Annotated in this window: 54 protein-coding genes and 1 pseudogene (1 of these 55 running past the window's edge); 24 read left to right on the top strand and 31 right to left on the bottom strand. The window is 65.8% G+C overall.

Annotated elements, in window-relative coordinates; genetic code table 11:
• The 11 genes and pseudogenes from DFR29_RS12600 to DFR29_RS12550 all read left to right on the top strand — a co-directional run.
• Nucleotides 1-629, top strand: partial view of a serine hydrolase domain-containing protein gene (locus tag DFR29_RS12600; protein ID WP_166654054.1) — the 3' portion only. It extends 484 nt beyond the left edge of the window; the window shows 629 of its 1,113 coding nt (coding positions 485-1,113); its start codon lies beyond the left edge, outside the window; its stop codon occupies nt 627-629.
• Between the two features lie 197 nt (nt 630-826).
• Complete coding sequence (locus DFR29_RS12595) at nt 827-1,735, top strand: N-acyl homoserine lactonase family protein (RefSeq protein WP_133818968.1); 909 nt, start codon at nt 827-829, stop codon at nt 1,733-1,735.
• A gap of 241 nt (nt 1,736-1,976) precedes the next feature.
• A complete protein-coding gene (locus tag DFR29_RS12590; RefSeq protein ID WP_243746038.1) occupies nt 1,977-2,516 on the top strand; it encodes a GNAT family N-acetyltransferase in 540 nt (179 codons plus the stop codon).
• 494 nt (nt 2,517-3,010) lie between these two features.
• Nucleotides 3,011-3,595: an ECF-type sigma factor gene (locus DFR29_RS12585; RefSeq protein WP_133818967.1), complete on the top strand. Its 585-nt coding sequence runs from the start codon at nt 3,011-3,013 to the stop codon at nt 3,593-3,595.
• 65 nt (nt 3,596-3,660) lie between these two features.
• The gene (locus DFR29_RS12580; RefSeq protein WP_133818966.1) at nt 3,661-6,204 is read left to right on the top strand and encodes a serine/threonine-protein kinase; all 2,544 of its coding nucleotides are present in this window, start codon (nt 3,661-3,663) and stop codon (nt 6,202-6,204) included.
• A gap of 138 nt (nt 6,205-6,342) precedes the next feature.
• Nucleotides 6,343-6,828: pseudogene (locus tag DFR29_RS12575) on the top strand (protein kinase domain-containing protein); the annotation flags it as partial.
• 45 nt (nt 6,829-6,873) lie between these two features.
• Nucleotides 6,874-8,130 (top strand): pepsin-like aspartic protease, encoded by a 1,257-nt coding sequence (locus DFR29_RS12570; RefSeq protein ID WP_133818964.1) that lies wholly within the window; start codon nt 6,874-6,876, stop codon nt 8,128-8,130.
• Nucleotides 8,131-8,217: 87 nt separating this feature from the next.
• Nucleotides 8,218-8,805, top strand: coding sequence for an ECF-type sigma factor (locus DFR29_RS12565; protein ID WP_133818963.1), 588 nt, complete (start codon nt 8,218-8,220; stop codon nt 8,803-8,805).
• A gap of 458 nt (nt 8,806-9,263) precedes the next feature.
• Nucleotides 9,264-12,788 carry a S8 family serine peptidase gene (locus tag DFR29_RS12560; protein WP_166654052.1) on the top strand — a complete coding sequence of 1,175 codons (3,525 nt, stop codon included), beginning with the start codon at nt 9,264-9,266 and terminating at the stop codon, nt 12,786-12,788.
• Between the two features lie 161 nt (nt 12,789-12,949).
• The gene (locus tag DFR29_RS12555; RefSeq protein WP_133818961.1) at nt 12,950-14,197 is read left to right on the top strand and encodes a hypothetical protein; all 1,248 of its coding nucleotides are present in this window, start codon (nt 12,950-12,952) and stop codon (nt 14,195-14,197) included.
• A gap of 123 nt (nt 14,198-14,320) precedes the next feature.
• On the top strand, nt 14,321-15,205 hold the full coding sequence (locus tag DFR29_RS12550; protein ID WP_133818960.1) for a hypothetical protein: 885 nt from the start codon (nt 14,321-14,323) through the stop codon (nt 15,203-15,205).
• A 45-nt stretch (nt 15,206-15,250) separates the two neighbouring features.
• Here the strand turns inward: DFR29_RS12550 and DFR29_RS12545 are convergent, their stop codons facing one another.
• Nucleotides 15,251-15,811 (bottom strand): hypothetical protein, encoded by a 561-nt coding sequence (locus DFR29_RS12545; RefSeq protein WP_133818959.1) that lies wholly within the window; start codon nt 15,809-15,811, stop codon nt 15,251-15,253.
• 114 nt (nt 15,812-15,925) lie between these two features.
• Nucleotides 15,926-16,600, bottom strand: coding sequence for a TetR/AcrR family transcriptional regulator (locus tag DFR29_RS12540; RefSeq protein WP_133818958.1), 675 nt, complete (start codon nt 16,598-16,600; stop codon nt 15,926-15,928).
• 65 nt (nt 16,601-16,665) lie between these two features.
• Between DFR29_RS12540 and DFR29_RS12535 the strand changes: the two genes are divergently transcribed.
• From DFR29_RS12535 to DFR29_RS12515, 5 genes are all read left to right on the top strand, one after another.
• Nucleotides 16,666-17,097 (top strand): VOC family protein, encoded by a 432-nt coding sequence (locus tag DFR29_RS12535; protein ID WP_133818957.1) that lies wholly within the window; start codon nt 16,666-16,668, stop codon nt 17,095-17,097.
• 95 nt (nt 17,098-17,192) lie between these two features.
• Nucleotides 17,193-17,963, top strand: a complete 771-nt coding sequence (locus DFR29_RS12530) for a dimethylarginine dimethylaminohydrolase family protein (RefSeq protein ID WP_133818956.1) — start codon at nt 17,193-17,195, stop codon at nt 17,961-17,963.
• Between the two features lie 14 nt (nt 17,964-17,977).
• Nucleotides 17,978-18,484 carry a GNAT family N-acetyltransferase gene (locus DFR29_RS12525; protein ID WP_133818955.1) on the top strand — a complete coding sequence of 169 codons (507 nt, stop codon included), beginning with the start codon at nt 17,978-17,980 and terminating at the stop codon, nt 18,482-18,484.
• Between the two features lie 248 nt (nt 18,485-18,732).
• The gene (locus DFR29_RS12520) at nt 18,733-18,963 is read left to right on the top strand and encodes a hypothetical protein (RefSeq protein ID WP_133818954.1); all 231 of its coding nucleotides are present in this window, start codon (nt 18,733-18,735) and stop codon (nt 18,961-18,963) included.
• Between the two features lie 122 nt (nt 18,964-19,085).
• Nucleotides 19,086-19,463: a DUF423 domain-containing protein gene (locus tag DFR29_RS12515; protein ID WP_133818953.1), complete on the top strand. Its 378-nt coding sequence runs from the start codon at nt 19,086-19,088 to the stop codon at nt 19,461-19,463.
• A gap of 208 nt (nt 19,464-19,671) precedes the next feature.
• Here DFR29_RS12515 and DFR29_RS12510 read toward each other — a convergent pair whose 3' ends face one another.
• The 8 genes from DFR29_RS12510 to DFR29_RS12475 all read right to left on the bottom strand — a co-directional run bounded on the left by DFR29_RS12510 (nt 19,672) and on the right by DFR29_RS12475 (nt 28,916).
• Nucleotides 19,672-19,914, bottom strand: coding sequence for a hypothetical protein (locus tag DFR29_RS12510; protein WP_133818952.1), 243 nt, complete (start codon nt 19,912-19,914; stop codon nt 19,672-19,674).
• 454 nt (nt 19,915-20,368) lie between these two features.
• The gene (locus DFR29_RS12505; protein WP_133818951.1) at nt 20,369-21,571 is read right to left on the bottom strand and encodes a DUF4340 domain-containing protein; all 1,203 of its coding nucleotides are present in this window, start codon (nt 21,569-21,571) and stop codon (nt 20,369-20,371) included.
• Nucleotides 21,572-21,582: 11 nt separating this feature from the next.
• Entirely contained in the window at nt 21,583-23,457 is a 1,875-nt protein-coding gene (locus DFR29_RS12500) for a GldG family protein (protein ID WP_133818950.1), read from the bottom strand.
• Nucleotides 23,458-23,470: 13 nt separating this feature from the next.
• The gene (locus tag DFR29_RS12495) at nt 23,471-24,205 is read right to left on the bottom strand and encodes an ABC transporter permease subunit (protein WP_133818949.1); all 735 of its coding nucleotides are present in this window, start codon (nt 24,203-24,205) and stop codon (nt 23,471-23,473) included.
• A complete protein-coding gene (locus DFR29_RS12490) occupies nt 24,202-25,140 on the bottom strand; it encodes an ABC transporter ATP-binding protein (RefSeq protein WP_133818948.1) in 939 nt (312 codons plus the stop codon). The genes DFR29_RS12495 and DFR29_RS12490 overlap by 4 nt, the downstream gene beginning before the upstream one ends.
• Before the next feature lie 398 nt (nt 25,141-25,538).
• Nucleotides 25,539-26,771 carry an SRPBCC family protein gene (locus DFR29_RS12485; protein WP_133818947.1) on the bottom strand — a complete coding sequence of 411 codons (1,233 nt, stop codon included), beginning with the start codon at nt 26,769-26,771 and terminating at the stop codon, nt 25,539-25,541.
• A 340-nt stretch (nt 26,772-27,111) separates the two neighbouring features.
• On the bottom strand, nt 27,112-27,753 hold the full coding sequence (locus tag DFR29_RS12480; RefSeq protein ID WP_133818946.1) for a response regulator: 642 nt from the start codon (nt 27,751-27,753) through the stop codon (nt 27,112-27,114).
• The gene (locus DFR29_RS12475; protein ID WP_133818945.1) at nt 27,750-28,916 is read right to left on the bottom strand and encodes a sensor histidine kinase; all 1,167 of its coding nucleotides are present in this window, start codon (nt 28,914-28,916) and stop codon (nt 27,750-27,752) included. The genes DFR29_RS12480 and DFR29_RS12475 overlap by 4 nt, the downstream gene beginning before the upstream one ends.
• Nucleotides 28,917-29,227: 311 nt before the next feature.
• Between DFR29_RS12475 and DFR29_RS12470 the strand changes: the two genes are divergently transcribed.
• Genes DFR29_RS12470 through DFR29_RS12450 form a run of 5 tightly spaced genes read left to right on the top strand, consistent with a single transcriptional unit; the run spans nt 29,228 to nt 32,316 of the window.
• Complete coding sequence (locus DFR29_RS12470) at nt 29,228-29,842, top strand: GNAT family N-acetyltransferase (protein ID WP_133818944.1); 615 nt, start codon at nt 29,228-29,230, stop codon at nt 29,840-29,842.
• A gap of 4 nt (nt 29,843-29,846) precedes the next feature.
• A complete protein-coding gene (minC, locus tag DFR29_RS12465) occupies nt 29,847-30,617 on the top strand; it encodes a septum site-determining protein MinC (RefSeq protein WP_133818943.1) in 771 nt (256 codons plus the stop codon).
• A gap of 38 nt (nt 30,618-30,655) precedes the next feature.
• Complete coding sequence (gene minD / locus DFR29_RS12460; protein ID WP_133818942.1) at nt 30,656-31,468, top strand: septum site-determining protein MinD; 813 nt, start codon at nt 30,656-30,658, stop codon at nt 31,466-31,468.
• A 2-nt stretch (nt 31,469-31,470) separates the two neighbouring features.
• Entirely contained in the window at nt 31,471-31,758 is a 288-nt protein-coding gene (gene minE, locus DFR29_RS12455; protein ID WP_133818941.1) for a cell division topological specificity factor MinE, read from the top strand.
• Between the two features lie 51 nt (nt 31,759-31,809).
• On the top strand, nt 31,810-32,316 hold the full coding sequence (locus tag DFR29_RS12450; RefSeq protein WP_133818940.1) for a hypothetical protein: 507 nt from the start codon (nt 31,810-31,812) through the stop codon (nt 32,314-32,316).
• Between the two features lie 65 nt (nt 32,317-32,381).
• On the opposite strand, the gene DFR29_RS12445 is transcribed toward DFR29_RS12450, so the two are convergent.
• Both DFR29_RS12445 and DFR29_RS12440 read right to left on the bottom strand, forming a co-directional pair.
• The gene (locus tag DFR29_RS12445) at nt 32,382-33,698 is read right to left on the bottom strand and encodes a S1 family serine peptidase (protein ID WP_133818939.1); all 1,317 of its coding nucleotides are present in this window, start codon (nt 33,696-33,698) and stop codon (nt 32,382-32,384) included.
• A 408-nt stretch (nt 33,699-34,106) separates the two neighbouring features.
• A complete protein-coding gene (locus DFR29_RS12440; protein WP_133818938.1) occupies nt 34,107-34,562 on the bottom strand; it encodes a DUF4399 domain-containing protein in 456 nt (151 codons plus the stop codon).
• 138 nt (nt 34,563-34,700) lie between these two features.
• On the opposite strand from DFR29_RS12440, the gene DFR29_RS12435 reads away from it, so the two are divergent.
• Nucleotides 34,701-36,482 carry an ABCB family ABC transporter ATP-binding protein/permease gene (locus tag DFR29_RS12435; RefSeq protein WP_133818937.1) on the top strand — a complete coding sequence of 594 codons (1,782 nt, stop codon included), beginning with the start codon at nt 34,701-34,703 and terminating at the stop codon, nt 36,480-36,482.
• 148 nt (nt 36,483-36,630) lie between these two features.
• Here the strand turns inward: DFR29_RS12435 and DFR29_RS12430 are convergent, their stop codons facing one another.
• Together DFR29_RS12430 and DFR29_RS12425 are read right to left on the bottom strand one after the other, a co-directional pair.
• Nucleotides 36,631-37,719: a hypothetical protein gene (locus tag DFR29_RS12430; RefSeq protein WP_133818936.1), complete on the bottom strand. Its 1,089-nt coding sequence runs from the start codon at nt 37,717-37,719 to the stop codon at nt 36,631-36,633.
• 287 nt (nt 37,720-38,006) lie between these two features.
• A complete protein-coding gene (locus DFR29_RS12425) occupies nt 38,007-38,912 on the bottom strand; it encodes an adenylate/guanylate cyclase domain-containing protein (protein ID WP_133818935.1) in 906 nt (301 codons plus the stop codon).
• A 216-nt stretch (nt 38,913-39,128) separates the two neighbouring features.
• Between DFR29_RS12425 and DFR29_RS12420 the strand changes: the two genes are divergently transcribed.
• Nucleotides 39,129-40,190, top strand: coding sequence for an MBL fold metallo-hydrolase (locus DFR29_RS12420; RefSeq protein WP_133818934.1), 1,062 nt, complete (start codon nt 39,129-39,131; stop codon nt 40,188-40,190).
• A gap of 22 nt (nt 40,191-40,212) precedes the next feature.
• Here the strand turns inward: DFR29_RS12420 and DFR29_RS12415 are convergent, their stop codons facing one another.
• From DFR29_RS12415 to DFR29_RS12400, 4 genes are all read right to left on the bottom strand, one after another.
• Complete coding sequence (locus DFR29_RS12415; RefSeq protein ID WP_133818933.1) at nt 40,213-42,477, bottom strand: thiamine pyrophosphate-dependent enzyme; 2,265 nt, start codon at nt 42,475-42,477, stop codon at nt 40,213-40,215.
• 126 nt (nt 42,478-42,603) lie between these two features.
• Entirely contained in the window at nt 42,604-43,206 is a 603-nt protein-coding gene (locus tag DFR29_RS12410; RefSeq protein WP_133818932.1) for a glutathione S-transferase family protein, read from the bottom strand.
• A 36-nt stretch (nt 43,207-43,242) separates the two neighbouring features.
• On the bottom strand, nt 43,243-43,797 hold the full coding sequence (locus tag DFR29_RS12405) for a GNAT family N-acetyltransferase (protein WP_243746035.1): 555 nt from the start codon (nt 43,795-43,797) through the stop codon (nt 43,243-43,245).
• A 119-nt stretch (nt 43,798-43,916) separates the two neighbouring features.
• The gene (locus DFR29_RS12400; protein WP_133818930.1) at nt 43,917-45,089 is read right to left on the bottom strand and encodes an acyl-CoA dehydrogenase family protein; all 1,173 of its coding nucleotides are present in this window, start codon (nt 45,087-45,089) and stop codon (nt 43,917-43,919) included.
• A 244-nt stretch (nt 45,090-45,333) separates the two neighbouring features.
• Between DFR29_RS12400 and DFR29_RS12395 the strand changes: the two genes are divergently transcribed.
• Complete coding sequence (locus tag DFR29_RS12395) at nt 45,334-46,164, top strand: polysaccharide deacetylase family protein (RefSeq protein ID WP_166654051.1); 831 nt, start codon at nt 45,334-45,336, stop codon at nt 46,162-46,164.
• Nucleotides 46,165-46,357: 193 nt separating this feature from the next.
• Here DFR29_RS12395 and DFR29_RS12390 read toward each other — a convergent pair whose 3' ends face one another.
• The 13 genes from DFR29_RS12390 to DFR29_RS29660 all read right to left on the bottom strand — a co-directional run.
• Nucleotides 46,358-46,894, bottom strand: coding sequence for a hypothetical protein (locus DFR29_RS12390; protein WP_133818928.1), 537 nt, complete (start codon nt 46,892-46,894; stop codon nt 46,358-46,360).
• A 27-nt stretch (nt 46,895-46,921) separates the two neighbouring features.
• On the bottom strand, nt 46,922-47,416 hold the full coding sequence (locus DFR29_RS12385; RefSeq protein WP_133818927.1) for a hypothetical protein: 495 nt from the start codon (nt 47,414-47,416) through the stop codon (nt 46,922-46,924).
• 64 nt (nt 47,417-47,480) lie between these two features.
• A complete protein-coding gene (locus DFR29_RS12380; RefSeq protein WP_133818926.1) occupies nt 47,481-48,407 on the bottom strand; it encodes a hypothetical protein in 927 nt (308 codons plus the stop codon).
• Nucleotides 48,404-49,318 (bottom strand): hypothetical protein, encoded by a 915-nt coding sequence (locus DFR29_RS12375; protein WP_133818925.1) that lies wholly within the window; start codon nt 49,316-49,318, stop codon nt 48,404-48,406. Before DFR29_RS12375 ends, DFR29_RS12380 begins: the two co-directional genes overlap by 4 nt.
• A 47-nt stretch (nt 49,319-49,365) precedes the next feature.
• Complete coding sequence (locus DFR29_RS12370) at nt 49,366-50,298, bottom strand: 5'-nucleotidase (RefSeq protein WP_133818924.1); 933 nt, start codon at nt 50,296-50,298, stop codon at nt 49,366-49,368.
• A gap of 255 nt (nt 50,299-50,553) precedes the next feature.
• Nucleotides 50,554-50,871 (bottom strand): hypothetical protein, encoded by a 318-nt coding sequence (locus tag DFR29_RS12365; RefSeq protein ID WP_133818923.1) that lies wholly within the window; start codon nt 50,869-50,871, stop codon nt 50,554-50,556.
• Nucleotides 50,872-51,208: 337 nt separating this feature from the next.
• Nucleotides 51,209-52,714: a S8 family serine peptidase gene (locus tag DFR29_RS12360; RefSeq protein WP_133818922.1), complete on the bottom strand. Its 1,506-nt coding sequence runs from the start codon at nt 52,712-52,714 to the stop codon at nt 51,209-51,211.
• A 342-nt stretch (nt 52,715-53,056) separates the two neighbouring features.
• Nucleotides 53,057-54,574, bottom strand: a complete 1,518-nt coding sequence (locus DFR29_RS12355) for a S8 family serine peptidase (protein WP_166654050.1) — start codon at nt 54,572-54,574, stop codon at nt 53,057-53,059.
• Between the two features lie 208 nt (nt 54,575-54,782).
• Nucleotides 54,783-55,073, bottom strand: coding sequence for a hypothetical protein (locus tag DFR29_RS12350; protein ID WP_133818920.1), 291 nt, complete (start codon nt 55,071-55,073; stop codon nt 54,783-54,785).
• Between the two features lie 102 nt (nt 55,074-55,175).
• A complete protein-coding gene (locus DFR29_RS29160) occupies nt 55,176-55,334 on the bottom strand; it encodes a hypothetical protein (RefSeq protein ID WP_166654049.1) in 159 nt (52 codons plus the stop codon).
• A gap of 168 nt (nt 55,335-55,502) precedes the next feature.
• The gene (locus DFR29_RS12345) at nt 55,503-55,781 is read right to left on the bottom strand and encodes a hypothetical protein (RefSeq protein WP_133818919.1); all 279 of its coding nucleotides are present in this window, start codon (nt 55,779-55,781) and stop codon (nt 55,503-55,505) included.
• A 203-nt stretch (nt 55,782-55,984) separates the two neighbouring features.
• Nucleotides 55,985-56,419 (bottom strand): hypothetical protein, encoded by a 435-nt coding sequence (locus DFR29_RS12340; RefSeq protein ID WP_133818918.1) that lies wholly within the window; start codon nt 56,417-56,419, stop codon nt 55,985-55,987.
• Between the two features lie 91 nt (nt 56,420-56,510).
• Nucleotides 56,511-56,720: hypothetical protein (locus DFR29_RS29660; RefSeq protein WP_208113588.1), on the bottom strand; the 210-nt coding region annotated here is incomplete at its 5' end.

Raw genomic sequence — 56,720 nt, 5'->3', positions numbered from 1 at the left:
GCAAACCGGGCAGCAACTTCCTCTACAACCCCATCGTATTCGGCCGGCTTGCCAACTGGGTGGAACAGAAAACGGGCAAGCCGTTCGACCAGTGGGTGCGGCGCTACGTGATCGACAAGGCGAAGCTCGGCAACATCGCCGCCGGCTGGCGCGACGCCAAGGGCGCGATGGCGCTGGTCAACCTCGCGCCGCCGTTCCGCCATGCCAAGGACGGGCCGGATAGCCTCGAACCTGCGCCGCTGCCCAATCCCGAGATGAATGCCTCCAGCGGCATCGTCGCCAGCGCAACCAGCCTGGCGGAATACTCGCTGGCCCTTGACCAGGGACGCATTCTGCCGCCGTCGCTGCTGCAGCAGATGTGGACGCCGCCGACCGATGCCGACGGCAAACCGGCCAGCTATGCCTATGGCTGGTGGACCCAGCACTGGCGCGGACAGCGCCTGGTCTGGCATGCGGGCCGCTGGCCCGACGCCTACGCCGGCCTGCTGCTCAAGCTGCCGGACAAGGGGCTGACCCTGGTAGCGCTGGGCAATACCGACGGCCTCAGCTGGCCTGGCCGGCTGCAGGTGGCAGAAGTGGAGAAGAATCCGCTTGCGCTGAAATTCCTTGAGCTGTTTGCGGCGGACTGAAGGATGAGTGGCCGGGATTGGGCGGGGTTTTCGATGGGGTTTCGATTCGGGGTTTCGAGGGGGGACATCCAATGGGTTCGTCGCTTCACCGCGCTTCGGCTCGGCGCAGTGCAGGCTCCGCCGGCCTTATCCAAACTTGACCACGCGCGATGCAATCGCCACCGTCGAAGCCTTCGCCCTTGAAAAGCGCGCGTTGCATGAAACCCACTCCTCTGCTGCTGTCCGCCAGCCTCGCGGCAGCGCACTGCTTCACGCAGGCCAGCCAGGCCGCCTCTGTTCCGGACAACGGCAACCGCGCCGCCAGCCAGTCCACAACCGTTGCTGCGACCACGGGCGCAGCCATAGCAAAGCTCTATGCCCTCGACTGCGGCCGCGTGGAAATGGCCGACACCGGCTTTCTCGCCGACGACGGATCGCTCAAGGGTGTGCCGGGCAAATCCGTAGTGCCCTGCTTCGTCATCCGGCATCCGCGCGGCGATCTGATCTGGGATACGGGCTTGCCGGACGAGACGGCGAAGAAAACGCCGGAACCCGATGCCGCATTCCGGTTTTCGCTGAAACAGACGCTGGGCGAAACGCTGAAAACGATTGGCTTGACGCCGTCGTCATTCAAGTACGTGTCGTTCTCGCACCTTCACTTCGACCACGCAGGCAACGGCAATCTGTTCGCCGGCGCCACCTGGATCGTCGACCGGCAGGAATTGCAGAACGCGTTCTCGGTGACGGCCAAGGAACGCGGCGAAAGCCCACACTACGACAAACTGAAAGCAGCCAGGAAGATCGTGATCGGCGATAACAGCCCGTACGATGTCTTCGGCGACGGCAGCGTGGTCATCCATCGCGCGCCGGGGCATACGGCCGGCCACTCGATGCTGCTGGTGCGCACGGCGCGCAGCGGCGCGGTGTTGTTGACAGGCGATTTGTGGATCTTGAAAGAATCGCAGGAACGCCGCCTTGTGCCTATCTATAACAGCAGCCGCGAACAGACCCTGCAGTCGATGGCCTATGCGGAAGCGTTGGCGCAGAAGACCGGCGCGACAATTGTCCGGCAGCACGTACCCGAAGATTTCGACACGCTGCCGGTCTTTCCGGCAGCGTTGGAATGACCCCAGAACGCAGGGTGGGGCAAGCCGCCAGGCGCGCGCCAACATCGCGGCGGCAGGCCATCGCCCCCCTGCCGAAGGAATAACTGCCACTCCGGGATGCAATCGGAAACATGCTTCGGCAGCGTCTTTTCGGCATAGTGAGGCCTCGGCGCCGGAATGCGCCTGGCATCGCACAGAGCCCGATTTTTCCTCTCCGTCGACTCGTTTTTGCGCAACGGAGAGGAAAAATCAGGCAACGTTGATGGACAACACCGCTTCGACGCCCGCAGCGGCAGGTACGGCCATGAACAACACCTCGACACTGCTTGTACGCGCCTATCGCGATAGCGACTGGGCCCGCCTCTGCACCATCCACGATGCGGCGCGGCTGGACGAACTGCGCCAAAGCGCCGGCACCGCCGCGTTTCTGCCATTGGCGCAGGCCGCAGCCAGCGAAGGGCTGTTCGATGCGCAGGTCTGCGTAGCAGAACGCGATGGCCAGGTTGCCGGCTTCGTCGCGTTCAAGGACGACGAGTTGACCTGGCTGTATGTCGATCCCGCGTTGTACCGGCGCGGCGTGGGCCGGGCACTGCTGCGGCACGCGGTCGCCAGTGCGCGCGCACCGTTGACGCTGGAAGTGCTCGAAGGCAACGACGCGGCGCTGCACTTTTATCTGGCCGAAGGCTTTCGCCTGGAGCGGCGGGTGGAAGGCCACCTGGCGGGGAACGAGGCGTTTGCGGCGGTGGGGCTGGTGCTGTGCCATAGGCCGGGCGAAACGGCGGCAGATTTCACCGCGGCGTAGACCATCCGCGCCGGCCCCGGCGTCGGCCGATGTGATCATCGGCGGCACGCTTTTTCGGTAGCACCGTCATGCCTAAGAACAAAACTTTGCCATCGCGATGGCATACACCGCCGCACTTCTTCCGTCCCAGCAGACGTGTCGTGCGGGAAGAGGTGCGGCTAGCTAAACAGGCGATGTTTTTCAGCAACGACTAAGGACTGCCCAGACACTGCAGCGGCAGGAAACAAGCAAGCATGGCAGAACTATACCGTTCCGTACGTCCGGTTCGATTCCCCTGCCCTTAACATCTTTCAAACACTTGCCTCTCACTCCCCCGGCATCCTCAGCGTCAGCCGCGCTGCGCACACATCCTCCCCATGTGCCAACTTACCCCACTGAAATACGCTTAAGTCTGTAAATCTTGCCCTGTTGCCTCCCGGCTGCGAGGAATGCTGTTGTCGCGACACCGGGAAAGTTCTTTGTAACCCCTCCTCTCCCTCGCTACTGTCCGCCCCATGCCTGCCATTCCAGCCCCCGATATCACCGCCTTGCTGGTCAAGTGGCGCGAAGGTGATCGCGCCGCGGAAAGTCAATTGATGAATGCCGTCTACCCGGTGCTGCGCGATCTGGCGCAGGCGCGGCTGCGGCGCTGCATCGGCGATTTCACCTTCAGTGCGACGGAGCTGGCGAACGAGGCGTATGCGCGCCTGGCCCGCGCCGACTACCTGGATTTCCACGACCGTACGCATTTCTATGCCGTCGCGGCGCGGGCGATCCGCAATTTCGTGGTCGATCATCTGCGCGCCCGCAGCAGCGAGAAGCGCGGCGGTGGCCTGCCCTTCGTCGGCCTGGAACAGGTCGATGCGGAAGGCGGCGAAGACCTGATCGACCTGCGCACCGACTGGCTGGCTGTGCACGATGCCCTGACCCGGCTGGAAGCGATCGACGGCGAATGTGCGCAGCTGGTGGAGCTGAAGTTCTTCTCCGGACTGACCACCGAGGAGATCGCCGAAGCCAGCGGCGTGTCGCGCGCGACGGTGGTGCGCAACTGGCGCTTCGCCAAGGCCTGGCTGATGGATCAGCTGCAGCCTTCGCGCTGATTGCGCGCCGCTGCCCCGGCAACAGTGTGTCGCTTGCCTTGCACCGACGGCCTTGAAGTCCTTCCATGCCCAGCCGCGCTTTTCATCGCATCAAGCAGTGGTTCGACCTTCTGGTCGAGTTGCCCGACGCCGAGCGCGAGGCTTTCCTGGCCAGCGAGCCGGGGCTGGACGATAGCGCGCGCCGGCAATTGCGCGATCTGCTGCACGCCGACGGCGCCGCCGGCCCGCTGACCGCGCGCAGTGCGGTACGCGATACGGCACGCGAGCCGATGCGCGGCCAGGCCTTGCTGGGCCGGCGCATCGGCGCGTTCGAGATTCGCCGCGCCCTGGGCCAGGGCGGCATGGGCAGTGTCTGGCTGGCCGAGCGCGTCGACGGCGAGGTGGAACAGCAGGTCGCCATCAAGGTGATACGGCCGGAAGTGCTGGATGCGAACACGCTGGCGCGCTTCCGCCTGGAGCGCCAGCTGCTGGCCCTGCTGCAGCATCCGGATATTCCGACCATGCTCGACCTGGGCGAGCTGGACGACGGCAGTCCCTACGCCATCATGGAATACGTTGCGGGCGATCCGATCGATCGCTATGCGGTGGCGCACAAGCTGGGGCTGGAGCCGCGCCTGCGCCTGCTGCTGCAGGTCTGCGAGGTGGTGGCTTACGCGCATCGCAACATGATCGTGCATCGCGATCTGAAGCCGGGCAACGTGCTGGTGGATACCGAGGGCCATCCCAAGCTGCTGGATTTCGGCATTGCCAAGCCGCTGCTGGGCCAGGTCGGCGCCATCGATGTGGAACAGACCGTCGCGGCGCAGCGTTTCGTCTCGCTCAGCCATGCGGCGCCGGAGCAGTTGCGCGGCGGTGCGATCGGTGCAGCCTGCGATGTCTACGGCCTGGGCGTGCTGCTGTACGAGCTGCTCGCCGGTGCGCCGCCGTTCGTGCTGGGGCAGCGCACGCCAGCGCAGCTGGAATACGAGATCTGCGATGTCGATCCGCCGCCGCCGAGCCGGCGCGCCGACAACGACGCGCGCGGTGCCCGTTTCGCCGTGCCGCGCGACCTGGACCTGATCGCGCTGCGCTGCCTGCGCAAGCGGCCGGAAGACCGCTACGCCTCGGTCGATCAGCTGGCCGGCGATCTGCGCCGTTTTCTCGATGGCCAGCCGGTGCTGGCGCGGCGTGGCAATCTGTTCTACCGCGTCGGCCGTTTCGTCGCGCGCCATCGGGTGGCGGTGACCTTGTCGGCACTGCTGCTCGGCAGCGGCCTGCTCGGCAGCGTGCTGCTGTGGCGCCAGCACCTGGCCACGGTGGAGCAGCAATTGCGCGCCGACGAAATGAGCAATCTGATCATGGATGCGCTGCGTTCGGCCGACCCTGGCGGCAATTCCACCAAAGACCTTACTGCTCGCGATGTGTTCGAACGCGTTGCTGCGCAGGCCCAGGCCAGCCCGCAGCTCAGCTCGCGCTCGCGTGCCCGCGTGCTGGTGGCGATTGCGCGCATCGACCTGGAACTGGGCCAGTACCGTCAGGCCGAGACGCTGCTGGACCAAGTCGACACAACGACGCTGGATTCACTACAACGCAGCGAATGGGATTTGTTGCAGGCGCGCACGCAGCTCTACCTCGCCCACTACGACCGCGCACGCGAACTGCTGGCCCGGCCGCTGGCCGCCACGGCCGACGCCGACCTGGCCGCACGCTGGCGCCTGGCCCAGGCGTTTTCCCATTACGAGGCCGGCGACACGCGCAAGACGCTGGAGATCCTCGACACCATGGACCTCGCCGGCGCGCTGCCGGACACGCGCGAGGAGCGCAGCGAGCTGCGTTCCTGGACCCTGGTGCAACTCGGCCGCTCCGACGATGCGATCAAGGAGCAGGTGGAACTGCTCGCGATACAGCGCGTCCGCCTGGGCGAGCGCTCGCCGGCGGTCTACGACTCGCTGTCCAATCTGGCCTTCCTGCAGTTGCGCAGCGGTGCGATCGACCAGGCTGAGGCAACCATGAACGAGCTGTTCGTACTGGCCGACGCGATGTACAGCAAGACCTCGCTTCGCTATGCGCCGGCGCTGTCGCTGGCGCGCGGGCTGGCACGCGAACGCGGCAACCTGGCCAAGGCGATTGCGCTGGAAAAACAGGTGATCGCGATCAACCTCGACCAGATCGGCGAAAGCAGCCCGCACCTGGCGCGCAACTATTTCAACCTGGCCGATCTGTACGACCGCGACCATCAGGCCGACCAGGCGGAAGCGTATTTCCGCCATGCGCTGGACCAGGCCGAACGGGTCTGGCTGCCGTCGGACACCAATGTCGCGCTGTTTCGCATCAGCGCCGCCTGCTTCCTGGCCGAACGCGGCAAGCATGCCGAGGCCCAGGCGATCGTGCGGCGCGCCCTGGCCGACATCGAGGCCTATCCGGCGATCAAGCAATTCGACATCTTTTCGCTGGGCCTGGCGGTGGACGCGCTGAGCAGCTATGCCCTGGGCCGCAGCGAAATGCAGCGCCAGGCGCTGGCCGCGGCGCTGAAGGAAATCCGCGACGGTGCCGCCGACGCGGATACCGCGGCCTGGGCACAGCGCCTGATCGTCGTCGCCGCCGCACTGGGCGTGGAGCCCGCCGCATGAGCCGCCACGCGCTGCCGGCATACCGCCGGCAGCGCGTGGCTGTCGATATCAAAAGCCAATTAGCAACATGTCCATAACTCATTTTCGCCGCATACGCCGCCTGTTCGACGAACGGGTGGATCTGCCGCCGGGCGAACGCAGCGCGTAGCGATAAAAGTGCTGCAGTCCGCGCTACGCAATGCGGCCGTGCACGCGCACCCGCCGCGGGAACGGCCGTTGCCGGCGCGGCTGCAGCACCCGGCCGTCGCCGCGCTGCTGGATCTGGGCGAACCGGACGATGGCAGCGGCTATCTGGTGACCGAATACATCGACGGCCTGCCCATCGACCCGCACGTGCGCGAGCAGCGGCGGGCGCTGACGCCGCGCGAGCGACTGCGGCTGCCCCTGTGCGATGCGGTGGCACACGCCCATCGCCAGCGCATCGTGCATGGCGACATCAGGCCCGGCACTGTGCTGGTCGATCGCAACGGCCGGCCGAAACTGCTCGACGTCGCCATCGCCGAGTTGCGGCGGGATGCCGCCGGCGCAGCCGGCCTGCAGCAGACCGCAGTGGCGCCGCGGCCTGGCGCGCTGTCGCCAGCCGGCACGGGAGCCCTGTCCGGCGGTGTAGGCAGGCTGCGCTGACAGAGGCCGCGACCGCGACTGCCGGCTCTGGTATACGATGCCGCAATGACCGCATCCCGCCCTTCCCTGCAGCTCGCCACCACGCTGGCCTATGCCAAGGGCGGCTACAGCACCGCGCTGAGCCTGGGCAGCGGCGAATGTCCGCTCAACGTACTGCTGGATACCGGCAGCAGTACGCTGGCGGTCACGCCGGGGCGTTACGCGCCGCAGCAGGACAGCCGGCTCAAGGCCACCGCCCTGGCGCAGCAGGTAACCTACGGCAAGGGCGCCTGGGCAGGCCCGGTACTGCAGACGCAGGTCGGCTTCGGCCAGGGCGAGCACGCACGGCGCATCGACGACGCGGCATTTGCTTTCGTCGAAACCGATTCGCGCAGTTTCTTCCGCGACGCCGATGGCATTCTCGGCCTGGCGTACCGGCATCTGAACCCGGCGCACGACATGAGTACGCCCTTGCGCCGGCAAGGCCGCGAGCCGGCGCTGACCTGGCCCTGGCCGTATACGCTGGGCGATGCCGCAGCGCAGAGCGCCTTCAAGCAGGAACTGCTGCAGCAGCCCCGTGTCACCTTGCCGCCGCTGTTCCAGGCGCTGGCGCAGGAAGGCCTGGTCGCCGACGTCTTTGCGCTGCAGATCCAGCGCGCCGTCGTCCATGTGCTGGACGATGCCGCGACTGCCGGCAGCCTGGCGCGCGATCCGCTCAACCAGGGCGTGCTGGTGGTGGGCGGCGGCGAAGAATGCCAGTCGCTGTACCACGGCGCGCTGCAGGACATTCGCATCGTCCACGACCTGTACTACAACGCCAACCTCATCTCGGTACAGGTCGGCGACCAGGCGCCGATTGCCGCAGCGGCCCTGGCGCCGGCGGACGTCGCCGGCTATGCCAGCAACGCCATCATCGATACGGGCAGCAGTTTCATCGTGCTGGAAAACGCGCTGTACCAGGCCGTGGTTGCCGGCATCGCCGCGCACGATGCGCGCCTGCCCGGCCTGATCGACGCCTTCCGCCAGCGCTTCCAGAACGAACACGGCCTGGCCAATGCGGCCATCGATGTAGCCGACTGGCCGGCCCTGCATTTCCGCCTGGAATCCTGCAGCGGTGGCGAGGTCTGCCTGCGCTGCGAACCCAGCCATTATTGGCAGCGCAATGCGTTTCGCGCCGGCGAAAGCCTGTTCCTGCTGTTGCCGCAGCTGCCGCAGTGGCCGAACCAGAGCATTCTTGGCCTGCCCCTGCTCAGCGGCCGCTACTGCATCTTCGACCGGCGCGACCACGCTACCGGCCGCGTACGTGTCGCTGCCGCACGCTGAGCCGAACTGCAGCTTGGCCCGGTACTATCGGCCCGGGCATCGGCATTGGCCAGGTGGCCCACTACGGATGACACGCCACGCCCGCGCATGAACGACAACACCACCGCCACCGACATCACCGCACTGCTGGCGCAATGGCGCGACGGCGACGCCACGGCGCGGGAAAACCTGGCCGAAGCCGTCTATCCGGTGCTGCACGATATTGCCCATGCGCGCCTGCGTGCCAGCCGCAACCACCTCACCCTCAGCGCAACTGAGCTGGCCAACGAAACCTACGCGCGGCTGAGCCAGCACAACGCCATCGAATACCGCGACCGCGGCCATTTCTTCGCCGCGGCGGCGCGGGCGACGCGCCATTTTGTCATCGACTATGTGCGCTCGCGCGACAGCGACAAACGCGGCGGCGGCCTGCGCTTCGTCGGCCTGGACCAGGCCGGCGAAGAAGCCGGCGACGACCGCATCGACCTGCAGGTCGACTGGCTGGCGGTACACGCCGCGCTGGATGCGCTGGAGCGTATCGATGCCGCCTGCGCCCAGGTGGTCGAGCTGAAGTTCTTTTCCGGCATGACGACCGACGAAATCGCCGCCGCCAGCGGCATTTCCCGCGCCAGCGTGGTACGTCACTGGCGCTTTGCCAAGGTCTGGCTGGCCGATCGCCTGCGCCCGCTGGCCTGAAACGCCCGCGCCGCGCGCCGGCGCGTTGAAATCGGCGTCAGAAATTCAAAATCACGCCGAGGTGCATGCGCCTGCTACAGCGCCGCAGAGCCCTGTTCGCTGCGCGGGCGAACGACGCGGATCGCCGCCTGCCGCCCGGCTTGAACCGCATCGGCGAAGACACCCGCAGCCAAGCCGGAGCACCTGCCCGCCGTTACCGGCCCGGCCCAGCCGCTGCGAAGATGACCTGATCAATCGTTGAAATCCTTACAGGAATTGGTACGCAGCGCGCAATTGTACCGGTCACAGTGTCGCCCCCGACTTTCCATTCCATTGCGAATGGACACAGTTGCTGCGGATGATCAAAGCGCGGCTCCATGCCGCAAGTCTGTTGCAGCCCCGGCATGGTTCCGTCACTGACAGCGTTGTTCCCTAATGGACAATGCAAATTTATACTAGACACGCTGGGGATGTTTGCAATGAACCGTCACCGACTTGCCGCGGCAATTTCACTCGCCGTAGCCATGCAGTTCGCTTCCGCCACCACTCTTGAAACCGTGCGTCCGCAGCGCACGACGCCCGAAGCCCTTACCGATGCCGTCGTCGCCGACGCCGGCCTGCTGCTGTTGCGGTCCGGCGCCATCGATCCGCAACGCCAGCGCATCGACTTTTCCGCCACCGGCGCCGCCGCCGACGTGGCCTCCAGCCGCTATGCCATCGCCCAGTTCGATCCGGCCGACCGCACCGCGCGCGCGCGCCTGGAGAAACAGGGTTATCGCGTCGTCGCCTACATTCCCAACCGCGCCTACGTGGTGGAACTGAAAGCACAAGGCACGCTGGAACGCCTGCAGAGCAGTGCGCAGGTGCGCTGGGCCGGCATTTTCCAGCCCGGCATGAAGCTCGATCCGAACCTGTTCCTGGAAAACCGCGCCGAGCTGGCCAAGAGCCCCTACGGCGGCTATGAAGTCCAGGTATTCGGCTTCGCCGGCACGTCGGCCCGGCAGATCGCCGAAACCCTGCGCAAGAGCGCCGATGCGAGCCCGGTCGTGGTCAGCGAACATGACTCCCTGCCCACCGTTCGCGTGCGCGTGGCAGAGCAGAACCTGTCGCGCCTGGTAGTCGCGGCGACGGCGATGGAAGGCGTCTCCTTCGTCGGCCAGTACGTGCAGCCTTACCTCGACAATTCCGCCTCCATCGGTGCCGTCCAGGGCAATAACACCAACAACGCCGGTGCCGGCAGCGGCGCGCCGACCGCGCCGTCGCCGATGTTCGACCACAACCTGTTCGGCTCGGGCCAGATCGTGGCCTTGTCCGATTCCGGCGTCGATGCGAACGAAGCCTGGTTCACCACGCTGGACAAGGGCGCCGGCCCGGTCACCGCCATCCCGACGCCAGCCTCGCCGCTGCCGCCGGCCGTGCTGCCGCCGAACCCGACCAACAAGATCATCAACTATTGGATCCAGCCGGGCGCCACCGCCAACGACAACAACAACACCTGTCCCGGATCGCCCTCTTCGACGAGCTGGCACGGCACGCATGTCGCCGGCACCATCGCCGGCGATGCGGCCGGCACCTTCGGGGCGAGCAACTACCTCGCCTCGACGCCCACCGCGCTGAACCACGAACTGGCCGACGGCATGGCGCCGAACGCGCAGCTGCTGGTACAGGACATCGGCAACGACACCAGCGGCTGCCTGGCCGGCGGTGCAGTCAACGACATGTTCTCCCAGACCACCGGCGGCGGCGCCTTCATCCACAGCTCCAGCTGGGGCGCGCCGACGGCTGCCGCCTATTCGGCCAACGACGTTTCCGCCGACCAGGGCCTGCGTGACAACGAAGGCCTGCTGTTCGTCGTCTCCGCCGGCAACAGCGGCCCCGCGGTCGGCAGTACCGGCACGCCGGGCAATGCCAAGAACGCGCTGACGGTCGGCATGCTCGGCCATGCGGGCAGCCTGGCCATCAATTTCCAGAGCAGCCGCGGACCCACCGACGACGGCCGCATCAAGCCGGACATCACGGCGCCGGGCACGTCCATCGTTTCTGCCGCGGGCGATTCCAGCACCACGGCCAATCCCGAAGCGCCGGCGACCAAGGCGCTGACTGGCACCTCGATGGCCGCGCCGACGGTGTCGGGCTCCGCCGCACTGATGCGCCAGTTCTTCACCGAAGGCTTCTACCCGCGCGGCGCCAAGACCGCCGCCGACCAGTTCATCCCGGGCGGCATGGTGATGAAGGCGACCCTGCTCAACGGCACCAACCCGATCGCCGCCGGCTTCGGCGGCAACGACACCGGCTGGGGCCGCGCCTGGCTGGACGGTAATCTGTACTTCTCCACTACGCTGGCCGGCGGCGACGACAGCCGCCGCCTGCGCCTGTTCGAGCGCACCCAGCTGGCCGGCATGCGCACCGGCGAAGTACAGGAATACACCATTGCCAATGTCGCCGCCGGCCAGGAACTGCGCGCCACGCTGACCTGGTACGACGTGCCCGGCACGCCGGGCGCGGCGATTGCGCTGGTCAACAACCTCGACCTGGAAGTGGTCGGCCCCGGCGGCACCTACCTCGGCAACGTGCTGGCCGCTGGCGCGTCCATCACCGGTGGCGTAGCCGATGTGCGCAACACCGTCGAGCAGGTACGCCTGAGCGCGCCCACGGCCGGCAGCTATACCTTCCGCGTCAAGGCCACCAACGTGCCCGGCGACGGCAGTGCCAACAGCACGCGCCAGGGCTATGCGCTGGCGGTCAGCGGCAACTTCGGCCTGCCCGCCGCCGCCGCGCATCCGGCGCCGACGGCCACCACCGCGACCACGGTCGGCAATACCAGCAGCGTCGCCTTCACCGGTGCGGCGGGTGCGCAGAGCTACCAGCTCTACCGCGCCACCGGCACCTGTGCCACCGCCGCTGCGGGTAATTTCCACCTGGTCGGCACCGGTGCGGCCAGCCCGCTGATCGACACCACCGCCCAGGGCGGCTACAGCTACGCCTACACGATCCGCGGCGTGGCCGGCGATGTCGAAGGCGACGTGTCCAACTGCATCGACCTCACCTCGACCGCCGCCTGCACCTTGCAGCCGCAGTTCGACACCGACAGCTTCGCCATCGGCTCGACCGAAGGCAGCAACTGCCACATCGCCCTGGGCTGGCAGGCCGGCAGCAGCAACTGCCCGGCTTCGTCGATGGAATACAAAGTGGAACGCGATACCAGCCTGGCCTTCGCCGCGCCGGTCACGCTGGCCGCGGCCAATCCGGGCATTACCTTCGACGACACCACGCCGAATCCGGGCACGGCGTATTTCTATCGCGTCGAAGGCCGCGACGCAGCCGGCAACAGCGGCGGCTTCAGCGCCGTACTAGGCACTACGCCGGTCGGCCCCAACGGTGTCTCCAGCGACGACTATGCCGACAACGGCGACAGCAGCATCTACCTGCTGAGCGAATCGCCCTGGCACCTGAGCACGCTCAACCCGTCGCCGGGCGGCGGCCGCAACTACTTCATGGGTAACGAGTCCGGCACCTACGGCGGCGACCTGTGCAGTTCGGTCACCACGCCGAGCATCGCCGTGCAGGCCGGTGCGAGCACGCTGAACTTCAACGCGCGCTACGACATCGAGCACCGCTGGGACGGCGCCGTGATGGAAATCTCCACCGACAACGGCACGACCTGGGCCGACCTGCCGCCCGACGGCGGCTATCCCAGCTCGTTCGCCGATACCCAGGGCAACGGCTGCGGTTTCCCGAACACGCGCGGCGCGTTCAACGGGGTGACCACAGCCACCAGCAATGCCGATCCGGGCAATGGCACGGCGGTGGCGGTGTGGAAGCCGTTCACGCGTAACCTGAGCGCCTATGTCGGCCAGTCGATCAAGCTGCGCTGGCGCTTCTCGTCGGATTCGGCGGCGGAGTTCCAGGGCTTCTTCCTCGACGACGTCAATCTGGGCGGCACGGTCGTCGACCGTCTGTTCAAGAACGGCTTCGAAAGCGGACAGGTCAGCAGCTGCAACTGAAGTCCTTGAGGTAAGCGTACCGGCGGCGCTGCTACGGCAGCGCCGCTTTCGTTGGCAGGCCGCGACGCGCGGCGCCGCTGCCAAACAGTGACCGCTGCCACGACATACGGCAGCGCAGCGGCTAGTCTGCGGGGTCGAACGTTCGCCCGAGGACTTGCCGTATGCACACCCCGACCTTGCTTCTTGCGCTGGTACTCGCCGGCAGCGCTCTGCCCGCCCTAGCCGAACTGCCCAGCTACGCCCCGCCGCAACTGCAGGCGCGCAGCAATCTGCTGGTCAACGACAACGGCTACAACCTGCCGCCGGGCTCGTCCTTCAACAGCATCACGGCCGACATCGACGACGCCGGCCGCGTCGCCTTCGCGGTACAGGTCGTCCCCGACGGCGCCAGCAGCACACCCGGCATCTGGTTCGGCGGCAACGGCAGCGGCAGCATCGTGTTCCGCGGCCCGGTCGATGCGCTGGTGAGTTCCGCCGTGCGCATGAACGACGCCGGCCAAGTGGTGTTCACCCTGGTCGAGACCGGCAGCGCCGACGGCATCTACCGCTACGACGATGCGCTGCAGAGCGCCGAGCGCATCGGCACCGCACCGGTGTTTCCGAGCAGCTACAGCTCGGCGGCGATCAACAACAGCGGCGACATCGGCTTCCAGGGCAGTTTTGGCAGCGGCCGCGGCCATGCCTCGCGGGCCGCCGCGGGCGGCGCTGCGCTGCACGTGGTCGACCGCAGCGTCGATCCGGGCAGCAGCTATACCTACCTGTACACGCCCAACTTCGACGATGCGCGCACGATCGTGGCCAAGGTCGCCACCTCGGCCGACTTCACCACGGCGACCGAAATCCGCCGCTTCGCCAGCGACGGCAATTCGACCCGGCTGGCGGCCAATCGCGGCACCGACGCCGCCTCGCCGATCCGCCAGTTCGACAACTCGGTCGGCGTGAGCGACAGCGGCCGCGTGGCCTTCGTCGCCACGCGCTTCGCCGACAACCGGCGCGTGGTGTACCGCGTCGACGGCGCCGCATTGAGCGAGATCGCCGTGGTCGACCCGGCCGGCCTGGTGCGCGAGATCGACGCGTTCCCGCCCGCGATCACCGATGCCGGCCTGGTCGCCTTTCGCGGCAAGGACGAGGACGGCCAGGCCATCTTCGTCAGCGACGGCACGCAGCTGCAGCGGGCCGTCGGCAAGGGCGATGTGTTGCAGACTGACCTGGGCAAGGCGCAGATCGGCCAGAACAACAGCACCGACGCCGTATTTGCCGGCGCGCCCAGCCTCAACGACACCGGCGATCTTGCTTTTGTCGCCGCGCTGCACCCGGCCGGCGACAACCAGGTCGAATGGGGCAGCGGCGTATTCGTGGCGCGGGCGTCCGAGACGATCTTCGCCGACGGCTTCGAACAGGCGCTTTGAGCAAAACGACGGCGCGGTATCGATAACGAATTGGTAACGCGCCGTGTCGCCTAACTTTTTTCGAACAAGCCCGGCGCACCGCGTGGTTAGCGTGCCACCTCATTGAACGGCAATGGAGTGGCTATGCGTACTACAGAAACCGGCACGGGAATGCGGCCTGCGGCGGCGTTGACGCGGCGCCTGGCGAGCGCCCTGTGCCTGGCCAGCCTGATCGGCTCGGCCCCATCGTTCGCCGGCAATTGCGAATCCAATTTCAGCAAACAGGGCAATGCCTTCACCGGCAGCAGCTATCGCTCGTCAGTGGCGCTGGCCGACCTCAGCGTCGCCAGCGCCATCAACCAGATGCAGGCTACTGCGCTGGAAAAGAAAATGAACGTGCTCGCCGCCGATGCGGAAGGCGGCAGCCTGCTGATCGAAGAGCCGGAAACCTTCCAGCACAAACCCATTCCCATGATCGTCAGCGCGGCGCAGGAAAACAGCGTCACCACCGTGAGCCTGGAAGTGAAACTCGGCCGTGGCGCCTTGACCAAGGCCGACAGCATGCGCGAGGAAATCTGCAAGATGCTGGCGACGCTCAAGCCTGGCGCCGCCGGCGAGCGCGCCGCCAGGGACGCGGCCGCACGCACCGCCACCGCCGCGCCGGAAAAACTCGACGCGCTGGCGTTCTCGCTCAAGCTGGCCAACCAGGCCAACGAAAACCAGTCGACCATCAACCCGCGCTACAAAGGCAAGAAATACACCCTGACCGGGCGCGCGGCCTTCATCATGGAAGACGGCGACGACTACAACGTCGGCTTCGACATTCCCGAGCCCGGCGACATGCTGATCAAGCCCGGCCCGATGGGCGCGCAGTTCAAGGTCAGCATCAGCTGCATCATGGCGAAAAACCAGACCGCCTACGCGCTGACCCTGCGCGAGCGCGACAAGATTGTGCTGACCGGCACGTTCTCGCGTTACGACCAGTTCAAGCACGTGGTCTGGCTGGACGGTTGCGTCAAGGCGCTCTAAGCCGCTGGGCGCCGGCGACGCTGTGCCGGCAGCGTCGCCGGCAGATCAATCCGTCGTTACCGCAGGCTTGCCTTCGTGCTGCTCGGAGCGGAAGGCGTAGTCCTGGTGGAACGGCAGCGGCGTCGCCTTGCTTTTATAGCGCGTCGACACATCGCCGACGACCAGTTCGGTAGGCGGGCCAGGACGCAGTTCCACCAGTGGAGAAAACTGCCATTGCTGCACGGCAGCCTGCACGCTGGCAAAGAATGCGTCCGGCGCCGGGGCCTCTGCCGCGGCCAGGCGCTGCACGTCGGCAACCCGGCCTTGCGTATCGACGATCAGCCGCACCGCGACCCGCTGCGGCGGCAGGCGCTGCGCGAGCAAAGCAGGCGGACAGTCCGGCATGGCATTGTCGGGCCAGGCCTGCGGCGACTGGTATTGCACGTCGCCGTCGGCGACATGGCGATCGGCGGCCTGGGCGTCGATCAGGCTTGCCTGCACCTTGCCGTGGTTGGCCGGCGCCGCTGGCGTAGCAGCGGCAGGACGCGGCAGCGTCTGCGCGCAGGCCGCGAGGAACAACAGCGAAATCGGCAACAGGCTGCGCATCGACAGAATCTTCCTGGCCACGAAACCCTCCTGACAGCAATGGATGCAACACCTTCTGCCATCAGGCAGATAGCGCAACCGGCGACGCACGATAAGAACACGCCGCCGCCCTGCTGGCTTCCGCCGGCAGACGGCTCAGTGTTTGCGCCGCGCCGGTTTCGCCGCCGGCGCAGCGATTCCGGCCACGCTGCGCACCAGCCACAGCATCGCCGCCCGCGTGGCCTGCGCGTCGGCGCCGGCGTCGATTTCCAGCGCGGCACGATCGAACGCCGCTGCCAGCAGCGGCGCCAGCGCCGCGATCGATACGCTGCCCGCGCCGACCGCACAGGCGCGAAGCCCCTGGCGCAGGCTCGCCGCCGCATGCGCCTCGTCCAGCGCCAGCACTTCCTTCAGGCCGAGCACGGCCGGCCCTTCCAGCAACAGCAGGCGCGTGCGTCCGGCCACGCGCATCGCATCCAGATAGGCTTCGCTGCCGGCCAGCAGCGCTGACGGCGCATCGAGTCCGGGCGGACTGGCGGCTTCGATCTGCGCATGCGCCGCCTGCGCCTCGCGCAGCAGCACCTGGCGGAACAGATCGCGCTTGTCCACAAAGTGGTGATACAGCGCGCCGCGGGTGATGCCGGCGGCCACGCACACCTCGGGCGTGGAGGTATCGCCATAACCCTTGCGCACGAACAGCTCGCGTGCCGCATCGAGCAGGGCCAGTCGAGTGGCGTCGGTGCGGTCGCGGTTGCTGCGCGGTGCTGGCTTGACGGGCTCGGGTTTGGCAGGGCGGGCGCGCAACGGTGGCTTGGCTTTGCTTCTTGGCATACATACAGCCTGTATGTTAATTTCAATCCACATACAGTCTGTATGCAGAACCACGGAGACACAAGATGAAAGTCAGCAGCTACTACCCCGTGATCATGACCGGCGACGTGGCCGGCACAGCGGCTTTCTACCAGCGGCATTTCGGCTTCGTCGCCCTGTTCAGCAGCGACTGGTACGTACACCTGCAGCTGCACGGCGATGCCGCGGTGAACCTGGCAGTACTCGACGGCCAGCACGACACCATTCCCGCCACAGGCCGCGGCCGGGCCGCCGGCCTGCTGCTGAACTTCGAGGTGGACGATGTGGATGGCGTACACGAACGCCTCGTCGCTGCCGGGCTGCCGATACTGCGCAGCCTGCGCGACGAAGACTTCGGCCAGCGTCATTTCATCACCGCCGATCCCAACGGCGTGCTGATCGACATCATCACGCCCATTCCGCCGACCGCGCAGTTTGCGGCGCAGTACGACGCCAACGCCCTGCCGACTGGCGCCTGAGGCTTACTGCACAAGCCGCCGCCGCTGCAGCCAGACCGCTTCACAGGAGGCCACGAAGCCGCTAACGTGCCCAACCCAGTGCCGCGAGTCCGCCCGTGTTCACGCAAGCGATCGTTCGCCCGCCCAGCAAGAATTTCGCCGACGGCCTTACCCGTGAAGACCTGGGGCCGCCCGACTTCAACCTCGCCCTGGCACAGCACGCGCAGTATTGCGCCGCACTGCAGCGCTGCGGCCTGCAACTGACTGCGCTGCCCGCTGACCCGCGCCACCCCGACGCCACCTTCGTCGAAGACACGGCGGTACTGCTGCCGCGCTGCCGCGTGCTGACCTTGCCCGGTGCGGCCAGCCGCGTCGGCGAGATCGAAGCCATACGAATCTGCCTGGAAAACCAGGGCTTGCCGCTGCAGGCGATCGCTGCGCCGGGCAGCGTCGACGGCGGCGACATCTGCGAGGCCGGCGAACATGTGTTCATCGGTGTCTCGGCACGGACCAACGAAGCCGGTGCGCAGCAGCTGGCCGCCCTGCTGCACGAGGCGGGCTACAGCAGCAGCCTGGTCGATATTCACGGCGTCGACGGCATCCTGCATCTGAAAAGCGGCATGAGCTGGCTCGGCGACGGCCGCCTGCTGCTGATCGAGGCGCTGGCCGCGCATCCGGCTTTTGCCGCCTACGAGCGCGTGCTGGTGGAGTCCGACGAAATGTATGCAGCCAATGCGGTACGCGTGAACGACCATGTGCTGATCGCCGCCGGCTATCGCCGCACGGCTGCACGCCTGCGCGAACTGGGCTATGCCCTGATCGAGCTGGACATGAGCGAATTCCGCAAGATGGACGGCGGCCTGAGCTGCCTTTCGCTGCGCTACTGACCGGACGTGCCGCAATGAGCGTGATCGAAACCCCGCGCCTGCGCCTGGAACACTTTGTATCTGATGACGCAGAATTTATTCTGCAACTGGTGAACGAGCCTTCCTGGCTGGAGTTCATCGGCGACAAAGGCGTGCGCACCCTCGACGATGCGCGCAACTACCTGATCAACGGTCCGCTCGCCATGTACCAGCGCTGCGGCCACGGCCTCTATCGCGTAGACCTGAAATCCACCGGCCAGGCCATCGGCATGTGCGGCCTTATCAAGCGCGACACGCTGGAACACGTCGACATCGGCTATGCCCTGCTGCCCGCTTACTGGGGCCAGGGCTATGCGGCCGAAGCGGCACAGGCGACGCTGGACTATGCGCGGGACGGGCTGGGGCTGCGACGGGTGCTGGCGATCGCCGCGCCGCACAATGTGCGGTCGATCGGTTTGCTGGAAAAGATGGGATTGCGCTTCGAGCGCTCGATGGAGTCGGCCGACGGCGTCAGATCCAGCGTCTTTGCCATCGACTACTGAATAGCGCGCCACTGTGGCCGCCTGTGCATTTCTCAGTCCGCCTGCGAATTCGCGTTTTAAAAAAATGGCAAAGGCACTTAACGCCTAGTTGAAGACTGGGCCGACGCCGATCCGGTCCAATAGACGCGTCGCCTGCACGACACCCCATTCGCACTTCACCGACAGCAAGGACCGGCCGTGGCATTGCGCGCGTAGTGCTCGCTCGCGCACGCGCGGCTGCCTGTAAAGGGAGTTCCCAGGAGGCAACCATGAAATATTGCGGCGGCAGGCCTGTTTTGCTAGGAGACACCGTTGATCTTGGTGGAGGAGACACAGGTAGTGTCGTTGCGGTAATCGATCAAGGTAAGTTCTCGAGTCGTTATCCGATGAATGAATGGAGTTATCTCTCCATCGGCGCGCTAGTGGAGTCGTCGAAGTACGGGCTCATTCACTACTCTGGTTCAGAGCACGACTTCGAGCTAATGGAACGCACCAAATAGCTTGATGCTAGGCTAGAAGCCTCGCCGTGTGCGGGGCTTCTTCTACATGCGATGCTTATCAAGATCGATCGTAACGAGGAACCCTCAGGCAAATTCACGGTTTCCGCAGACAGGACGGTCCGATGGCATTTGCACGAAAATTGTTGTTGCTTGCCGCCCTGGGAGGTGCATTGGGCGTGATGTTCGGCGCCTTCGGCGCCCACGCCCTGCGCAACAGGCTCGACCCATCACAGCTGGCCATCTGGCAAACCGGCGTCAACTACCTGTTCTGGCATGTGCTCGCCGCGCTGTTCGCGGCGCGCTGGGCCGACAGCGGCGGCGGCAGGCCGGCGCTAGTGGCCGTGGCGCTTTTTCTGGCCGGAACGCTGGTGTTCTCGGGCACGCTGTTCGCACTGGCCCTGGGTGGCCCGCGCTGGTTCGGTGCGATTACGCCGCTGGGCGGCCTGGCGCTGATCGCCGGATGGCTGGCGCTGGCAGTGGCGGCCTGGCGACAGAAATAGGTACTAATATTCCCCTGTTGCATTAAGCAACAAGGCTAATCGCAAGTACTGGCCCGCTGCGAAAATCGCAGAAACCGCAGGACCAGTTGCAGCCGGTCCCGCGGCAGACTCTGACGGGAGGTTTGCGCCATCCTTGGCGCCTTGCCTTGCTCCAGGGGCTTCAGACTGGCCACCCCGCGGATTCTCAGGTCTCCCCGGGGCGGAACGGTCAGAAGTGGGTAACGTGCCGGCCGGTGAAGATCGGGCCGTGCGCGTGGTAGGAAGGAATGTTCTGGAAGGCTCTGGCCTGCTGTGCGACCTGCCAGCTACCGGCAGAGTGGTCCACGCCCAGCGCGTGCAGGGCGCCGGCAGTCGTGGCGAAACCGGCCATGCCGGCGGCATTCGGTGGCAGCAGGTCGCCGGCGCAGGTCTTGCCAGCGAGCGGTGCGGCGATGAAAAGGTGCTCCCTCATGGTTCCTCCAGTGTCGAACCGTTGCCGGACAGTCATCCGGGCCGTGCGCTGCACACCTTGCGGGCACAGCGCGGCGGCCAGCTGGCCGACGCTCCTCCAGGGAGCGGTAGTACCGCACATCGCATTCCCGAGGTCGCCTTTGCGCACATCGTCTTGCCGCAGGCGCAGCCGTCCGCGCGAGTGCGCGGCACTCACGAGTCAAGCCTGACTGGTGGGATACGACGATACGCCCGGGCGATTGCTTCGGGACGGCCCGCATCTTAACGGCGCGTGATGCAACGCACAATACGTTGCTGTTGCGCACTTGTTTAGAAGTAAAAAGCCGGAAAGCGTGCGCTTTCCGGCTTGGCACAAGGCTATCCGCCGATTTGTATGGACGTGTTCAGCAACGTCGATTTGCGCCGGATTGCCACAGCAGCCACGGTTTCGGCCATATTGAAAAAAAGCGTGGCGCTTATTTCTTTCCAGTGGTTTTCTTTTCTTCCAGCGGCTTGAGGTACTCATCCACCGATTTTTCCAGGTTGGCGAATTTGTACTGCGGCAACTGGTAGGTCCAGCCGTTGAAATGCAGATTGAGCCTGGCCACTTCCGCATCCAGCGCGGCCAGGCGCTCGCTCTTGTCCTTGGCCGGATCGCTGACGGACAGCGGTGGCTGCGCGGCCGGCTTGGCTTCGGCCGCCGCCGGTGCCGCCTGCTGCGCGTCCCAGTCGGCCTTGGCCCTGGCCTGCGCCGCGGCAATGCCGCTGTCGGCCGCAGCGGCATCCTTGCGCGCCTGCAGCTGGGCGTAGAACTTGTCGTCCTTCTTCCAGGCCGTCACCTCGACCACCAGTCCGTCGAAGGCAGCAAAGCTGCTGCGGTATAGCTTGTCGGCCGGCGCCGCGGCTTGCGCGGCGGGCAGCACGTCTTCGAAGGTGAGCCCGGCCAGGGTAGTGCCCAGCGAATTGGCAGCGAACTCCGAGGCCAGTTCGCGGCCACGGGGCAGATCGGCGACCGCGTAGCTGGTATCGGCTGGCTGCTGCTTGAACACGCGCAGCGGCTTGCCCTCGGGCTTGTTCAGCACGACCTCGCGCACGCGCGTGGCGGGCAGGTCGACGATGCTCTTGTCCAGCCAGTTGGCCGCGGTCTTGTCCGGCAGCAGGTTGCCCTTGGCCAGCCAGCTTTGCTTGTCGCCGGCGCGGCGCACGAAGGTGGCATCGCCGCGCGTGTTCACATTGCCCAGCAGCAGTTGCACCGGCTTGCCCAGGCCGTCGAGGGCGAGCAGCACGCCAGTGCTGCCGGTCGCGCCGATGTCGGCCAGGCCAAGCTCGGCGTAGCGCTGCTCGTTGGTGGTCTTGGCTTCGAGCAGGCGCGACTGGCCGAGCTTGAGCAGGTATTCGCGCACCTTGCCCGCATCGGCGCGGTAGCCGCCCTTTTCCTTCAGCGTCCAGCCGCCGGCGTCTTTTTCCAGCGTCGCGAGCAGCTTCTGGCCGGGGCCGGTGATGCTGAAACTCTTTACGTCGTTGAGGTGGTTGTCCAGCTCGGGCAGTGCCAGGGTGGCGACCTGGCCAGCGTGCTCGGCGTCGGGCTTGCGCGCCGTGCCCAGCGCGATCGCCGCAATCAGGGCGATGCCGGCGGCGACGGCCAGACCGATCACGGTCTTGTTGTTGACATGGTTCATGCCTGTCTCCTTCAGCGGGCCTGGCGCCGCTTGGCGCTCCAGCCGGCAAAACCCAGCGCCGCAATCACCAGCAGCAGCGGCACCAGCAGGATATTGAGGAATTTAAGGCGCGTGCCCAGCGCTTCGATGTCGGCATCGAGCTGGCGCCGCACATCGCGCAGTTCCTTGCGGATGGCGACTTTGCGCTTGAGGAAATTGTCCAGTTCTGCCTTTTGTTCGGGCGACAGCACCATGGCCTGGTCCTGGCTTTTGGCGCTTTGCAGTTCAGTCAACTTGCGCTCGGTTTCCGACAGTTCTTTCTGCAGGTCCTGTTCCTTCTTGCGGAAGGCCGTGTCGGCCTGGCGCTTGAGCGCCTCGACGCGGGTGAAGGGACGCTGCGAGGTGGCGCGGCCGCGGATGGAAATCAGGTCGGAATCGCCGGCCAGGTTGTCCACGGCATTGATGACCAGGTCGCCGTTGTTGGCGTAGGCATTCATCACGCGCTGGCCGAAGAAATCCTGCACTTCGACCCAGAGCCGGTCGCTGAGCATGTCGGTATCGGCGAACAGCACGATCGCGTTCCTGCCCTTGGCCTGGGCCAGGTGATCGGCGCCGCTGCGTTCGGGAAACGCGGTCTTGAATTCGCCTTCCAGGCGCCCTGCCAGCACGAACGGCTGGCCCGTCGGCTGGAAGCCGGCGAGCAGGCCGGCCGGATCGGGCAGGAACTTGACCCGGTCGGCGGACACCGCCATGGACTGGTCGCTGGACTGAATCAGCGGCACCAGCTTGGCCGTGGAATCCTTGGACAATTCAAAATATCCCACCGTGGACATGTTGATCGTGGCCAGGTTGGCGGTGATCACGTCGTCGCTGCTGAGGTCTTTGCGCGCGAAGCCGAGAATGCCGAGATGGCGCACCGGCGGCGCGGCCTGGGCCACACGGATCTGCAAGGCGTGCGCGTTGTCCAGTACTACCTTGTCGCGGGCATAGTCCACGCCCCAGGCCTTGAACAGCTTGGCCAGGTCGGACGACTTGTCCGCCAGCATGGCGGCCTGCGGGTTTTCCGGATCAGCGCCGGATTCGTCCAGTTCCGCGTTCGGATCGACGAATACCAGCAGATGGCCGCCGCGCAGCACGAACTGGTCGATGGCATACAAGGCGTCGTCGCTGAGATCCTTGGGGTGTACCAGCACCACGACGTTGATGTCTTTGTCGATGGTCTTCAGCGCGGCTGCATTCATCTGGCGCAGATCGAACAGCTGCGACAGTTCCGTATACACCGCCCAGGGCTGGCGCATCTGGCGCGTGGCCTGATCGAAGCCCATCGTCATGGGCAGGCTGCTGATGAAGGCAACCGCCGGCTTCTTGCTGACGGAAAGATCGTGAATGAGCTTGGCGATGTCGTACTCGGCCAGGTTTTCCCGGCCCGGATCGAACAGCGGAATCTTCGCTTCGCCGCTGGTGGAATTGCTGCCGACCAGGCCGAGGAAGACGTTTTCGCCGGCCGGGCCGAACGGCAGGCCCTGGATGCCGGCAGCAACGGCGTTGTCCTCGTCTTCGGAGAAGGGCAGCGGGTCGATCACCTTGAGGTGGATCTTGCCGCCGGAACGCGCAGCGATTTCCTCCAGCAGTTCGCGCACGCGCGGGTAGTAGCCGCGCAGCGCCCGGGCGTCGTTGCTGGCGGCTTCGGCGGTGCTCTTGTCGGAGAAATACAAGGTGAGCTGGATAGGCTCTTCCAGCTTGGACAGCTGGTTGCGCGTGCCTTCCGACAAGGTATACAAGTTGCTCTGGGTCAGATCCATGCGGGCGCCGCGGAACAGCAGGTTGCTGATCAGCACGACGGCGACGAACAGGATGGCGAGGATCAGCAGCGCGCTGCCGGTCAGGGTTTTGCGATTGAATGCCATGGCGGTTGCTTCCTCAGTCGGCCTTTTTCAGATCGATGACGATGGCGGTGGCGTACAGCCACACGCCGATGGTCAGCGCGAAATAGATCAGGTCGCGCAGATCGACCACGCCTTTGGCAATGGCAATGAAATGGGTATAGAGGCTGAGCCCTGCGATCGCATCGACCGCACCCTGCGGCAGCAGCGACTGGAAAAAACCCTGTACCAGCGGGAATCCGGCCATCAGCAGCAGAAAACAGATAACGACCGTCAGGATGAAAGCGACCACCTGGTTGCGTGTCGCCGCCGACAGGCAGGAGCCGATGGCGAGGAACGCGCCGGCCATCAGCAGGCTGCCGAGATAGCTGGCGACGATGACGCCGTTGTCGGGTTCGCCCAGGTAGTTGACTGTGATCCAGATCGGGAAGGTCAGCGCCAGCGCGATGCCGACGAAGGCCCAGGCGGCGAGGAACTTGGCCAGCACCGCCTGCCACATGGTGATGGGCAGGGTCAGCAGCAGCTCGATGGTGCCGCTCTTGCGCTCCTCGGCCCACAGGCGCATGCCGATGGCCGGCACCAGGAACAGGTACAGCCACGGGTGATAGATGAAGAACGGCTGCAGGTCAGCCTGGCCGCGCTCGAAGAAGCCGCCGTAGTAGAAGGTCAACGCGCCGGCCAGCAGCAGGAAAATGACGATGAAGACATAAGCGACCGGCGTGGCGAAATAACTGGCCAGTTCGCGCCGGAAGACAGTGACGACGGGATTCATGCGCTGGCCTCCTTGGCTTCCGGCAGGGTGATGCTGCGGAATACTTCGTCGAGGCGGCCGCTTTCCAGCTGCAGCTCGCTCACCTCGATGTTCTGCGACTTCAGCACGTCGCTGATCGGCATGAAGATCGCGCGGCCTTTCTTCGGAAAAGCAGTGATGCGGTGGTCCTGCGGGTCGATCTCGATGCTCTCGATGTCGGCGACGCGGGCCAGCGCCTGGCGCGCCGCGCCGGTATTGACTGCAGTCAGCGACACCGCGCCGTGATAGCGCGAACGCGCTTCCAGTTCCGCCGGCGTCGCATCCGCCAGCAGCTTGCCGCCGGCAATGACCACGGCGCGCGTGCAGACCGCATGCACCTCTTCGAGGATATGCGTGGAGATGACGATGATTTTGTCGTGCGCCATGGCGTTGATCAGGGCGCGTACTTCGTGTTTCTGGTTGGGATCGAGGCCGTCGGTCGGCTCGTCCAGGATCAGCGCGGGCGGGTCGTGCAGGATGGCCTGGGCCAGGCCGACGCGGCGCTTGAAGCCCTTGGACAAGGTGTCGATGGACTGTGCCAGTACCGACTCCAGCTGCAGCCGTCCGATCACGTCGTCGATGCGCTTTTTCTTCTGCTCGCCGCTCATGCCGCGTACGTCGGCGACGAATTCGAGAAAGGCACGCGGTTTCATTTCGCCGTAGCTGGGCGCGCCTTCGGGCAGGTAGCCCAGCGCGCGCTTGGCCTGGATGGGCTGGGATTCCACATCGAAGCCGCAGACCTTGGCGCTGCCCGCGGTGGGCGCGAGAAAGCCCGCGATCATCTTCATGGTGGTGGATTTGCCGGCGCCGTTGGGGCCGAGAAAACCCAGCACCTCGCCCGGTTGCACCTTGAACGAAATGCCGTCGACGGCGGTGAACTGGCCGTAGCGCTTGGTCAATTGGGAAGTTTCAATCATCGTCAGGTCACCCATGAATTGCTGTGCAAGCCGCTGCCCGGACGTGCAGACCTGCACGCACGAGCGGAACGACGATGGTTTTACCGGCGCTGTCCCCAGGCCGGCGCGCGATACCGGCCAGACCGTTCGCGGAGCTGGCCATGCCAGGATGCGGATCGGTGACGGAGCGCCTGGCAATGTACCGCAAAGCCGAAAAAAAGTTCCCGCGGCCAGCGGCGGAGACGAATGGCCCTGCGGCACAGGGGTTTCGCTGTCGGCACAGCGCGTTGGCCGGCCAGCACACCAGGCATGGTGCAGACCGGCCCGGCGATAGCCGGCGGACTCGCCCCATTGTGGAAATACGCGCAAAAAAAACCCCCGCGAGGCGGGGGCTTTCTTTCAACGCTGCCGCGCTGCGATCAGTGCTGGCCACCCGCGGCGGCCGGCGCGGGCGGAGCTGCCGGTGCAGGCGGAGCTGCTGCCGGCTCGTTCGCCACGGCGTTGTCGAGGATGGGCAGGTACACCTTGAACTGCTGCTCGTCGTCGGCAACGGTAGCCGGATCGGTCAGCATCACGTCGAAATAGCGATTGGCGTTCTCGTTGAAGCGATAGCCCATGGCCATGGCATACGCCTTCAGCGACAGGCGCATCAGCGGCAGGCCGGCGGGGCTGCCCACCCAGGTGGTGACCAGGGCCTTGCCGTTGTAGCCGGTGCGTGCGACGACCTTGTCGGTGACGACGAGGTTGCCCTTGCGATCCATGTTGCCCGGCAGCGGCGCAGCGGCTTCGCTTTCTTCGGCAGTCTGCACGGCCTGCGGCATGGCCGGGCCAATGACGTAGTCCTTGCCGTCGATCTTCAGGTTGGCGCTGTCGACCGGCTGGCCGACGTCGAATACGTAGTTCTCATCGCCCCACTCCACGGTCGTGGTATGGCGCGGGCCGGCGGGATTGATCTTCTGGATCTTCATGACGGCGGCGATTTCCTTCATCGCCGTGTCGGTCGCGGCAGCGACTTCGTCGAGGCTGCGCGGCGCCTGGGTCGGCACCACCAATTGCGGCTGGCCCTGCACGTCGGCGACGAAGATTTCGGTCGTGGTGTAGTCCACGTTCGGGATCGCCGCCATCTGCTGCTGCAGGCTGGCCAGGTGCAGCTGGATCTGGGTGGCCGGGTCGCCGTTGATGTACAGGCCCGAATAGCGCGCGATCAGGTCCCAGCCGTAGTCGACGTCATAGGCCCAGGTCACCTTGGTGATGCGGCCGTTCTTCTGCGGCTCCAGGGTGATCGTGTAGTGCTTGTTCGTGCCGTTCCACAGGTTGTCGACCTTCCAGACGATGCTCTTGTCGCCGTCCTTCTCGGTCACTTCGTAGCTGCCGTTGCCCGGGTTGGGCTTGGTGCTGGTCCAGACGACCTTGGCGCCCTTGCCGAAGTCCGGACCTTCCAGGGCGAACTGGGCCTTGTTGTCGAGCATGCGCACCACGCCCCAATCGGCGTAGCGGCGGTAGTTGCTCAGCATGTCGCCGATGTGGCGCGTGTTGTGACTGATGTCCACGCTGCGTTCGATGTGACCGGAGGATGGCAGCGCCACCCCAATGATCACGGCCAGCGCGAACACGATGACCGCGGCCACAATGAACTCAAGAATACGCGTCATTCCAGATGTCTCCAGGACTAATCTGCCGGGCGGCCTGTGACCGCCACTGCCTTATCACAACGATCGAAATATCCACCAAAAGCGGTGACGCTGGCACGCCGTTAGACGACGCAGACCGGAATCGCCGAGTCGCGCATGGTACTTGCTCCGGATCACGATGGCTATTACCTGAATCGCTCCGCCAGCAGGCCTTGACGCGGCCGCGGATGCCCCGTCGCAAGACTGTAATTCCTTGTAACAAAAGCAGATTGCGCAGACCGTTCGGGCCAACGGCAAAAATTGCCGGCGGCACAGCCGGCGCGGTCCCGCAAGCGCGGCAACGCCGCCCGCGCCGCGCGGTTCAGACTATGCCCAGCTCGAACGCCTTGAGTACGGCACGCGTGCGGTCGCGCACGCCGAGCTTGGAAAGAATATTCGACACGTGGTTCTTCACCGTGCCCTCGGCCACGCCGAGCGAATTGGCGATTTCCTTGTTGCTGTAGCCGCCGGCCATCAGGCGCAGGATTTCGGTTTCGCGCTCGGTCAGCGGATCGGGCCGGTCGAGGCTGACGAATTCGTTGTGCATGCGTTCCAGGCCCAGCAGCAGACGCTGGGTGACGACCGGCGCGACCAGCGAACCGCCGGCGGCAACCGTCTTGACCGCATCGACCAGTTGTTCCAGTGACACGTCCTTGAGCAGATAGCCGCGCGCACCGGCCTTCAGGCCGGCCAGCACCAGCTGGTCGTCGTCGAAGGTGGTCAGGATGATGGTCGCCGGCAGCTGGTTGGCCTGGGCCAGATGGTTCAGTACGTCGATACCGCTCATGCCAGGCATGCGCAGATCCAGCAGAACCACATCGGGTTTTTTCTGCGGAATCATCTCCACTGCCTGCGCGCCGTCGGCGGCCTCGGCAATGACGCGGATATCGTCGGAAAGCTCCAGCAGGCTGCGAATGCCCTGGCGCACCAGGGTCTGATCGTCCACCAGCAAGACTGAAATCATGCAGTTGTCTCCAAGGGCAGCCAGGCATCCAGGGCAAAACCCCGGTCCCGCGCCGTAGTGATGTTCAAGCGTCCGCCGAACTGGGCCAGGCGTTCGCGCATGCCGGCCAGGCCGTTGCCCGGCGTGAGTTTGTCGCTGCCGCGGCCGTCGTCGCGGGCATGGATGACGAGTTCGTCGCCGACCTGCTCGAAACTCAGCCACAGCGTACGCGCGCCGGCATGGCGCACGGTATTGGTGATGATTTCCTGGGCACAACGCAACAGCACGTGGGCGCGGTGCGGATCGTCGACGCCGAAGCGCGGCGGCAGCTCCAGCTGTATGTCCAGCTGCGGCACGCCTTCGATCAGGTTGCTCAGTGCCTGGCTCAGGTCGATGCGATCGTCGTCGCGCATCTGGCTGACCACTTCGCGAACGTCGGCCAGCAGCAGCTTGGCCACCGACTGGGCCTTGCGCACATGTTCCTGCGCCGGCTGCTGTACCAGGTGGCTGGCCACTTCGAGATTGAGGCTGAGTGCGGTCAGGTGGTGGCCGACCAGATCGTGCAGCTCGCGCGCAATGCGCAGGCGTTCGGCAATGCGGCTGGATTCGGCCAGCAGCGCGCGCGTCGCGCGCAATTCGGAATTGAGCCGGCGCTGTTCGTCGCGCGCCTCGGACTGCTGCCGCGCAATCAGCGAGGTGAAGAACACCAGCGCGGAAAAGCCCAGGTAGAAGCTCGATTGCAGCACGGCCAGGCCCAGCGTGTAGTCCGGCAGCGTGGCGAAAACCGGTACCAGGGCGTAGTTCTGCAGCACCATGCTGACCAGGGCGATGCGCAACGGCATCAGCCAGGGCAGGACCATCGACAGTCCGACCAGCAACATCGCGCTGAGCCCGCTTTTGCTGAACCAGCCTATGGCCATGGCCAGCCCGATCAGCACCACCAGCAGACCGATCTTCAGCGGTGCGAAGCGGCGGCTGCCGAGTTTCAGCAGCAGCAGCCAGAACAGCAGTCCGAACAGCAGATAGCACAGCACCCAGGCGCTCAGATGCCACAGCGGCCGGCCTTCCTGGGTCAGCTCGATCACCAGATCGTGATAGCGCACCAGCGGCGTGCCCACGGATACATAGGTAAACAGACCGGCGTAGCGCAACAGGCGGATATGGTTGATCTGGGCGATCTGCATGGGCGAATGATAGGCGCGACAGGGGGTTGCCGTACCTGTCCTAAGTCATCTGGCCAGCCAGACGCCGTGCCGCGTGGCAAAAATGCGCAACCGGCGGCCGGTTTGCGGCGGGCGGGACCGGTCGCAGCGACCGGCGCAGCAGCCTGGGGCAGCCGATCTGCGCCACTGGCCGGCAACTGCCTACCATTCCTTAACATTCCCGGCCGGGCGCCGGCGCGCCGCCTCATGGCTACCGCCCCAGCCGCATGCGATACTTCCGCAGTCCGTGGGCGCCGTCGGTAGGCCGCCCCGCAATACCGCTGGAGCAACGAATGGCCATCGCCATCCGCGACGTGCGCGAGCACGAGCTGGATTCCGTCCTTGCACTGAACAACGCCGCCGGCCCGACCATTCTCATCCTGGATTCGAACCGAATCCGCTGGTTTTTTGACAATGCGGACTATTTCCGCGTCGCCGAAGTGGAAGGCCATATCGCCGGCTTCCTCATGGCCATGCGCGAAGGCAGCGACTACGACAGTCCGAACTACCGCTGGTTTTGCGAGCGCTATGCGGCTTTTGCCTATATCGACCGCATCGTCATCGCCAAGCCTTATCGCGGCCTGGGGCTGGGCCGCATCTTCTATGCCGACGCGACCAGCTTTTCCGAAGTGCGCGTGCCGGTACTGTCCTGCGAAGTCTTCCTCGAACCCCGCGACGACGTGTCGGTGCTGTTCCACGGCACCTACGGTTTCAATGAAGTCGGCCAGCAGATCATGCCCGGCCTGGGCAAGCGCGTAAGCCTGCTGGCGAAAGACCTGCCCAGCTTCGACTTCGTCCGCAGCACCTATCTGGACGGCCCGACCGGGCAACTGCCGAACCAGCCCTGGCTGGCCCAGCGCAAGCGCCAGGGCAGCGCCGCCCCGCGCCGCGCCGCCGGCGGGCTTTGAGCCGATGGCGCGGACCCTGCCCAATTACGAGCCGGTCGGCGAGCTGAAGTTCGGCCAGGTAGGCATTGCCAACCTGCGCCTGAAGACGCTCGACGACGCCAGTCTGGCGCAGGAACTGAAGGCCAAGCTCGATACCGCACCGCAACTGTTCCAGCGCACACCGGTGGTGCTCGACCTCAGCCACCTGGCGCAGCTGCCCGACGCGGAACGCGTGCGCGGCCTGCTGCAGACCATCCGTGACAGCGGCATGCTGCCGGTGGGCCTGGCCTACGGCACCAGCGAAAACGAGGCGCTGGCGCGCGCGCTGGATCTGCCGCTTTTTGCCAAATTCCGTGCCGCCTACGAAAACGGCGGCAGCGCCGAAAGCGTGCCGGCCACCGCTGCCCCAGCGCCCGCGCCTGCCCGTGCTACCCCGCCGCCACCAAGCGCAGGCAGCCGCGGACCGGCCAGCCAGCTGCAGACACAGCCGGTGCGTTCGGGCCAGCAGGTGTATGCGCGCGGCACCGATCTGGTCATCACTGCCGTCGTCGGAAACGGCGCCGAAGTGATCGCCGACGGTTCGGTGCACGTCTATGCGGCGCTGCGCGGCAAGGCCGTTGCCGGCGCCCAGGGCGACGCCAGCGCGCGCATCTATTGCCAGGATTTCCAGGCGGAGCTGGTTTCCATCGCCGGCCATTACCGCGTATTCGAAGACATACCGGCTGACCTGCGCGGTAAACCCGTGCAAGTATGGCTGGAGGGGGAGAAGCTGCTGCTGGCCAGGCTCGGTCCGTAGCGTAGAAAGCGACAAGAGCCAATTGTGGAGAGAGTAACTTGACAGAATTCATCGTCGTCACCTCCGGCAAGGGCGGAGTCGGCAAGACCACGTCCAGCGCCTCGGTTGCGGTGGGCCTTGCCAAGCGAGGCAAGAAGGTCGCGGTCATCGACTTCGACGTCGGCCTGCGCAACCTCGACCTGATCATGGGCTGCGAACGCCGGGTCGTGTACGACTTCGTCAACGTGATCCACCAGGAATGCACGTTGAAACAGGCGCTGATCAAGGACAAGCGCTACGACAACCTGCACGTGCTGGCCGCCTCGCAGACGCGCGACAAGGACGCGCTGACCAAGGAAGGCGTGGAGCGCGTGCTCAACGATCTGAAGGAAGAAGGCTTCGACTACGTGCTGTGCGATTCCCCGGCGGGCATCGAGAAGGGCGCGTTCCTGGCCATGTATTTCGCCGACCGTGCCATCGTCGTGGTCAATCCGGAAGTGTCGTCGGTACGCGACTCTGACCGCATCCTCGGCCTGTTGTCGTCGAAGACGAAGCGCGCGGAAAACGGCGGCGATCCGGTGGCACAGCACCTGCTGCTGACGCGCTACAACCCCACCCGGGTTGCCGCGGGCGACATGATGAGCATCGACGACGTCAAGGAAATCCTCGGCATCGAAGTGCTGGGCGTGATTCCGGAATCCGAAGGCGTGCTGGCTGCGTCCAATGCCGGCGTGCCGGTGATCCTGGACGAGAACTCCCACGCCGGCCATGCCTACGAAGACGCGGTCGCACGCCTGCTCGGCGAGGAACGGCCGATGCGTTTTCTCGACGCGCCTAAGAAAGGCATCCTGTCGCGACTGTTCGGGAGCTGAGCATGGGCCTGTTCGATTTCCTGCGCGGCGGACCCAAGCAAACCGCGAGCATCGCCAAGGAGCGCCTGCGTATCATCGTGGCCCAGGAACGCAGCGCCCGCGGCAGCCCCGACTACCTGCCGCTGCTGCGGCGCGAGCTGCTGGAAGTGATCCGCAAGTACGTCAACGTGGATTCCGACGCAGTCGACATCCAGGTCAAGCGCGACGGCGATCACGAGGTGCTCGACCTCACCGTGACGCTGCCCGACAAAGCCAGCGCCGCGGCCACGGCGGCCGCACGCGAGGCCTGAGGCCGCTTCGCGTTCGCCACCGTCTACAGCGATCGACGCCACCCGGTCCGCATGGCTACCGCTCCCTTGCATCCTGCGCATCCCAGCCTGCCCGCCAGTGGCGAAGTGCTGACCGTGGCGCAGATCGGCTGGGCGCCGCTGCAGGCATTGCTGGCAGAACACGGGCTGGCGTTGCAGCGCGTGGACGACGGCGCACCGATTCCCGGCAGCTACTGGGGCGAACCCGAAGCCGGCCTGATCGGCTGTACGGTCTATGTGCGCGGCGACACGCCGGTACATTCCGCCTTGCACGAGGCCTGTCACCTGATCGTGCAGCCGCCGGAACGCCGCGTACTCGTGCATACCGATGCGACCGACTCGGTCGCCGAGGAAGACGCCACCTGCTATCTGCAGATTGTGCTGGCCGACGCCCTGCCCGGCGTGGGCAGCACGCGCCTGATGCAGGACATGGATAGCTGGGGCTATACCTACCGGCTGGGCTCGACCCGGGCCTGGTTCGAGCACGACGCCGACGATGCGCAGCAGTGGCTGCTGCAGCGCGGCCTGCCGGTGGCCTGACCGGCACGGCTGCAGCCCGCGTTGACGGGCCGAACCCTGTACGGCGCGGACCAATCCTTGCCGCCTCAGCGCCGTCTATGCCCTTCCTGGCCGCTGCCGACCTCGTCCTGGGCAAAACCCCAGCTGGATGCCGGATCGCGCCGGGTCGGCGGCAGCGGTTGCCCGGCCACGATGCTGCCGTCGTCATAGACCCGTTCATGCGCGTCGGGCCGGTCCGCCGCGTGCGCGCCGCCGTCGATATAGGCTTCGATGCGCACGCGGCCCCGGTTGCAGCACTGTCCCGGCGGCGCATCTTCGCTACGACGGTACAGATATACGTGTACCCAATGCTGCTTGAACCAGACACTGCCTGCGAGCCAGGGCCAGGGTGCTGCGGCACTGCCGCCAGCATGCAGGATCAGGTCGATCACCTCGCGCTCCGGATGCGTGACGATCTGCAGGCGCAGCTGCGTGCTGTTGCCCACCCGCGTCGTCCATAGCGCGCCTTCGCTGGTCAGCAGTTCCAGCGTGCCCGTGGCCAGCAGACGCCAGGGCATCAGATGGAAATAATCCAGGTCGTCGATCTCGATCAGCGTATCGCCGCCGCTGTGCAGACTGCCGTCGTCGCGGCGGATAACGAAGCGCCGCGGCCCACGCAGCAACGCGGTTTCAATGCCGCCTTCAGCGAGCAGATCGTCAAGCGGCGCGCGGCGCAGGCGTTCTATCCATGCCAGGCGCGCAGGGGTCAGCGGCACCAGTCCGGCGTAGCGCATCGCCAGCGACAGCGGCACGCCTTCCGGCAAGGCGCCGACGCAAGCCTGCAGGCCGACCAGACGCGGCGGCGCATCGCCGTAGTCGTCGAGAAAAGCAGGCGCGCCGCTCGCACTGGGCAGCGCACCGTCGGCCGGATCGACCGCCAAGGCCAGACCGCGCAACTCGGTCGCCACCTGCAATGCCACCCGGCGCACGCCGCTGCGGTGGCGGCGGTCGGCACAGGTGAGCCGTACCGCATACGGCTCGCCCTGCGGGGCCGACGCCAGCGTGGCGCACAGCACGGGCAGCGGCGCAGCCAGCTTCAGTGCGACGATGTCGTCGGAAAACGTATCAAGGGGAACATGGGGAAATTGCTGCGCCGGGCTGCCGTAGACATGATGCGCACCGCCGGCCCAGTACACGCTGGCCACGTCGACAGGCGCACCGCCCTGCACCGAACGAACCTGCAGTCGCTGCTGCCACTGCATGACGCAATGCGCCGCGGTCAGCGCGAGGTCGGGCGCGACCAGCACCGCATGGCCGCATTCCAGCGCGCCGCCTGCATTCGTTGCCAGCAGATTCAATACACAACCGTAGCGAGGATCCTGGCCCAGCTGGGCCGGCGCTACTTCCTTCAGCACTGCACTCATCGCGACGCTCCTGTGGGACGGAATGGACGATCCGGCCAGGAGAACCAGGACCGCGGCGCCATCCCTGGCGCCGCGTGCACCTCCTTGTGCCGGCGCATCCGTAACGCCACCGCCTTTGCCGCCTCAGGGGTTGCGGCAAGACAGCAGGAACGAACGCCACCGCAGTGTGGCAGCGGGCTGTCGCAGGACCTGCGATGGCGCATTCCGGCTGTATGCCCCTGGCTTGGCAATACGCAGGCGGGGCGCGGGCTTGGACAAAGCGCGGCGGGGCCGCGGCAATCTTGGCCGCCGCGACAGGTACGGCACAGGACAACACCCAGCAGAGCGGACGGAACGGCCTGCCACGCGCCGCGCGTCAGCGCACAGGCGCCGGTACGCGCTCGCACCGGCACCGCAGCGGCGGAGTGCTTACTTGACGGTGATGGTGATCTTCTTGGACAGGATCGGCGGATCGAACGGGATATGCAGCGCGTCGCCGAGCACCAGCTGCAAGGTGTGCTGGCCCGGCGTCAGGGTCAGCGTGGTCTCGGTCTGGCCGCCGCCGAAATGCTTGTGCGTGGCGTCATTGGGCAGCGGCAGGTTCATCGGCGGCAGCTCAGCCACGTCGATCAGCAGATGATGGTGGCCGGTCTTGTCGGTAGTGACGCCGGCTGGCGCCACGCCCATGCCCTTGAGGCCGAAGCGCACGGTGAATTCCTTGCCGACGGTGGCGCCGTCGGCCGGCGCAATGAAATACAGCTCGGCCCCGGCCGTGGCCGCAGTGCGCGGCAGCCCCGGCGCGGCAGCAGGTGCCTTGGCAGCATCCTGGGCCTGGGCAGCAGCAGCAAGGAACACGCCGGCCAGCAGTACATGTACACGTTTCATCGCGGCACCTCGTCAGGGAGAAAAACCGGATCATACGCCCGCCGTCGTTAGGGGCAGCGCAAGATGCAGCCCCGACCGCCGCGGTTGATCGCCGCGGTCGCGCCCCCATCTGTCGCCGGTTGCCATCAAGCCCCCGCCATGAAGCCGACTCCCAGCAAACCTGATCGCTCCGTCTTCGCCACCCTGCGCCTGATGCTGCCGCAGGTCTGGCCGTATCGCGGCCGCGTGCTGGCGGCGCTGCTGTTTCTGGTCGCCGCCAAGCTCGCCACCATCGCGGTGCCGCTGACGCTGAAGGAATTGATCGACCGCCTCGACGTAGCACCCAGCCTGTTGCTGCTGCCGTTGATTCCGCTGGTGGCCTATGGCGCACTGCGGCTGGCATCGTCGCTGTTCCAGGAACTGCGCACCATCGTGTTCGCCCGGGTGCTGGCACGCACCTCGCGCATGGTCACGCTGAAAGTGTTCCGCCACCTGCACGCGCTGAGCCTGCGCTTTCACCTGGACCGCAAGACCGGCGGCGTCGCCCGCGACGTGGAACGCGGCATGAGCGCCATCGCCGACCTGCTCGACTGGACGCTGTATACGATTCTGCCGACCCTGTTCGAGGTGGTCGTGGTCAGCGCCATCCTGATCTGGCGCTACGACTGGACCTTCACTGTCATCACTCTCGGCACGCTGGTCAGCTACATCGTCTTCACCTTTGCCGTGACCGAGTGGCGCCTGCGCTACTACCGCGCCGCCAACGAAGCCGACACCGAGGCCAATGCGCGCAACGTAGATGCGCTGCTGAACTACGAGACAGTCAAGTATTTCAACAACGAAGAACACGAACAGCGCCGCTTCGACGGCAGCCTGGTACGGCTGGAAGAGGCCACCGTGAAAAGCCTGAAGACGCTGGCCGTGCTGAACATCGGCCAGGCCAGCATCGTCGCCCTGGGCCTGACCCTGCTGCTGTGGCGCGCCACCGCCGGCGTGGCCGAGGGGCGCATGGCCCTGGGCGACCTGGTGCTGGTCAACGCCTTCCTGATCCAGCTGTCGATTCCGCTGAATTACCTGGGCATGGTCTATCGCGAGGTGAAGCAGGCGCTGTCGAACATCCAGCGCATGTACGACCTGCTCGACGAAGCCCAGGAAGTGGCCGACAGCCCCGGCGCGCCGGCACTGGCCGTACGCGGCGCGGAACTGCGCTTCGAACATGTCGATTTCCATTACGACCCGGCCCGCGCCATTTTACGCGATGTGGATTTCTCCATTCCTGCCGGCAAGACCGTTGCAGTGGTCGGCACCACCGGCGCGGGCAAGTCGACGCTGGCACGGCTGCTGTACCGCTTCTACGACGTCAGCGCCGGGCGCATTCTCATCGACGGCCAGGATATTCGCAGCGTGACGCAGGATTCGCTGCGCGCGGCGATCGGCATCGTGCCGCAGGACACGGTGCTGTTCAACGATTCGATCTACTACAACATCGCCTACGGCAAGCCCTCGGCCAGCCGCGAGGAAGTGATCGCCGCGGCACGTTCGGCGCATATCCACGACTTCATCGAATCGCTGCCGCAGGGCTACGACAGCGCCGTGGGCGAACGCGGCCTGAAACTGTCCGGCGGCGAGAAGCAGCGCGTCGCGATCGCCCGTACCCTGCTGAAGAACCCGGCCCTGCTCGTCTTCGACGAGGCGACCAGCGCGCTGGATACGCGCACCGAGAAGATCATCCAGGCGGAACTGGAAGACATTGCGCGCGAGCGCACCACGCTGGTGATCGCCCATCGACTGTCCACCATCGTCGATGCGGACGAGATCATCGTGCTGGACCAGGGCTGCATCGTCGAACGCGGCCACCACGCCGCCCTGCTCGCGGCCGGCGGCCGCTATGCGGCGCTATGGGCCATGCAGCAGCGCGAGGCGGTGCCGGTAGCGGCCTGAGGCCGGTGCCCGTGCGCAGTGCAATTCGCTGCGCTTATCGCACCCTACGAAAGCGCAACTCGTAGGGCGCGATGAACCGAAGGCGAATTGCGCCGTCGTGCGTGAGCCTGGCGCCGGACAATCGCCGCCAGCGGCCCGGTGTACGACTTCAGCGTGCGAACGGATTGCGCGGACGGCCGCGCGGGTCGGTCGCGTCGTATTTGCTGCGGTCGTTCTCGACGTAGCCCACCGCGGTGTACGCGTTGACGTAATCGATCACGTCGTTGAGGGCTGCGCCACTGGCTTCGGCGATGTCTTCCAGACTGGCGTAGTCCTTCATCATGAACGTGCCGATGCGGAAGTGCTTGGCGAATTCGCGCTCGCTCTGCGGATAACGCGCCAGCTTGTAGCGTGCGCCGCGCTCCAGTCCCGGCAGCAGCTCGCCCTGCGAGCGGTTCAAGGTGAAGAACCACAGCAGGCGCGAATACGGCTGCACAGCTGCGCTGCCCTTGGCCGCGGCGAACTCGGCCGCGTTGAGCAGCTGCCAGTCGGCCATGGTCAGGCCGCGCGCGCAATGCGGTGCCAGCGCACGCAGGCCGCTGGCGCTGCTGACCCAGCTCTGGCTGGCCGGATCGACGATCAGATCGGGCGCACCTTCGCTGCTCAGCCGGGCCGGACCGGGCAAGGGCGAGTTGGTGAGGAAATCGGCCAGGCTCAGTTCCCGCGGCGGCAGCGGTGCAGGCGGCGGCGGTTGCGGTACAGCCACCGGCACCGGCGGCGGTGCGGGACGCGGCGGCAGTGGACGCGGCGCCTCCACTGGCGCAGCTTCCGCACGCGGCGGCGGCGCGGCGCGTTGCGGACGCACCATCTCGCTGGGCGAGAATTCGCTGGCATAGGTTTCGCGCTCTGCGCTGGCAGCGCTGGCAGCACTGGCCGGTACGGCAGCACCGGACGGCAGGTTGTACATCAGCAGCAGCTTGACCAGGCCCTCCAGGCTCAGCGGCCGGCCCAGCAACAGGTCGGACTCGCGTGCCGAATCGCGTTCGGTGAACGCCGCTGTGCGCTTGCCCGCGCCGTTGGCCTTGAGCCAGGCCATATGGCCGAACACCGAGTCGACATCGACGACGACGAGGTCGGCGTCGCGTTCGTTGCCGACTTCCCAGGATTGGCGCAAACGCTGTGCGGCCGTGCTGAGCAGGCCGCGGAATTCGGTTTCTTCAGCCGGACTCGCGCCGACCAGCGCGATCTTGTAGGCCATGGCTATGCTCCCCCTGAGCTTGCCGCGGTCCCTCTGAGGCCCGGGCGGAATGGCGAAAATGTTGCAATCATTGTCGTGAACGTGACGAAGGCGTCAACTGCTGGCCGTCATGGTGTAGTGGCGCAAAACGGCTGGGCCAGGCCGCGCGAACCGCGCAGCGCCGGTCACCGGGCCGCCGTGCTGCGATCCAGTACAGATGGTGCTGGTGGACAAGCGGCTGACAAGACAGGACAGAATTGCACTATCGTCGCGGGCATAAGCAAAAGCCGCGCCTAACCGCCCCGGCCTCACGCTTCAATGCACTGGAACTGCAGCACGTAGTCCGGATTGAGTCCGGTTTCCTGTCCCAGGCTGATCGTGCCGGAACGGCTGCGCAGCTGGATTTCGTCGCGGTGCAGGCGCAACTCCTCGGCCTCGCCCAGGCGCACCCAGGTGCCGTTGGTGGAGCGGTCGCCGAGCACCCAGTAGCCGCGCTTGTATTCGATCGTGGCATGCGTGCGCGACACCCATTCCGCGTCGACCATCAGATTGTTGCTGGCTTCGCGGCCGATCGAATACGACGGCGCGAGTTCGTCCAGCTCAATGGCCTGGCCGCGGTAGCGCAACAGCAGGCGCGCCTTGCGCTGCTGCGCCTCGACCAGCTTGACCACGCGCTGCACCGTGGTGACGTTGGAGATGTCGTCCTGCCACATCACGTCGACGATCTCGATCGGCTGCAGCTTGCCAGAGACGCGCGCCGTACCGAGCGAGCGCGTGCGCAGCGGACCGGTATTGGTCACGCCGGTGACGGTGGACGCGGTGGTGACGATCTGCTCGCGCTTGGCCAGCGAAGCCATGCGCGCAGCGGTGTTGACCGCATCGCCATACACATCGGTTTCCTCGACCAGGGTTTCGCCGTGGTGCAGGCCGATGCGAATGGCCAGGTTGTCGCGAATGAAGGCCGGGTCGGACGAGACGCGCTTCTGCATGTCGGTCGCCGCGAGCAGGCCGTTGAGCGCGCCGGGGAAGGTGCACATGACCTCGTCGCCGATGGTCTTGATCAACTTGCCGCCATGGTGCCGGGTGATCTCGGCCAACGCCTGCAGCACGCCGGATACGATACGGCGGGCGGATTCGTCGCCCAGGGTCTCGAACAGCTTGGTGCTGCCCGAGACGTCGGCGAAAAGTATGGTGAGGGGCTGGCGCTGACTCATCTGGCCGGATCATAGGCGATTCACGAAGGCGGCTCCATAACCGACGACCTCCGCACAGTTCGCCAACCTGCCGATTGCCGCCGCCGCTACCCTGCCATTCCTCACCCTGGCTTGCGGCCTAGCCGAACGCGCAGGCACTGCGACGAGACGACCTTGCCCAGCCCCGCGCCGGCGCGCCATCGTGCAGCTGTCCCAAGCCTGCCTGCGGAGCCCGCCATGTCGCTGTTTCGCCCCGTCTGCACAACCGCGGCACTTTGCATCGCCGGCCTGTTCGCCAGGACCGCCGCCGCAGAACCGGGCTTCCGCCTCGAAACCCTGGCGCCCGGCGTACATGCCGCGGTACGTACCGATCCACCCGGACTGATGGTCGATGCCAACTGCCTGTTCATCGTCAACGACAGCGATGTTGTCGTCGTGGATGCGCCCGAGGCCTCGACCGAGCTGATCGCCTCGCTGAAACGCATCACCGACAAACCGGTGCGCTACCTGGTCAATACCCATTGGCACGATGACCACGTCATTGGCAATGCGCGCTGGCGCGAGGCCTATCCCGGCATCCAGTTCATTGCCCACGGCACGCTGCGCGACTACCTGCCCGGCACGGGTGCGAAGAACCGGGCCGGCATGATCGACGGTGCGCCACAGGCCGCAGCCCAGATGCAGCAGCTCATAGACCAGGGCAAGAACCTGGCCGGCCAGCCCATCAGCGAAGAGGAACGGCAGAGCTACACCAGCGATATTGCCCTGGTGGCGAACTACATGAAGGTGGTGCCAGGCACTGCCGACGTGCTGCCCGATCTGTCCCCCTCGGCCGACCTGGTACTGCAACGCGGTACACGCCGCATCGAGGTACGCCGCGCCGGCCGCGGCCATACCGAATCCGACCTGGTCGTCTGGCTGCCGCAGGAACGCATCCTGGCCAGCGGCGACCTGGTGGTCTGGCCGGTGCCGCTGGTCGGCGGCGAGCAGTCCCACGTCGCCGGCTGGGATCTGGCCCTGCAGCAATTGCTGGCGCTGCAGCCGGCCATGACACTGCCCGGCCACGGCCCGGTGCAGCGCGACGATGCCTACCTCAGGCAGCTGCGCGACCTGTTCGCCGACATCAAGGCCAAGGTTGCCGATGCCCGGCGCCGCGGGCTGGACCTCGCCGCGGCACGCAAGGAAATCACGCTGGACGACTGGCGCCGGCGATTTGCCGGCGATTCGCCGGTGCGCAATGCGCTGTTCCGCAGGTACGTCACCGGCCCGGCGCTGCAGTCGGCCTGGGCCAGCCCCTAGGCTGGCCCTGCGGCGCCGCGATTCAGGCCAGGCTGGCCGCCGCCGCCGCGATGTCGTCGTCCGAGGGCAAGACCAGGAAGGCCGCGCCGGCCAGCGGCGTATAAGTATCGACGCCGACCACGCGCTTGAGCGGCTTGGCGCCGTTGCCCGATTCCACCACCGCAGTGACGATGCCCTCGCCCACGCCGGCGCTGCGGCGGCCCTCGTCGGCGACGACGATGCGCGCACAGTCACCGGCATGGCGCGCGATGGCGGCTTCGTTCAGCGGCTGCAGCCAGCGCAGGTCGACCACGCGGGTTTTCCAGCCACGCGATGCCTCCAGCGCCTTGGCCGCGCGCAGGCTCATCGGCACGGTATTGCCGTAGCAGAAGATGACCAGGTCTTTCGCGCCGGGCGAATAGACGCGCTCCTCGCCCAGCGGAATATGCTGGTCGGGCGCGGGATAGGCGGTCAGCCACTGGCTGTCGCCGGGCTCGTACAGATCCTTGGTCATGTACAGCGCGATCGGTTCGAGGAAGGCGCAGACGCGCCCGTCGACCTTGGCCAGCGCGGTCAGCGTGCGCAGCATCATCGCCGCGTCGTCGCCACGGCTGGGGCAGCCGACCACCAAGCCGGGAATGTCGCGCAGCGCGGTGATCGATGTATCGTTGTGGAAATGGCCGCCGAATCCCTTCTGATACCCGAGCGAGGCGATGCGCATCACCATCGGATTGCGGAACTGGCCGTTGGAGAAAAACTGCAGCGAACAGGCTTCGCCGCGGATCTGGTCGCAGGCATTGTGGAAATAGGCCAGGTACTGGATTTCCGGCAGCGGCAGCATGCCCATGTTGGCATAGCCCTGGGCCAGCCCCAGGATCATGGTTTCATCCAGCAGCGTGTTGAACACACGGTTGCCCTTGAACGCCTTGTGCAGGCCCTTGGTCACCGTATACACGCCGCCCTTCTGCGCCACGTCCTCGCCGAACAGCAGGCTTTCCGGGTATTTGCAGAACAGGTCGTGCAGGGCGTTGTTAATCTGGATGGCCATGTGCCGCGGCGCCAGCTTTTCCGGCAGCTTCTCCTCGCCGCCGAACACGGCGAGGCGCTTTTCCGCGTAGTCGGCGCGCTTGGCTTCGAGGTTGACCTGATTGGGGTGATACGGCGCCAGCGGCGCCAGCACCTCGGCCAGATCGGTCAGCTTGGGCCGGCGGTCGGCCTCGTCGGCCGCGGCAAAGCATTTCTGCCGCACCGCTTCATAGCGCGACAGCAAGGTGTCCTTGGAATACAGGCCCGACTCCAGCGCGATGGCGGCCGAGCGCAGCAGCGGATCGGTCGCCTCCACGGCCATCAGTTCTTCCACGCTGCGCCATTCGATTTCGAAATCGGTGCCGGCGTGGCCCATGATGCGCGTGGTGCGCAGGTGCAGGAAGGTCGGCCGGCGCGTGGTACGGCAGTGATACACCGCCCGCGCCACCTGCTCGTAGCCCTCGGCCAGGTCCAGGCCGTTGGCCGCGAAATAGTCGAGGTCGCGCCGGCCGCTGAAACTGGCCGAGATCCAGTCGGTCGGCGTCTTCACCGAAATGCCGATGCCGTTGTCTTCGCAGACGTACAGCACCGGCGCAGGCAGTTTCTGGTAAGCCGTCCACTGCGCGGTGTTGAATGCGGTCTGCGCCGTGGCATGGTTGGCCGAGGCGTCGCCAAACGAGCAGATGGCGATGGAGTCGTCCGGTATCGGCAGCTTGTGGCCGATGCGCCGCGCCTGCTCGATCGCGACCGCCGTGCCCAGCGCCTTGGGCAGGTGCGAGGCGATGGTCGAGGTCTGCGGCAGCACCCACAAGGGCTTGGAACCCCACACCTTATGGCGGCCGCCGGACGCCGGATCGTCCTTGCTGGCGGCAAACGACAGCGCCGAATCCATGATCGGATCCATGCCGGGAATCTTGCGGAAGCGCTCGGCCATGAAACCGCCGGAGCGGTAGTGCAGGAAGGCCGGATCGGTATGCCGGGTCAGGCGCGCGACCATCGCGTTGCCTTCGTGGCCGGACGATCCAATCGTATAGAAAACCTTTTGTTTAACGCGCAGCACGCGCGCCATCAGGTCGAGATGGCGGCTGATCAGCTGCGATTCGAACAGCGCGATGAAATCGGCCGCGGTACACAGGCTGCCCGGCAGCACCGGTTCGTCCTGGGCCGGACGCTTGTGCGTATGGCCGCTCCAGTCGCGGACGAATTCGATGAAATTCTGATCGCAGACTTCGGCACGGTTGAGGCTCTTGTGGCGCGCGGGAATCGGAGCAACGGCAGACATGGGAGACCTGATTGGCAAACGCCCGCCGACGGCAAGGCCGCGACGGCGGGCGGAACGTGTGGGAATACAAGAATAGCGATACTGGACTGTACTGGAAACGCGCCGGACCGCGCTGACGTGCGCGGCTCAGACCTGCTGCGCAACGTGGCCCGGCTGCTGGCGGACGCGTGCCAGCCATGCCAATACCTGTGGGTACGGCGACAGGTCGATGCCGCCGTCGGCCGCCTTGTCGGTATAGGCGAACAGGGCGATGTCGGCGATGGAATAGTCGTCGCCGGCAAAGAACGCGTGACTCTGCAGATGCTGTTCCATCACCGCCAGCGCCTGTGCAGCGCGTTCGCGCAGCCGCGGCAGTTCCGCGCGGCGGGCGTGATCGGGCGGCAGATAGACGCAGATGAAACGCGCCACGGCAACGCAGGGTTCGTGACTGTACTGTTCGAAGAACAGCCACTGCAGCATCTGCGCCCGCGTCCAGGCATCGGCCGGCCACAGCGCCGAGCCTTCGGCCAGGTAGCACAGGATCGCATTCGACTCGGCCAGCCAGCGGCCGGGCTCCCGTTCCAGCAGCGGCACCTTGCCGTTCGCGTTCATCGCCAGGTACTGCGGCGTGCGTGTCTCGCCGGCGGCGCTGTTCACCTCGACCCAGCGGTAAGGCCGGCCCAGCTGTTCCAGCAACAATTGCACCTTGTAGCAATTGCCCGACGATTTCATTCCGTAGACGGTCAACATAAATCAACTCCGTGCAAACCAGCAGCTGCGGCCGGATCAGGCGCGCGGGCGCGCCTGCCATTCTTCGCGGCTCTGGCCCCAGGCGTCGATGATCATCGTGTCGTACGGTGCCGGCAGCGTGACCCGCCGCAGAAGACGTGCGCCGAGTTTTTCCGCCACCCGTATCGACGGCGTGTTGTCCGGATCGATGCAGTGGATCACTTCGCTCCAGCCGAGGTTGGCGAAAGCCCAGTCGATCGCCGCAGTGGCGGCCTCCACCGCATAGCCCTTGCCCTGGGCCGCGGCCGACAGGCCCCAGCCGACCTCGGTGCCCGGCCAGTCCGCCGGCATCCACGGGCCGATGCGGCCCATCCAGCGGCCGCTGGATTTCTCGATCACCGAGAACATGGCAAAGCCCTGCAGCTGCCAGGAACCCGCCATGCACATCATCGCGCGCCAGGCGGCGGAGCGGCCCTGCGCACCGCCGAGAAAGCGCATGCAGTCGGGATCGGCGGCAAATTCGGCCCAGCCGTCGAGGTCTTCGCGCTGCGGCGGGCGCAGCAGCAACCGTTCGGTTTCGATCACGCGATGATCCTGCTTGGCCTCGCTCACGGCATCTCTCCCCATGTTTTCACCGGAAAACAGCGCGCGCCCGAGTTCCGGCGCACGCATCGTGGCCGGGCGCTACTCCACCGCGCAGCAGGCGCGGCGGAGTGCCTTCGATGCAGCCATCAGAACGCGTTGATGCCGGTCAGCTCGCGGCCCACCACCAGCTGATGCACCGTCTCGGTGCCTTCGTAGGTGATGACCGATTCCAGGTTCAGCGCATGGCGGATCGGGCAGTACTCGGTGGTGATGCCGGCGCCGCCGAGGATGTCGCGCGCTTCGCGGGCGATATCCAGCGCCATGCGCACGTTGTTCCACTTGGCCAGCGAGACCTGGGTCGGCTGCATCTTGCCGGCATCCTTGAGACGGCCCAGCTGCAGCGACAGCAGCTGCGCCAGGGTAATGCGGCGGGCCATGTCGGCCAGCTTCAGCTGCACGGCCTGGGTCGCCGCGATCGGCTTGTTGAACAGGATGCGCGTCTTGGAATACTCGGTCGCCTCCTGCAGGCAGGCGATGGCCGCGCCGATCGGGCCCCAGGTGATGCCGTAGCGCGCCTGGGTCAGGCAGCCCAGCGGACCCTTCAGGCCTTTCACATTGGGCAGGCGGCTGGAATCCGGCACCCGCACGTTGTCGAAGAACAGGCCCGAGGTAACCGACGCGCGCAGGCTCATCTTCTTGTGCACTTCCTGGGCGACGAAGCCCGGCGTGCCTTTTTCCACAATGAAGCCCTGGATGCCTTCCTCGGTCTGCGCCCAGACAATGGCGATATGCGCCAGATTGCCGTTGGTGATCCACATCTTGGCGCCGTTGATGACCCAGTCGCCGCCGTCGCGCTTGGCGTGGGTCTTCATGTTGGCCGGGTCGGAACCGCCGTGCGGTTCGGTCAGGCCGAAGCAGCCGATGACCTTGCCCGCCGCCATCTGCGGCAGCCAGCGCTGGCGCTGCTCTTCGCTGCCGTAGGCGTAGATCGGGTACATGCACAGCGAGGACTGCACCGAGGCGAAGCTGCGGATGCCCGAGTCGCCGCGTTCCAGTTCCTGGCAGATCAGGCCGTAGCTGACCGCGTTCATGCCGGCGCAGCCGTATTCGGTCGGCAGCGAGGAACCGAGCAGGCCCAGTTCGGCCATTTCCGGAATCAGGTCGAGGGGAAACACGCCCTTGTCGAAGCAATCGCCGATGATCGGCAGCACGCGCTCGTCGGTGAAGCGGGCCACGGCGTCCTGCACCATGACTTCCTCTTCGGACAGCATCGAGCGGATATCGTAGAGATCGTAGGGATTGAGCGTGCTGGCGGCCATGGGAGTTCCGGGAGTCGAGGCGGGACAAAAGGTGACTCGGACAGCGCGTAACGCAGCGCCATTTTCGAGCGGCCCGGCATTCTAGCGACGCCTCCGGCAAACTTCACCCGCGCAGGCATTGGCCCCATCGATACGCGCAATAGTGGCGCCTTGTTGGCACCACGCTCCGCGCTTGCCGGCGCCGGCCGTGCCCTGGCCGCGATGCCTGCGTATGATGCCGGCTGCGCCATTCGTGTCGAAAGCAATGCAGGTACCCATACTCACTTACCACGGCGTCAACATCGCCGGCAACGATTACGACGGCAACGACCATGTCGCCTTTGCCGCCGATCTGGAACTGATCCACCAGCTGGGCCTGCGCATCGTGCCGGTGCAATGGGTGATCGACCGCCTGCTCGGCCGCAGCGAGCGCGACCTCAACGGCTGCGTCGCCCTGACCTGCGACGACGGCAGCAATTTCGACTATTACGACCTCGACCACCCGGTCCACGGCCTGCAACAGGGGTTTTTCAGCGCCCTGCTCGACTTCCGCCGCCGCCACGGCCGCGACGCCCAGCCCGACCTGCACCTGACCGCCTTCGTCATCGCCGACCCGGCCGCGCGCGCACGCATGGACACGGCCTGCCTGGTCGGCCGCAACTGGATGCAGCAGGAATGGTGGCGCCCGGCCCAGGCCAGCGGCCTGATCGGCATCGAGAACCACAGCTGGGACCACAACCACCCCTGCCTGGACAGCCCCGGCCCGCACGACCTGGCCCGCGGCGATTTCTTCGCCGTGGCCAACGAAGCCCAGGCGGAATTCGAGATCGAACAGGCACAGCGTTACATCGCCGCACAGATCTCGCCGCAGGTGCCGCGCCTGTTCTGCTATCCGTTTGGACATGTGAACAGTTTCCTCAAGGACGACTGGCTGCCGCGGCGCGGCGAGCAGGTCGGCCTGGATGCGGCCTTCGGCGACGGCGCCGTGCCGGCCAGCCTGCACAGCGAACGCTGGAACGTGCCGCGCTACATCTGCGGCTGGCATTGGAAGACGCCGGATGCGCTGCGGGAGATCCTGGCGGCAACCCTGGGGTAAGCCGCGAGGCATCCCGAACGTCGCGGTTTTTTCGCAAGGACGCACACCGACGGTTTCGCCTTGCCGGGCAATAAAAGCGGCGAGACTTCTCCGGCCTCGGCTTTTATTGCGAGAACACCTCAACGGCCGGCATGCGCCGATGCCCACCCCGACGAATGCGCCATTTGCCGTATTGTCGCCAGCGCTTTTCGCCTCAGAACGCCCCCAGCGCATGCACCTTGGCGACCAGCGCGCGCTTGTGATTGTCATGCAGCGGCTTGTGCCAGTTCACGATCACATGCTCGTGCGGCGTCTGGACAAAGCCCGCGGCAAGCGCCACTTCCAGCGCCCGCTTGTCGCCGCAATGGCCAAAGAACGCGTCGCAGCAATCCGCATATTTGCGAAATGCATATTTCAACAAGTAGAACCACAGCCCACCTGCCGCACGCAGCGCTTCGCGCTGTTCGGGCAGCATCAGGCGCGCCGTGTCGCCGTCGGTGCACGATCCGCCAGAAAGGTATACATCGCCGAACGGCATCATGTGGGAAAAGCCCGCCAGGTGCAGGCTGCCAACCGGTGCGCGGTACAGGCCGACCACATGGCGCGGAATATCCGGCGGCGGATGCCCGAACTTGCGCCGGAACAGGTCGCCGACCAGGAAGTCGGCGTGATCGAGTTCGGTGATGGTAATGAAGCCCTGCAGTTCCGCCGGCAGGATTTCGCGTGGATCGAAGTGTTCACCGCTGCGCATGCGCCATCTCCTTGGTGCAATTCACTGTCAAAACGGCATGAAGCTCTTGGCCTTGGCGATCAGCTCGCGCTGGCGCCGTGGCGAAAGCTCGCGCTGCCAGCACACCAGCAGATACGGCACACCGGTTTCGACAAAGCCGAGCTTGGGCGTGGTCTGCAGCGCGCGCGCATCGCCGCAGCAGGTAAAGATGGCCTCGCAGCGCGGGCCCCAGCGCTCGAAACCGTAGCGCAGTGTGGCCAGCATCAGGCCCCCGTATTCCTGCAACTGTGCGCGCGTGTCGTCAGGCAGGCTGCGCAGCAGGTCGCCGTCGGTAGCGGCGCCACCGGCCAGGAAAATATCGGCGCAGTCGGTGAAGTGCACATAGCTGGCCGGTACGAAACTGCCGTCGTCACGGCGCAGGAAGGCCACGACGTGATGCGGAAAATCCGGCGCCGACGCCTTGTAGTTACGCTGGAACAGCGCCTCGGCGAACGGCGGCCCCTGGTCGACCTCGGTAACGTGGAACTGCGACGCTAGATTCATGGCAAAGCCCGGAAGCACAGCGCGCGATGGTCGCATTGCCGCCGCGCCAGCTCAACCGGCCGGCTCAGCGCGGCGCGCAGGTGTTGTACATGGCCTCGCCCTGGCGCTGCGCGGCAGCGCGGGATACCTCGTCCAGTTCGCGCGCCAGGAAATCGAAATCCTCGCGCAGGCGGGCAGCCAATTCGCCATGCTCGTTCGTCGCGGCTGTCTCGCGCCACAGGGCATCGGCGGCAGCCGCGCGGGAAATAGCGTATGCCTGCGCATTGCCCGCATCAAACAGGATTTCGCTGTTGCCTGCCTGGTAGCGCAAGGCGCCGGGCACGCAATGCGTCATGGCCTCGGCCATGAAACGCCGCGCCAGTTCGCGCCGGCGCAGAATTTCCTCGATCTGCTCGGCCACTGCGTTCGGCTCGGCCACGCCATAGTCACCCATGGCCTGCTGCACATAGTCCAGCTGCGCCGGCCCATAGCCCATTTCGCCGGCACGCTGCAGCCAGTCCAGCGCACTGGGCGCGCCCGCGGGCACGATGGCGCACTCGTCCAGCCGGGCCTGCTGCTGCGCGACATAGTCGGCGCGTATCTTGCGGTAGCCCTCATCCGCATTCAGCGGCAACTCGCGCCCCTGCTCCAGTTCGATCGACAACTGCAATGCCTGCCGGCGCTCCGCGGTACAAAAATACAAACGTGAAGCCAGCTCGTGCATCGCCTCGACATTGCCGGACTGCGCCAACTTCACCAGCTCTGCATAGACCTGTGTCAGCGGCGCGTGCCGCGTGCGTAACGCAGCCGGCAGACTCGACGGCAACAGTGGCGGGGGCTGACTGAGCGCAACAGGCACCGGCGGCGCTGCCGCCACGGCAGGCGGCGCAACAACGGCAGGCGTCGGCGCTATCGCAACGGGCGGCGCTGTCTGCCCGGCGCGCCAACGCCACATTACCAGCGCGGCCAGCACAACGACGGCCAACAGCAACGCGTAGTGGCGCGGCTTCATCGTCCAGCTCCTTGGCTGCAGCAACGCTGCCACAAGGCCAGGCCTTGCTGCCGCGCCTGTTCGCGCTGTGCCGCATCCAGCGGCTGGGCCAGCGCATCGAGATACAGCTCGCGCTGCCGCGCCGGCCACTGCCTGCCCTGCGCGGTGAGACTGTAGGCGTAAGCGTCGGTATAGGCGGCCGGCGAATTGCGCGGCAGCACGCCGCCCTCCGATTGAATCTCCGCCCGCAGCTGCAAAGCATCGGCATTGCCTGCCGCAATCGCCTGGGCCAGATACGTCACGGCGCGGCGCTTGCGCTGCAGCACCTCATCGGCATGGACCAGCATCGCCTTGCCGTCGTCGAAATCCTGATAAGTGAACCGCACGTAGTCGAGCATGGCCTCGATACGCCCCGCATCGGCGGCCTGCTGCAGCCAGGCGATGGCAGCAGGCTGGTCATCGAACGTCACCGCACCCGCCAGTCCGTGGCAGCGGCTTTCCAGTTCGCGCTGCGTATCCTGCAGCACCAGCACCAGCAGCTCGGGCGAAATCGGCCTGCCGCCGAGCACCGGCACTTCCACGCCGGTAGCCAGGCCATTGACGACCAAGTCTTCGATCTCCTCGACCGTGCCGCCGTGGTAATTCACACAGGTGGCCAGCACGCCGCCCAGCTCTGCCGCGGCGATGGCATCGCCAGCGCGGGCACTGCGTTCCAGCTCGCTGCGCCGCTGCGCGAAAGCCACGGCGGTGGCAGTGGCCTCGGCGGGCACAGCAGCACGCGTCCTGGATGCCGGCGCCTTGGCCTCAGTAGCCGCTACTGCCGGCGGCCTGACCGCCGGCAAGGTGAACGCCGGTACCGGCTTTGCCAGCGCCTGCGCGGGCGGCGCAGGCCGGTCGGCAGCAAACCAGGCGAGCGCCAGCAGTGCCGCCACGACCAGCAGCAGCCACAGCAGATGCCCACGCCAGCCGCCGCCGCGCTTCAGCGCCGCACCTCGTTGGACACACCGTGCGGCACATGGCCGGTGGCGACATGGCGCCGCGCCGATTCCACGTTCTTGCGCGAATCGTCGAAGAAAATATCCGCGCCGAACGCTTCGAGGAACGGCCCCTTGTCGCGCCCGCCGAGAAACAGCGCCTCGTCGATACGCACGCCCCAGGCGCGCAAGGTAAGAATCACGCGCTTATGTGCCGGCGCCGAACGCGCCGTGACCAGCGCCGTGCGAATCGGCGAATTCTCCAGCGGAAACGCACTCTGGATGCGATGCAAGGCATCGAGGAAACCACGGAACGGACCACCCGGCAGCGGCAGCGCCGCGTTCTCGCTTTCGTGCCGGTGAAACGCATCCAGCCCTTGTTCCTGCGACACGCGCTCGGACTCGTCGCCGAACAGCACCGCGTCGCCATCGAAAGCGATGCGCAACTGTTCCGACGCCTGGCTCGGCGCCTTGGACGGCAATATCGTCGCCGCCGCCACGCCGGCCGCCAGCGCATGCGCGACATCTTCCGGATGCGCCGACAGGAACACGTCCGCCGCAAACGGCTGCACATAGGCATGCGTCGGCGCACCGTTAGTGAAGGCCGCGCGCTCGATGGCCAGGCCGTAATGCTCGATCGCATTGAAGATGCGCAGGCCGGTATCGGCCGAATTGCGCGACAGCAGAATCACCTCGACCCGCGGCGCACTGCCACCCGCCTCGTTCAGTCGCAGCAGCTTCTGCACCAGCGGAAACGCGATACCCGGCGGCAGCAGCTCGTCTTCGTGCTGCATCTGGTACCGGCGGTAGGCATCCAGCCCTTCGCGTTCGAACAGGGCATGGCTGTCGCTGAGGTCGAACAGCGCGCGTGAAGAGATGGCGACGACGAGGCGGTCGTCGGTGGTATCGGTTGCGACGATGTCGGAGGGGGTGTTCATGCCCCGGAGTGTAACGGGTTGCCCCGACAGCCGAGAGGCTGCCGGGAGGGCTGATATCTAGAGCCGGACGCCCACGAGGGAGCGTCCGACCGTTCCCTTCAACGCTGCATCAACGCGTCGACGCCAGTGGCTTCTGGAAATCCAGCACCTGCCGCAGCGCAAGCGCGCCGTGTGCGGGAATCGTCATCTGTTTACGCGGCGCCAGTGTCGTCGCGCTACTCAGCACCATTGCCGGGAAAACTCGCCGCCCTCCGATTAGCCCGACTTAAGAATTTCCGACCCTCGCAGCTGCAGCCGAGCTACGACAGTCCGGAGTGCAGAAGACGGCTCTTCCGCGAGGTCAACATAGATGACTACAAGTTTTTCCAGGCTCTCCGTGTAGATCATAAAGAGCACGCAGCCAAACCCTTCCAGCTCAGCCGCCGCCCACTCGTACGGCCCAAGATCATCGCGATCGGACCGAAATTTCAGACCGAAGCGCTCCTCGACCTCATCCACACTTAGCGACAGCTCACACAGACCTCGAAACATCCCGCTTGGCCAGTAGGGCATGTCGACCTGAGTCAGTTTCATAGCTCACAAACAACCGTTGCCAGAACGCAAGGAATTTGCGCCAATCTTCTTCGTTGGATGCAACCAGTTATTGATTTTCATACTGTCTGTGGGCATTCGAAAAAAATGGACCGTAGAGCGAACCGGACATGGCGTTGGCTGTGACCGACCAGCGCACGCGAGGAAATCGCGACAAAGAGGCGGTCATCGAGGGTGTAGTTTTCAACCGCTTTGGCAGGAACGTTCATAGAGGACCCGTTTGGCCTGGCCTGGCGGTGCACGAATGCAGCGGCGCCAAGAAAAAAGGGGCCGCTTCGCCCCTTTTTTCACATCGCTTCATTCGATGCAACAACGATGACTACGGTTCGATATCGTCAGCGAAAATCTTCTCCGCCTTGTTCACCGCCGCCAACACATCGATCTGGCCATACCCCTGCACCGGATTGGGAAAAGTGGTCGCCGGAATACCGCCGCAAACCTGGGTGCTCGACGTCAGAGGCACCGCCGTGGAACGGAGCAATGCGGCCACGGCAGCCGGATTGCCGCGCAGCCCCGGATTGGCCTGCATCACCAGCGCTACAGCGCCGGCCACGTGCGGCGTTGCCATGCTGGTGCCGCTGAGGCTGGTGTAGGCCGTGTCGCTGCTGCGCGTGATCGACCGCACGCTGGAGCCGGGGGCGATCACGTCGGGCTTGACCTGGTTAGCACCAGTAACCGGGCCGCGGCCGGAGAAGCCGGACATGGCATCGCTCTGCGTGGTCGAGCCGATGGTGAAGACATTGTCGTAGGTGCCGGGTGCATCACCGATGGTGCCGCAGGCGGAACCGTCGTTGCCGGCGGCCGCGACAAACATGATGCCGCCGCTGATCAGGTTCTCGATCGCCTCGCGCGCTTCCTGGCCGGTGGTGCAGCCCTCGCTGTCGGGACAGCCCCAGGAATTGCCGATCACATCGGGCGCCAGGTCAGGATTCGGGTTCGCACCCGTCAGGTCGGTCGGTGCCAGCAGCCACTGCGCGCATTCGTTGTAGGTGGCCGGCGTGCCGGCACCGGCATTCATGTTGCGGCAACCCACCCACTTCGCGCCGGGCGCGACGCCCACCTGATTGGTGACGCCGTCGTCGCCGAGCATGGTGCCGACGGTGTGCGAGCCATGGCCATTGTCGTCGCAGGGCTGCGGCGAATCGGCCGGACAACTGCTGTTGACCGCGTGGATGGCGTCATGCCAGTTGTAGTTGTGATTGGCGACGGCGCCGTCCCAGCCGCGGTATTTGGCCTTGATCGCGTTGTGGGTCCAGCGGATGCCGGTGTCCTGGCCGGCGACGACGATGCCCGCGCCGGTGATGCCCAGCGCCCACACCTGCGGCGCCTTGATCTTGTTCACGCCCCACTCGATCGCGTTGGGCGCTTGCGGCTGCGGTTGCAGCGCTTCGCTCTGCTGCGGCATGCGCAACTGGATCGGCGCGTTGCTGGCGATGCGGGCGATATCGCTGCGCGCGGCCAGCTCGTTCACCTGCGCGGCCGTCAGGCGCGCCTGGATGGTGTTGACGATCCAGTACGGCCGGTAGGCCACGCCTTCCGCATCGAGCCAACGGCGCAGGTCGGCCTGCGACACGTCCGCCGTGGTACGCAGCAGATCGACCAGGGCACGGCGGCGCTCCAGATAGTTTCCGTCGGTGCGCAGCAAATCCTTGGATGCTTTCGCCTGCAGCACGATCAGCGTATCGACGCTGCCGCTGCGCGCGGCTTCGGCGGTGACAGCGCTATCGATCTGAGCGGCCTGGATGACAGACGCGGAACACGCGGCCGCCAGGGCGAACGCGATATGGCAGGACAAGGAACGCAATGGACGATTGGCAAGATGCATCGGTAACTCCCCAAAAAGTAGTCGGACGCCCGCGCGTCGAAACGAACTTCCGACTCCCCTGTCAGAGATCCTCGTCCACGGCCACCAAGCCGTCAGCGCAACGCGCAGGAACGGCAACAATGCCACCGTGGGCGAGCGTATGGAAGCTGAGCCGCCGAATGGGGCGGCGCCTTTGCAGGCGTGGCACAGCTGCGTCGATGGCGCGGCACTGCGCCTGCAGGACGTTTTCCGCAGCGGCCCGGTTTCCGCCGGAAGACTCCGCCTGTCAGCCCTGCAGCGGCCACGAAAAAGGGACCTCGCGGTCCCTTTTTCGTGGCCTGGCAATGCGCACTACGCCGAGACTTACAGCTCCATATCGTCGGCGAAGATCTTCTCGGTCTTGTTGAACGCGGCCAGCACGTCGATCTGGCCAGTGCCCTGCACCGGATTGGGAAAGGTCGTCGACGGAATACCGCCGCAGCTCTGCGTGGTAGTCGTCAGCGGCACGGCAGTGGAACGCAGCAGCTCGGCCACGGCGGCCGGATTGCCGCGCAGGCTGGGATTGGCCTGCATCAGCAGCGCAACGGCGCCGACCACATGCGGCGACGCCATGCTGGTACCGGTCTTGTTGCCGTAGCTGGTATCGCTGCCGATGGTGACCGAACGCACCGTGACGGCCGGTGCGATCACGTCGGGCTTGTTGTTGGCGCCGGTGCCGCCGCCGACCGGAACAGGGCCGCGGCTGGACGAAGCGTACATGGTGTCGTTGGACGCCGAGCCGCCGATGGTGAAGACCTGGTCCAGCGTGCCCGGCGGGCTGCCGATCGTGCTGCAGCCGCCGCCGTCGTTACCCGCCGAGGCCACGAACATGATGCCGCCGCTGACCAGGTTCTCGATCGCCTCGCGCACTTCCTGGCCGGTGGTGCAGCCCTCTTCCACCACGCAGCCCCAGGAGTTGTTGATCACGTCCGGAGCCAGGTCGGGATTCGGGTTCAGGCCGGCCAGGTCGGTCGGCGCCAGCAGCCACTGCGCGCATTCGTTGTACGTTGCCGGCGTACCGGCACCGGCATTCATGTTGCGGCAGCCGATCCATTTCGCGCCGGGCGCCACGCCGACCTGGTTGGTCGTGCCGTCATCGCCGACGACCGTGCCGACGGTATGCGAGCCGTGCGAATTGTCATCGCAGGGCTGCGGCGAATCGGCCGGACAGCTGGCATTGGCCGCGTGGATGGCGTCATGCCAGTTGTAATTGTGGTTGGCGGCAACCCCGTCCCAGCCGCGGTACTTGCCCTTGATGGCGGCGTGGGTCCAGCGGATGCCGGTGTCCTGGCCCGCAATGACAACACCCGCACCGGTGATGCCCAGCGCCCACACCTGCGGCGCCTTGATCTTGTTCACGCCCCACTCGATCGCGAACGGTGCCAACGGCTGTGGCTGCAGCGCTTCGGTGTGTTCCGGCAGGCGCATCTGCACCGGTGCATTGCTGGCGATGCGGGCGATATCGCTGCGGGCCGACAAAGCCTGCAGCTGCGCCGGGGTCAGGCGCGCCTGGATGGTGTTGACGATCCAGTACGGCCGGTAGGCCACGCCTTCCTCGTCCAGCCAGCGGCGCAGATCGGCCTGCGACACCTCGGCCGTGGTGCGCAGCAGATCGACCAGCGCGCGGCGGCGTTCGAGGTAATTGCCGTCGCTGCGCAGCATCTCCTTCGAGGCCTTGGTCTGCAGCACGATCAGCGTATCGACGCTGCCACTGCGCGCGGCTTCGGCCGTCACGGCGCTGTCGACCTGGGCGGCCTGGATGGCGGAAGCGGAACACGCCATCGCCAGGGCGAGCGCGATCTGGCAGGGCAAGGTACGGAGTGGACGATTGGCAACACGCATGACTAACTCCCCAAATAAGTGATCAGACACCGGCGCATCGAAACGAAGCCCTGACTCCCCTGTCGGGGACTTCATCCACGGCTATCCGGCCGTCGGCGCTATACGCAGGAACGGCAACAATGCCAGCCCTGCAGGGCGGATGGAAGCTAAGCCGGCGAACGGATGCCCACATGCGTACAAACGATGAGAAACACCCAATGCCGCCGCGTCAGACGCGCGGTAGCCGTTTAGGCAGCGGCGAAACGCCGGTCTGCACCCATTCGATTTCGTCGTCGTCGAGATCCAGAGCCGCCTTCAGCACTTCAACGGCGTGGGCCAACGGATGCCCACCGTCGACGTAGATCGTCAGCCAGGGGCTTTCCAGCTGCGGCAGGTGCTCGAAGCAGAGCGAACCGAAGCCCTCTATGTACGCCGGGGCCTGCTCACAGGGATGATCGCCCGGTCCGGGATTGTCGAACAATACGAACACCAGGCCATAGCGCCGCTCCATCTGGTTCATACAGCGGCGTATCTGCATCAGCGGCCAGTCGTAGCCGGGAAAGTCGCAGGACTTCGCCGGCTGCAGCGTCCATGCCGGCCGAGAAAAGAATCTGTCCAAAATTCAAATTTCACGCGACTCAACCAGTATCCGGCCTTCGAGGTTGTGCTGGGGATCGACCATCGACGAAGGGGCGGCGCGCATGACGAACTCCTCAACGAATGACCAGACACCGGCGCATCGAAACGAAGCTCTGCCTCCCCTGTCGGAGACTTCGTCCATGACTACCCCGCCGTCGGCGCACTACGCAGCAAGGGCGACAATGCCAGCACGTAGAAACATAGGGAATAGCACTAATGCGCGGAAGACACGCAGGTCAGGTACAAGCCTGGCCTATCACCCAACGAGTGCGACCGCTGGGCAGCCCCTCTTCGCGACGGGCAAGCTGCCTCAGCGTGCGGACACCCCGCGCGCAATCTGCATCAGCTGTGCCGCGTCGCGCGACAGGATGGCGATGGCCTCGGCAAACGGCGCATGCGTGCGTGCGCCATGCGGCTCGATCTGCGCAGTGACCAGCGCATCGCTCATCGCGGTGGCGGCGTTGAGGCGGACCATCGCTTCGTCGAGCAGCGCGTTGCGCTGTTGCGGATTGTCGAGGGCGAGCGCGAACAGGACGGGCTGCGTTTCGCTGTTGTCGCCGGCGAGGGGGTAGAAGGATTGGTGGCTCATGGTGCGCTCCTGCCGCTGGCGAGAGGTTTTGAACCAGCCAGAGGTCTTCTGGCGAGGGACTTACGCCATGCATCGCGCTGCTGCAATTCGCCATCTGCCACGTTACGAACTGCTTCTAGCCCACTCTGAAAATTCACGACGACGAGATCGTCCGCCCCGCCCACGAAATCCGCAAAGACCGGCACGGCGGGTCAAGACCCGCCCTACAGACTCAATCGCTCAAGCCGATACGCCATCTCTTCCGCCACTTCCTTATCCTCCGAACGCGTAAATTCCCGGATCAGCGCAATGGATTCCGGCGTGTTGATAGCCGCCAACGCGTGGCTGAACCATTTGGCGATGACACCCGACTCCGAGAACGTGTAGTCGAACGGCTCAAAACCCCGCTCCAACACCTGGCGGATGAACGGAACACTGGAAGGGCTACCGAGCTGCTGTATCTCCCATGCCACTTTCTGGTGGAGCTCATGGCCCGTCATCAGAAGCAGCTGATTGAGGACGTCGACCCTGACCGATTCAGGCTCCACCGTCTGAACCGATTCCAGCACCTGCTCGGCGGCTTCCCGATCCAGGCAAGCAACAGCGGCAGCCATTTCCCCCAGCAGCTTCTGTAGCGCCGCGTCATGGGATGAATTCATGCGTTCGCTTCCTCTGTTATCCAACAGCTGGTACTGAACCCGTTCGTCGCCCGACCAACCTTCAAGGCCCCGTGGCACCACGCCTCGCCCGCTACTTCACGATAAGCCGCGCAATCCCCATCAACTGTGCCGCGTCGCGCGAAAGAACGGCAATGGCCTCCGCAAACGGCGCATGCGTGTGCGCAACGCGGGGCTCAATGTGCATCGTGAACCGCCCCGGCTTCCCCGGAGACTCCATCTCTTGAGAGGATGGAGCAATGAGCAAGTCAGCAAATTTTCCGAAGGAAGTGCGCGAGCGTGC

The organism is Tahibacter aquaticus (genome assembly GCF_004363655.1).
Taxonomy (GTDB): Bacteria; Pseudomonadota; Gammaproteobacteria; order Xanthomonadales; family Rhodanobacteraceae; genus Tahibacter; species Tahibacter aquaticus.
This window is presented reverse-complemented; position numbering and strand designations above follow the sequence as displayed.

Bases quoted from the DNA above. Each gene is read 5' to 3' on its own strand.
- DFR29_RS12595 (WP_133818968.1), top strand. From the start codon at position 827: ATGAAACCCACTCCTCTGCTGCTGTCCGCCAGCCTCGCGGCAGCGCAC.
- DFR29_RS12590 (WP_243746038.1), top strand. From the start codon at position 1,977: ATGGACAACACCGCTTCGACGCCCGCAGCGGCAGGTACGGCCATGAAC.
- DFR29_RS12585 (WP_133818967.1), top strand. From the start codon at position 3,011: ATGCCTGCCATTCCAGCCCCCGATATCACCGCCTTGCTGGTCAAGTGG.
- DFR29_RS12580 (WP_133818966.1), top strand. From the start codon at position 3,661: ATGCCCAGCCGCGCTTTTCATCGCATCAAGCAGTGGTTCGACCTTCTG.
- DFR29_RS12570 (WP_133818964.1), top strand. From the start codon at position 6,874: ATGACCGCATCCCGCCCTTCCCTGCAGCTCGCCACCACGCTGGCCTAT.
- DFR29_RS12565 (WP_133818963.1), top strand. From the start codon at position 8,218: ATGAACGACAACACCACCGCCACCGACATCACCGCACTGCTGGCGCAA.
- DFR29_RS12560 (WP_166654052.1), top strand. From the start codon at position 9,264: ATGAACCGTCACCGACTTGCCGCGGCAATTTCACTCGCCGTAGCCATG.
- DFR29_RS12555 (WP_133818961.1), top strand. From the start codon at position 12,950: ATGCACACCCCGACCTTGCTTCTTGCGCTGGTACTCGCCGGCAGCGCT.
- DFR29_RS12550 (WP_133818960.1), top strand. From the start codon at position 14,321: ATGCGTACTACAGAAACCGGCACGGGAATGCGGCCTGCGGCGGCGTTG.
- DFR29_RS12540 (WP_133818958.1), bottom strand. From the start codon at position 16,600: ATGCCAAGAAGCAAAGCCAAGCCACCGTTGCGCGCCCGCCCTGCCAAA.
- DFR29_RS12535 (WP_133818957.1), top strand. From the start codon at position 16,666: ATGAAAGTCAGCAGCTACTACCCCGTGATCATGACCGGCGACGTGGCC.
- DFR29_RS12525 (WP_133818955.1), top strand. From the start codon at position 17,978: ATGAGCGTGATCGAAACCCCGCGCCTGCGCCTGGAACACTTTGTATCT.
- DFR29_RS12520 (WP_133818954.1), top strand. From the start codon at position 18,733: ATGAAATATTGCGGCGGCAGGCCTGTTTTGCTAGGAGACACCGTTGAT.
- DFR29_RS12515 (WP_133818953.1), top strand. From the start codon at position 19,086: ATGGCATTTGCACGAAAATTGTTGTTGCTTGCCGCCCTGGGAGGTGCA.
- DFR29_RS12510 (WP_133818952.1), bottom strand. From the start codon at position 19,914: ATGAGGGAGCACCTTTTCATCGCCGCACCGCTCGCTGGCAAGACCTGC.
- DFR29_RS12505 (WP_133818951.1), bottom strand. From the start codon at position 21,571: ATGAACCATGTCAACAACAAGACCGTGATCGGTCTGGCCGTCGCCGCC.
- DFR29_RS12500 (WP_133818950.1), bottom strand. From the start codon at position 23,457: ATGGCATTCAATCGCAAAACCCTGACCGGCAGCGCGCTGCTGATCCTC.
- DFR29_RS12495 (WP_133818949.1), bottom strand. From the start codon at position 24,205: ATGAATCCCGTCGTCACTGTCTTCCGGCGCGAACTGGCCAGTTATTTC.
- DFR29_RS12490 (WP_133818948.1), bottom strand. From the start codon at position 25,140: ATGATTGAAACTTCCCAATTGACCAAGCGCTACGGCCAGTTCACCGCC.
- DFR29_RS12485 (WP_133818947.1), bottom strand. From the start codon at position 26,771: ATGACGCGTATTCTTGAGTTCATTGTGGCCGCGGTCATCGTGTTCGCG.
- DFR29_RS12480 (WP_133818946.1), bottom strand. From the start codon at position 27,753: ATGATTTCAGTCTTGCTGGTGGACGATCAGACCCTGGTGCGCCAGGGC.
- DFR29_RS12475 (WP_133818945.1), bottom strand. From the start codon at position 28,916: ATGCAGATCGCCCAGATCAACCATATCCGCCTGTTGCGCTACGCCGGT.
- DFR29_RS12470 (WP_133818944.1), top strand. From the start codon at position 29,228: ATGGCCATCGCCATCCGCGACGTGCGCGAGCACGAGCTGGATTCCGTC.
- minC (WP_133818943.1), top strand. From the start codon at position 29,847: ATGGCGCGGACCCTGCCCAATTACGAGCCGGTCGGCGAGCTGAAGTTC.
- minE (WP_133818941.1), top strand. From the start codon at position 31,471: ATGGGCCTGTTCGATTTCCTGCGCGGCGGACCCAAGCAAACCGCGAGC.
- DFR29_RS12450 (WP_133818940.1), top strand. From the start codon at position 31,810: ATGGCTACCGCTCCCTTGCATCCTGCGCATCCCAGCCTGCCCGCCAGT.
- DFR29_RS12445 (WP_133818939.1), bottom strand. From the start codon at position 33,698: ATGAGTGCAGTGCTGAAGGAAGTAGCGCCGGCCCAGCTGGGCCAGGAT.
- DFR29_RS12440 (WP_133818938.1), bottom strand. From the start codon at position 34,562: ATGAAACGTGTACATGTACTGCTGGCCGGCGTGTTCCTTGCTGCTGCT.
- DFR29_RS12435 (WP_133818937.1), top strand. From the start codon at position 34,701: ATGAAGCCGACTCCCAGCAAACCTGATCGCTCCGTCTTCGCCACCCTG.
- DFR29_RS12430 (WP_133818936.1), bottom strand. From the start codon at position 37,719: ATGGCCTACAAGATCGCGCTGGTCGGCGCGAGTCCGGCTGAAGAAACC.
- DFR29_RS12425 (WP_133818935.1), bottom strand. From the start codon at position 38,912: ATGAGTCAGCGCCAGCCCCTCACCATACTTTTCGCCGACGTCTCGGGC.
- DFR29_RS12420 (WP_133818934.1), top strand. From the start codon at position 39,129: ATGTCGCTGTTTCGCCCCGTCTGCACAACCGCGGCACTTTGCATCGCC.
- DFR29_RS12415 (WP_133818933.1), bottom strand. From the start codon at position 42,477: ATGTCTGCCGTTGCTCCGATTCCCGCGCGCCACAAGAGCCTCAACCGT.
- DFR29_RS12410 (WP_133818932.1), bottom strand. From the start codon at position 43,206: ATGTTGACCGTCTACGGAATGAAATCGTCGGGCAATTGCTACAAGGTG.
- DFR29_RS12400 (WP_133818930.1), bottom strand. From the start codon at position 45,089: ATGGCCGCCAGCACGCTCAATCCCTACGATCTCTACGATATCCGCTCG.
- DFR29_RS12395 (WP_166654051.1), top strand. From the start codon at position 45,334: ATGCAGGTACCCATACTCACTTACCACGGCGTCAACATCGCCGGCAAC.
- DFR29_RS12390 (WP_133818928.1), bottom strand. From the start codon at position 46,894: ATGCGCAGCGGTGAACACTTCGATCCACGCGAAATCCTGCCGGCGGAA.
- DFR29_RS12385 (WP_133818927.1), bottom strand. From the start codon at position 47,416: ATGAATCTAGCGTCGCAGTTCCACGTTACCGAGGTCGACCAGGGGCCG.
- DFR29_RS12380 (WP_133818926.1), bottom strand. From the start codon at position 48,407: ATGAAGCCGCGCCACTACGCGTTGCTGTTGGCCGTCGTTGTGCTGGCC.
- DFR29_RS12370 (WP_133818924.1), bottom strand. From the start codon at position 50,298: ATGAACACCCCCTCCGACATCGTCGCAACCGATACCACCGACGACCGC.
- DFR29_RS12365 (WP_133818923.1), bottom strand. From the start codon at position 50,871: ATGAAACTGACTCAGGTCGACATGCCCTACTGGCCAAGCGGGATGTTT.
- DFR29_RS12360 (WP_133818922.1), bottom strand. From the start codon at position 52,714: ATGCATCTTGCCAATCGTCCATTGCGTTCCTTGTCCTGCCATATCGCG.
- DFR29_RS12355 (WP_166654050.1), bottom strand. From the start codon at position 54,574: ATGCGTGTTGCCAATCGTCCACTCCGTACCTTGCCCTGCCAGATCGCG.
- DFR29_RS12350 (WP_133818920.1), bottom strand. From the start codon at position 55,073: ATGAACCAGATGGAGCGGCGCTATGGCCTGGTGTTCGTATTGTTCGAC.
- DFR29_RS29160 (WP_166654049.1), bottom strand. From the start codon at position 55,334: ATGGACGAAGTCTCCGACAGGGGAGGCAGAGCTTCGTTTCGATGCGCC.
- DFR29_RS12345 (WP_133818919.1), bottom strand. From the start codon at position 55,781: ATGAGCCACCAATCCTTCTACCCCCTCGCCGGCGACAACAGCGAAACG.
- DFR29_RS12340 (WP_133818918.1), bottom strand. From the start codon at position 56,419: ATGAATTCATCCCATGACGCGGCGCTACAGAAGCTGCTGGGGGAAATG.